General features: G+C 70.2%; 50 protein-coding genes, 2 pseudogenes and 1 riboswitch (2 of these 53 cut by a window edge). Of the genes and pseudogenes, 37 read left to right on the plus strand and 15 right to left on the minus strand.

All coding sequences use genetic code 11. The features are described from left to right. Positions 1-62 carry the final stretch of an alginate lyase family protein gene (locus ACIBLA_RS29520; protein WP_363243307.1) on the plus strand. Its footprint begins 1,180 nt before the window's first position, so 62 of the gene's 1,242 nt are visible here — the last part of the coding sequence; its start codon lies beyond the left edge, outside the window; it ends in the stop codon at positions 60-62. 48 nt (positions 63-110) lie between these two features. Here ACIBLA_RS29520 and ACIBLA_RS29525 read toward each other — a convergent pair whose 3' ends face one another. Beyond that, positions 111-1,595 carry a helix-turn-helix transcriptional regulator gene (locus tag ACIBLA_RS29525; RefSeq protein ID WP_363243306.1) on the minus strand — a complete coding sequence of 495 codons (1,485 nt, stop codon included), beginning with the start codon at positions 1,593-1,595 and terminating at the stop codon, positions 111-113. A gap of 198 nt (positions 1,596-1,793) precedes the next feature. On the opposite strand from ACIBLA_RS29525, the gene ACIBLA_RS29530 reads away from it, so the two are divergent. Further along, positions 1,794-2,438, plus strand: coding sequence for a hypothetical protein (locus ACIBLA_RS29530; protein WP_363243305.1), 645 nt, complete (start codon positions 1,794-1,796; stop codon positions 2,436-2,438). A 435-nt stretch (positions 2,439-2,873) separates the two neighbouring features. Here the strand turns inward: ACIBLA_RS29530 and ACIBLA_RS29535 are convergent, their stop codons facing one another. Further along, positions 2,874-4,889, minus strand: coding sequence for a M4 family metallopeptidase (locus ACIBLA_RS29535; RefSeq protein WP_363243304.1), 2,016 nt, complete (start codon positions 4,887-4,889; stop codon positions 2,874-2,876). A 592-nt stretch (positions 4,890-5,481) separates the two neighbouring features. On the opposite strand from ACIBLA_RS29535, the gene ACIBLA_RS29540 reads away from it, so the two are divergent. Then, positions 5,482-6,831, plus strand: coding sequence for a cytochrome P450 (locus tag ACIBLA_RS29540; RefSeq protein ID WP_399200385.1), 1,350 nt, complete (start codon positions 5,482-5,484; stop codon positions 6,829-6,831). A gap of 20 nt (positions 6,832-6,851) precedes the next feature. Here ACIBLA_RS29540 and ACIBLA_RS29545 read toward each other — a convergent pair whose 3' ends face one another. Both ACIBLA_RS29545 and ACIBLA_RS29550 read right to left on the minus strand, forming a co-directional pair. Next, complete coding sequence (locus ACIBLA_RS29545; protein ID WP_399200386.1) at positions 6,852-8,924, minus strand: ABC transporter ATP-binding protein; 2,073 nt, start codon at positions 8,922-8,924, stop codon at positions 6,852-6,854. Beyond that, a complete protein-coding gene (locus ACIBLA_RS29550; protein WP_363243301.1) occupies positions 8,921-10,762 on the minus strand; it encodes an ABC transporter ATP-binding protein in 1,842 nt (613 codons plus the stop codon). The genes ACIBLA_RS29545 and ACIBLA_RS29550 overlap by 4 nt, the downstream gene beginning before the upstream one ends. Positions 10,763-10,897: 135 nt before the next feature. On the opposite strand from ACIBLA_RS29550, the gene ACIBLA_RS29555 reads away from it, so the two are divergent. The 4 genes from ACIBLA_RS29555 to ACIBLA_RS29570 all read left to right on the plus strand — a co-directional run bounded on the left by ACIBLA_RS29555 (position 10,898) and on the right by ACIBLA_RS29570 (position 14,594). After that, on the plus strand, positions 10,898-11,869 hold the full coding sequence (locus ACIBLA_RS29555; protein WP_363243300.1) for an ABC transporter ATP-binding protein: 972 nt from the start codon (positions 10,898-10,900) through the stop codon (positions 11,867-11,869). 1 nt (position 11,870) lies between these two features. Continuing rightward, entirely contained in the window at positions 11,871-12,614 is a 744-nt protein-coding gene (locus ACIBLA_RS29560; RefSeq protein ID WP_399200387.1) for an ABC transporter permease, read from the plus strand. Between the two features lie 62 nt (positions 12,615-12,676). Next, positions 12,677-13,963 (plus strand): sensor histidine kinase, encoded by a 1,287-nt coding sequence (locus ACIBLA_RS29565; RefSeq protein WP_399200388.1) that lies wholly within the window; start codon positions 12,677-12,679, stop codon positions 13,961-13,963. Next, positions 13,956-14,594, plus strand: coding sequence for a response regulator (locus ACIBLA_RS29570; RefSeq protein WP_399200389.1), 639 nt, complete (start codon positions 13,956-13,958; stop codon positions 14,592-14,594). Before ACIBLA_RS29565 ends, ACIBLA_RS29570 begins: the two co-directional genes overlap by 8 nt. Before the next feature lie 34 nt (positions 14,595-14,628). On the opposite strand, the gene glgX is transcribed toward ACIBLA_RS29570, so the two are convergent. Continuing rightward, a complete protein-coding gene (glgX, locus tag ACIBLA_RS29575) occupies positions 14,629-16,854 on the minus strand; it encodes a glycogen debranching protein GlgX (protein WP_399200403.1) in 2,226 nt (741 codons plus the stop codon). Positions 16,855-17,142: 288 nt separating this feature from the next. On the opposite strand from glgX, the gene ACIBLA_RS29580 reads away from it, so the two are divergent. The 6 genes from ACIBLA_RS29580 (at position 17,143) to ACIBLA_RS29605 (ending at position 22,966) form a co-directional block, all read left to right on the plus strand. Beyond that, the gene (locus tag ACIBLA_RS29580) at positions 17,143-18,366 is read left to right on the plus strand and encodes an Ig-like domain-containing protein (RefSeq protein WP_399200390.1); all 1,224 of its coding nucleotides are present in this window, start codon (positions 17,143-17,145) and stop codon (positions 18,364-18,366) included. A 239-nt stretch (positions 18,367-18,605) separates the two neighbouring features. Continuing rightward, entirely contained in the window at positions 18,606-19,880 is a 1,275-nt protein-coding gene (locus ACIBLA_RS29585) for an Ig-like domain-containing protein (protein ID WP_363243295.1), read from the plus strand. A 97-nt stretch (positions 19,881-19,977) separates the two neighbouring features. Next, complete coding sequence (locus ACIBLA_RS29590) at positions 19,978-20,748, plus strand: enoyl-CoA hydratase/isomerase family protein (protein ID WP_399200391.1); 771 nt, start codon at positions 19,978-19,980, stop codon at positions 20,746-20,748. 262 nt (positions 20,749-21,010) lie between these two features. Beyond that, positions 21,011-21,520, plus strand: a complete 510-nt coding sequence (locus tag ACIBLA_RS29595) for an ATP-binding protein (RefSeq protein WP_363243293.1) — start codon at positions 21,011-21,013, stop codon at positions 21,518-21,520. A gap of 129 nt (positions 21,521-21,649) precedes the next feature. Then, positions 21,650-21,865: an EF-hand domain-containing protein gene (locus tag ACIBLA_RS29600; protein WP_363243291.1), complete on the plus strand. Its 216-nt coding sequence runs from the start codon at positions 21,650-21,652 to the stop codon at positions 21,863-21,865. Positions 21,866-22,027: 162 nt separating this feature from the next. Continuing rightward, positions 22,028-22,966, plus strand: coding sequence for a CopD family protein (locus tag ACIBLA_RS29605; protein WP_399200404.1), 939 nt, complete (start codon positions 22,028-22,030; stop codon positions 22,964-22,966). 16 nt (positions 22,967-22,982) lie between these two features. On the opposite strand, the gene ACIBLA_RS29610 is transcribed toward ACIBLA_RS29605, so the two are convergent. After that, on the minus strand, positions 22,983-23,537 hold the full coding sequence (locus ACIBLA_RS29610; protein ID WP_363243290.1) for a hypothetical protein: 555 nt from the start codon (positions 23,535-23,537) through the stop codon (positions 22,983-22,985). A gap of 147 nt (positions 23,538-23,684) precedes the next feature. On the opposite strand from ACIBLA_RS29610, the gene ACIBLA_RS29615 reads away from it, so the two are divergent. Continuing rightward, positions 23,685-24,065 carry a DUF6221 family protein gene (locus tag ACIBLA_RS29615; protein ID WP_363243289.1) on the plus strand — a complete coding sequence of 127 codons (381 nt, stop codon included), beginning with the start codon at positions 23,685-23,687 and terminating at the stop codon, positions 24,063-24,065. Positions 24,066-24,154: 89 nt separating this feature from the next. Here ACIBLA_RS29615 and ACIBLA_RS29620 read toward each other — a convergent pair whose 3' ends face one another. Then, entirely contained in the window at positions 24,155-24,868 is a 714-nt protein-coding gene (locus tag ACIBLA_RS29620) for a hypothetical protein (protein WP_399200406.1), read from the minus strand. Here ACIBLA_RS29620 and ACIBLA_RS29625 point away from each other — a divergent pair. The 4 genes and pseudogenes from ACIBLA_RS29625 (at position 24,765) to ACIBLA_RS29640 (ending at position 28,890) form a co-directional block, all read left to right on the plus strand. Then, a pseudogene (locus ACIBLA_RS29625) lies at positions 24,765-25,839 on the plus strand (cytochrome P450). The gene ACIBLA_RS29620 and the pseudogene ACIBLA_RS29625 sit on opposite strands and share 104 nt — an antisense overlap. A 47-nt stretch (positions 25,840-25,886) precedes the next feature. Beyond that, on the plus strand, positions 25,887-26,570 hold the full coding sequence (locus tag ACIBLA_RS29630; RefSeq protein WP_363243288.1) for a class I SAM-dependent methyltransferase: 684 nt from the start codon (positions 25,887-25,889) through the stop codon (positions 26,568-26,570). 203 nt (positions 26,571-26,773) lie between these two features. After that, on the plus strand, positions 26,774-28,543 hold the full coding sequence (gene ctaD, locus ACIBLA_RS29635) for a cytochrome c oxidase subunit I (RefSeq protein WP_363243287.1): 1,770 nt from the start codon (positions 26,774-26,776) through the stop codon (positions 28,541-28,543). After that, positions 28,540-28,890, plus strand: a complete 351-nt coding sequence (locus tag ACIBLA_RS29640; protein WP_363243286.1) for a hypothetical protein — start codon at positions 28,540-28,542, stop codon at positions 28,888-28,890. The genes ctaD and ACIBLA_RS29640 overlap by 4 nt, the downstream gene beginning before the upstream one ends. Positions 28,891-28,923: 33 nt before the next feature. Here the strand turns inward: ACIBLA_RS29640 and ACIBLA_RS29645 are convergent, their stop codons facing one another. From ACIBLA_RS29645 to ACIBLA_RS29655, 3 genes are all read right to left on the minus strand, one after another. Next, complete coding sequence (locus tag ACIBLA_RS29645) at positions 28,924-29,394, minus strand: DUF4396 domain-containing protein (protein WP_399200392.1); 471 nt, start codon at positions 29,392-29,394, stop codon at positions 28,924-28,926. A gap of 185 nt (positions 29,395-29,579) precedes the next feature. Next, complete coding sequence (locus ACIBLA_RS29650; RefSeq protein ID WP_363243284.1) at positions 29,580-30,182, minus strand: DUF305 domain-containing protein; 603 nt, start codon at positions 30,180-30,182, stop codon at positions 29,580-29,582. A 71-nt stretch (positions 30,183-30,253) separates the two neighbouring features. After that, on the minus strand, positions 30,254-30,670 hold the full coding sequence (locus ACIBLA_RS29655; RefSeq protein ID WP_363243283.1) for a hypothetical protein: 417 nt from the start codon (positions 30,668-30,670) through the stop codon (positions 30,254-30,256). Between the two features lie 83 nt (positions 30,671-30,753). Between ACIBLA_RS29655 and ACIBLA_RS29660 the strand changes: the two genes are divergently transcribed. From ACIBLA_RS29660 to ACIBLA_RS29675, 4 genes are all read left to right on the plus strand, one after another. After that, positions 30,754-31,125 (plus strand): BlaI/MecI/CopY family transcriptional regulator, encoded by a 372-nt coding sequence (locus ACIBLA_RS29660; protein WP_399200394.1) that lies wholly within the window; start codon positions 30,754-30,756, stop codon positions 31,123-31,125. Beyond that, entirely contained in the window at positions 31,122-32,036 is a 915-nt protein-coding gene (locus ACIBLA_RS29665; protein ID WP_363243281.1) for a M56 family metallopeptidase, read from the plus strand. The genes ACIBLA_RS29660 and ACIBLA_RS29665 overlap by 4 nt, the downstream gene beginning before the upstream one ends. Before the next feature lie 376 nt (positions 32,037-32,412). Continuing rightward, the gene (locus ACIBLA_RS29670) at positions 32,413-35,088 is read left to right on the plus strand and encodes an ATP-binding protein (protein WP_399200395.1); all 2,676 of its coding nucleotides are present in this window, start codon (positions 32,413-32,415) and stop codon (positions 35,086-35,088) included. Between the two features lie 22 nt (positions 35,089-35,110). After that, positions 35,111-35,545 carry a 6-pyruvoyl trahydropterin synthase family protein gene (locus ACIBLA_RS29675; RefSeq protein ID WP_399200405.1) on the plus strand — a complete coding sequence of 145 codons (435 nt, stop codon included), beginning with the start codon at positions 35,111-35,113 and terminating at the stop codon, positions 35,543-35,545. Between the two features lie 22 nt (positions 35,546-35,567). Here ACIBLA_RS29675 and ACIBLA_RS29680 read toward each other — a convergent pair whose 3' ends face one another. The 4 genes from ACIBLA_RS29680 to gcvT all read right to left on the minus strand — a co-directional run bounded on the left by ACIBLA_RS29680 (position 35,568) and on the right by gcvT (position 40,034). Then, on the minus strand, positions 35,568-36,965 hold the full coding sequence (locus ACIBLA_RS29680; RefSeq protein WP_363243278.1) for an L-serine ammonia-lyase: 1,398 nt from the start codon (positions 36,963-36,965) through the stop codon (positions 35,568-35,570). 154 nt (positions 36,966-37,119) lie between these two features. Continuing rightward, complete coding sequence (glyA, locus tag ACIBLA_RS29685) at positions 37,120-38,388, minus strand: serine hydroxymethyltransferase (protein ID WP_399200396.1); 1,269 nt, start codon at positions 38,386-38,388, stop codon at positions 37,120-37,122. 16 nt (positions 38,389-38,404) lie between these two features. Further along, the gene (gcvH, locus tag ACIBLA_RS29690) at positions 38,405-38,782 is read right to left on the minus strand and encodes a glycine cleavage system protein GcvH (RefSeq protein ID WP_363243276.1); all 378 of its coding nucleotides are present in this window, start codon (positions 38,780-38,782) and stop codon (positions 38,405-38,407) included. An 88-nt stretch (positions 38,783-38,870) separates the two neighbouring features. Then, positions 38,871-40,034 (minus strand): glycine cleavage system aminomethyltransferase GcvT, encoded by a 1,164-nt coding sequence (gcvT, locus tag ACIBLA_RS29695; RefSeq protein WP_363243275.1) that lies wholly within the window; start codon positions 40,032-40,034, stop codon positions 38,871-38,873. 160 nt (positions 40,035-40,194) lie between these two features. Continuing rightward, a riboswitch (glycine riboswitch) is annotated at positions 40,195-40,292 on the minus strand. A gap of 157 nt (positions 40,293-40,449) precedes the next feature. Here gcvT and ACIBLA_RS29700 point away from each other — a divergent pair. From ACIBLA_RS29700 to ACIBLA_RS29770, 15 genes and pseudogenes are all read left to right on the plus strand, one after another. After that, positions 40,450-41,124, plus strand: coding sequence for an AAA family ATPase (locus ACIBLA_RS29700; RefSeq protein WP_399200397.1), 675 nt, complete (start codon positions 40,450-40,452; stop codon positions 41,122-41,124). Between the two features lie 114 nt (positions 41,125-41,238). Next, positions 41,239-41,988, plus strand: a complete 750-nt coding sequence (locus ACIBLA_RS29705; protein ID WP_363243273.1) for an enhanced serine sensitivity protein SseB — start codon at positions 41,239-41,241, stop codon at positions 41,986-41,988. A gap of 130 nt (positions 41,989-42,118) precedes the next feature. Beyond that, complete coding sequence (locus tag ACIBLA_RS29710) at positions 42,119-42,913, plus strand: enhanced serine sensitivity protein SseB C-terminal domain-containing protein (RefSeq protein ID WP_363243272.1); 795 nt, start codon at positions 42,119-42,121, stop codon at positions 42,911-42,913. 404 nt (positions 42,914-43,317) lie between these two features. Further along, positions 43,318-44,316, plus strand: coding sequence for an ABC transporter permease (locus tag ACIBLA_RS29715; RefSeq protein ID WP_363243271.1), 999 nt, complete (start codon positions 43,318-43,320; stop codon positions 44,314-44,316). A gap of 93 nt (positions 44,317-44,409) precedes the next feature. After that, entirely contained in the window at positions 44,410-46,167 is a 1,758-nt protein-coding gene (locus tag ACIBLA_RS29720; RefSeq protein ID WP_363243270.1) for an ABC transporter substrate-binding protein, read from the plus strand. 108 nt (positions 46,168-46,275) lie between these two features. Next, positions 46,276-47,289: an ABC transporter permease gene (locus ACIBLA_RS29725; RefSeq protein WP_363243269.1), complete on the plus strand. Its 1,014-nt coding sequence runs from the start codon at positions 46,276-46,278 to the stop codon at positions 47,287-47,289. Continuing rightward, positions 47,286-48,416: an ABC transporter ATP-binding protein gene (locus ACIBLA_RS29730; RefSeq protein WP_399200398.1), complete on the plus strand. Its 1,131-nt coding sequence runs from the start codon at positions 47,286-47,288 to the stop codon at positions 48,414-48,416. The genes ACIBLA_RS29725 and ACIBLA_RS29730 overlap by 4 nt, the downstream gene beginning before the upstream one ends. A gap of 11 nt (positions 48,417-48,427) precedes the next feature. Beyond that, the gene (locus ACIBLA_RS29735) at positions 48,428-49,636 is read left to right on the plus strand and encodes an ABC transporter ATP-binding protein (RefSeq protein WP_399200399.1); all 1,209 of its coding nucleotides are present in this window, start codon (positions 48,428-48,430) and stop codon (positions 49,634-49,636) included. A 285-nt stretch (positions 49,637-49,921) separates the two neighbouring features. Next, positions 49,922-51,592 (plus strand): ABC transporter substrate-binding protein, encoded by a 1,671-nt coding sequence (locus tag ACIBLA_RS29740; protein ID WP_363243267.1) that lies wholly within the window; start codon positions 49,922-49,924, stop codon positions 51,590-51,592. A gap of 96 nt (positions 51,593-51,688) precedes the next feature. Continuing rightward, positions 51,689-52,693, plus strand: a complete 1,005-nt coding sequence (locus tag ACIBLA_RS29745) for an ABC transporter permease (RefSeq protein ID WP_363243266.1) — start codon at positions 51,689-51,691, stop codon at positions 52,691-52,693. A gap of 31 nt (positions 52,694-52,724) precedes the next feature. After that, positions 52,725-53,678: an ABC transporter permease gene (locus ACIBLA_RS29750; RefSeq protein WP_363243349.1), complete on the plus strand. Its 954-nt coding sequence runs from the start codon at positions 52,725-52,727 to the stop codon at positions 53,676-53,678. Between the two features lie 6 nt (positions 53,679-53,684). Continuing rightward, complete coding sequence (locus tag ACIBLA_RS29755; protein ID WP_363243265.1) at positions 53,685-54,728, plus strand: ABC transporter ATP-binding protein; 1,044 nt, start codon at positions 53,685-53,687, stop codon at positions 54,726-54,728. Continuing rightward, positions 54,725-55,789 (plus strand): annotated as a pseudogene (locus tag ACIBLA_RS29760) (ABC transporter ATP-binding protein); the annotation flags it as partial. The gene ACIBLA_RS29755 and the pseudogene ACIBLA_RS29760, both read left to right, overlap by 4 nt. Before the next feature lie 48 nt (positions 55,790-55,837). Further along, positions 55,838-56,509 (plus strand): trimeric intracellular cation channel family protein, encoded by a 672-nt coding sequence (locus tag ACIBLA_RS29765; RefSeq protein WP_399200400.1) that lies wholly within the window; start codon positions 55,838-55,840, stop codon positions 56,507-56,509. A gap of 38 nt (positions 56,510-56,547) precedes the next feature. Next, positions 56,548-57,450 (plus strand): thioesterase family protein, encoded by a 903-nt coding sequence (locus ACIBLA_RS29770; RefSeq protein WP_399200401.1) that lies wholly within the window; start codon positions 56,548-56,550, stop codon positions 57,448-57,450. Between the two features lie 11 nt (positions 57,451-57,461). On the opposite strand, the gene ACIBLA_RS29775 is transcribed toward ACIBLA_RS29770, so the two are convergent. Further along, on the minus strand, positions 57,462-57,671 hold the final stretch of the coding sequence (locus ACIBLA_RS29775; RefSeq protein ID WP_363243262.1) for an alpha/beta hydrolase. It continues 633 nt past the right edge of the window; 210 of the gene's 843 nt are visible here — the last part of the coding sequence; the start codon falls outside the window, past its right edge; the stop codon is at positions 57,462-57,464.

The following is a 57,671-nucleotide window of genomic DNA, read 5'->3' on the forward strand; positions in this document are numbered from 1 at the left end:
AGGGCACGAACAACCTGTTCGTCGCCTGGGAGACGCTGACGCACGCGAACAACCCAGCGTGAACGCGTAACCCGTGGAGCCCGCTGGGTTACTGACGGTCCGTCGGATCGTCAGTGACCCAGCACCCATTTCCCGCTCTCGTAGTCGTGCCCGTACACCCCGTCGGCGGCCGACGCGCTCGTACGGAACGGCCGTCCGCCGTCATCGATGCGCGCGATGCCCGTACGTTCCCCGGCCGACCAGCGCACCTCCAGATACCAGTCGCAGTCACAGCCGTTGGTGCTCGCCTCGACCTTCAGGACGAGCGGTTCGCTCGACGTCACCTGATAGGGAAGCCGGGGCGCGGGCAGCGGCCCCTGCTCGCTGCCGCCGTCGACGGGCCGCACGACCGGCCGCGACGCGTCCAGGTCGACGGCGAAAACGGCCGGGGTGATCGAGCCGCCGCAGCCGTTGCTCATCTCGTACGCGTTCCAGTTGATCGGCGCCCGCCGCCCCACCACCCGGACGAACAACTCCTGGACGACGACGGGCCCTTCGCCCTTCGCCGAGCGCAGCGTGGCCTGAGTGATCGACGAGTCGCCGTGCACCGCGTCGAGCGCCGTCGCCCACTGCCGCGCGTCCTGGGAGTTGGGCGGTGGCGGTACGGCGGACGGAGCGCGGTTGATCAGATACTTGTGGCCGCAGTCCAGCTTCCACTTGTGGCTGTCCGCGGTCCACACCAGCGGTTTGGTCTTGCCCGACCCGGACTCGGACTCATTGTTATCGGTCCGGGCGCCGCCGCCGGCACCGCCCCCCTCACCGGCACCGTTGCCGCCCCCGGTGTTGCCGGAACCGGCGGACCCGGACGGCGACGCCTTCGGGCCACCGCTCGACGCGGAAGGGCTGCCCTTCGCCGACGGGGCGCTCGACCGGGCGGACGGTGCCGACGGATCCACCGGTCCGTCCGGGCCGAGATCGGCGAGACGCTCACCGCTCTTGTCGCTCAGCGGGTCGGGGCTCCCGAGGTCGGCCGCGACGACGACGGTGCCGCCGAGGACCGTGACGACGGCGAGCGCGGCGCCGACGATCTGGCGCCGGCGCAGCCGTGACGCACGGGGGCGGGACAGGGGCGGTGCCGTGGCGGCGGGGGGTGGCGGGTCGGGGTCGCGTACGGCCTCCGGCTCAGGTACGGCATTGGCCTCAGGTGCGGCGTCCGGCTCGGGTACGGGCACTGGCTCAGGTACCGGCGCTGGTTCGCGTACGGCCTCGCGCTCACGTACGAGCGCCTGCTCGGCGACCTCGGCCGTGGCTCCGTCCGCCTCCTCGCCCCTGTCCGCCCCTTCACCGGCCTCCGTACGTGCCGCGTGCGCCCGCAGCCACAGCCGGTGCAGCTCCACGCGCTCGGCCGCCGTCGCGCCGACGACCTTGGCCAGCCGCTCCACGGGGGCGTACTCGACGGGCAGCGCGTGTCCGTGGCAGTAGCGGTGCAGGGTCGAGGCGCCGAGGTGGAGTTGGGTGGCGAGCGATCCGTAACTGCGGTCGGTTCTCTCCTTCAGCGCGCGCAGACGACTCGCGAACTCCGCGGTCTCCGCCGGGATCTTCTCCGACCGGCCCATTGCACGTCCCCCTACCGCCTGCGCGCCGTTCCGCGGTCATTCCAGGCGCTTGTTGTTTCGCCAGGCCAGCGTACGCGTACGCGTTCCAGGCGTTCCGTGATTCACGTGGGTTGTTGCCGTCGGATCGAGTCACCGCCCAGTCTGGGATCACCGGCCGATCAAGCCGGTGCGAACAGCAAGACCAGGGGGAACGCACCCATGACCACAGGCACGAACACGGCAAACGGCACGTCCCGGCGCAGACGCGCCGCCGCGGCGACCGCCGCGCTCGCCGGCGCTCTCGCACTCGCCATGTCCGGCAGTGTCCAGGCCGCGCCGAAGGCGGCCACGCCCGGTTTTCTCGCGGCGAAGGACATGCCGCAGGCCGCGGGCAACTTCTGGATGGCGGGCGCGGTGACGGCCGGCGCACCGGAGACGGCGCCGTTCTGCCTCGACAAGGTGCTGCCCGCCGAGGGCACGACCTGGCACCGGCAGTTCAACACCGACCTCGACACCGGCGCCATGCAGGTGAGCGTGCGGGCGGCGAGCGACGCGGCGGCCAAGAGGCTGGCCGCTTCGGCGGAGGCGGCCGTGGCGGCCTGCGCCGCCGACTGGCTGCGCGCCACTCCCGGCGGCACGGCCTCCTGGGACGACTACGGCAGGATCGCCGTCGAGGAGGGCGCCCGTGTCATCGGCGTCGGCGTCTCCCAGCCGGACTCCGGTCCCGGCGTGCATCTGCTGGGCATCGGCCGGGACGGCGACACCGTCACGTTCGTCGCGTGGAACCAGATCGGGAATCTGGGCGGTGCTCCGGTCGAGGCGTTCAAGAAGACCACCACCACGGCTGTGAACAAGCTCCGTTAGGAGCTGACGCCGAGGTGGAGGGCGCGGGCGACGGGGGAAGCGGCGCTCGGGCCGGAGGATTGGTGGCAGTGAAGGAGCGGGGGAGCCGTCGCGGCGTGGTCGGCGACGGTGGGTCTCCTCACAGCCGCGATGACCACGATCCTCCGGACCGCGAGCCGGTCGTCTGTGACACAGGGCCGGTGGACGGACAGCGCGGGGCACTTCATGACCGGGAGTGCGCGCGGGAGTTCCACACCGGTCGGATCCCGGCCCACCCCTTCGGGCGCGCCTTCGAGGGGGTTGGGCCGGGAATTCACCCTGCGACGCGGGGAATTCACCCTGCGAAACCGAGCCGCCCGGGTCCGTGAGGATCCGGGCGGCCTTCGTCGTCGGTGCGACGCGTCGGCGGTGCCGTCGCGCTTCAGTGATCAGTGATTCAGTGATTCAGCATGATGCTCAAGGGAACGTGAGCTTCACGCTGTTGATACGACCCGTGTCCTGTGCCGCGACATCCTGGACCCGCAATTTCCAGGCGCCGTTGGCCACCTCCGACGAGGCGTTCACGGTGTACGTCTCCACGACGTTGTCCGCCGAGTCGCCGCTGCTCGCGGCCTTCAGCGGGTAGACCGTCCCGTCCGGGGCGACCAGGTCGACCACCAGGTCACCGCGCCAGGTGTGCGTGATGTCCACGCCGACCGGGAGGGCGGCGGGCGCGTTGCCCGTGCGGCCGGTGACGTTGACGGTCGAGGTGACCGCCGCGCCGTTGTCCGGGATCGCGACGGCCGCGGTGTTCTCGAAGACCGTGCCGCCGCTGCCGCCGGGGCGGGAGCCGACGTTGATGCCGGCCCACGCGTCGGCGACCGACTTGTACTCGGCGCTCGTCGTGCCGTACAGCTCACCGGCGACCGCGAGGGTGCCGGTACGGGCCGCCGCGTAGTTCGTGGTGGAGTTGAACTTCGTGGTGAGGGCCTTGAACCAGATCTGCTCGGCCTTCGCCCGGCCGATGCCGGTCACCGGCAGCCCGTCGGACGTCGGGGAGTCGTAGCTGACGCCGTTGATGGTCTTGGCGCCGCTGCCCTCGGAGAGCAGGTAGAAGAAGTGGTTCGCCGGGCCCGACGAGTAGTGGACGTCGACGCTGCCGATGCCCGAGTACCAGTAGTCCTTGGACGCGCCGTCCTTGCTCGGCTTGTCCATGTACCGCAGCGGGGTGCCGTTGCCGTTGATGTTGATCTTCTCGCCGACCATGTAGTCGCCCACGTCCTGGGCGTTGTTGGCGCTGAACTCGACGGCCGCGGCGAAGATGTCGGAGGTGGCCTCGTTGAGGCCGCCGGACTCGCCGCTGTAGACGAGGCCCGCGGTGTTGGAGGTGACGCCGTGCGACATCTCGTGCGCGGCCACGTCGATGGAGGTCAGCGGCCTCGCGTTGCCCGCGCCGTCGCCGTACGTCATGCAGAAGCAGCTGTCCTGCCAGAAAGCGTTGACGTAGTTGTTGCCGTAGTGCACGCGTGAGTACGCGCCGACGCCGTCGCCCCTGATGCCGGAGCGGCCGTGCACGTTCTTGAAGTAGTCCCAGGTGAGCGCGGCGCCGAAGTGCGCGTCGGCGCCGGCCGTCTCCGCGTCGGAGGTGGTGCCGTTGCCCCAGATGTCGTCCGGGCCCGAGAAGAGGGTGCCGGTGCCCGAGGTGCCGCGGTTCAGGTTGTACGTCTTGTGGTTGCCGCGACCGGTGTCGGTCAGCGTGTACGAGGGGGCGGTGCCCAGGGTGACCTGTCCGCTGTACTGGGTGTTGCCCGTGCCCTCGTGGACGGCCTGCCACTCGTAGAGCTTCTCGCCGGTGGCGGCGTCGGTGACCACATGCAGCTCGTTCGGGGTGCCGCCCTCCTGGATGCCGCCGACGACCGTCTCGTACGCGAGGGTCGGCTTGCCGTCCGCCATCCAGACGACCTTGCGCGGCGCGCGCTCGGCCGCGGCCTTCGTCGAGCCCTCGGCCTTCGCGGCGGACAGGGCCTGCCTCTCCGCGGTGGCGGCCGGCACGTCGGCGTTGGTCTCGACGGACTTGAGGGCCGCCTTGGAGGCCTTGGTGACCGCCTCGGTGACGCCCGCCTTCGTGGCGGCGACGACGAGGTCACCGCCGAGGACGGGGAGGCCGGCGTAGGTGCGCTCGTAGCGGGTGTGCGTGGTGCCGTCACGGTCCTGGACGACGTCGCGTACGACGAGCTTCTCCTTGGCGCCGAGGCCGAGTTCGGCGGCCGTCGCCGCCTTGGTGGCGTCGGCCTCGCGTATCAGTTCGGCGCGCTGGGCGGGGGAGAGGGACTTGGGGAGTGCGCCGGGGTCGGCCTTGCCGGCGACCGGCGCGGCGGGTGCCGAGTCGGGCGCGGCGGCGGCGGTGCCGGCCTGGACTCCGACGGCGAGAAGGGCTGTGACAGCGATCAGAGCGCCGGTCGCGGTGATGCGGCGGCTGGGCGTGGGTCTCACGCGAACTCCTTCTGCGATGGGGGTACCGGACCACGCTCGGGTGGGCGGCCCGGACAGTGCAGGAGCAAGGCGGAACACGGGCTGCGGTGCTCAGAACGGAGGAAGAGTCGCAGGAATCCCGCCTCTCTGTCAGGGGCGCGTCAATAACTTGGCCGGAAATCGTCCGCTGCGCGAAGTGCCGTGTTCGTTAAGCGAAATTCGCGGCGCTGTTGCGGTGGTGTTACGCGGGCGACGCCGGGCGCCCGTGATGATCTCCGGACTCGCGTCCGTCAGCGGCCCCCGGCCCCGGTCGCCGTAACGCCCGACGACGGTCGGCCCGCCTCGTCGAGGAACGCGTGTCCGGTCACCACCGCGAAGTCGAACTCGCGCTCCCAGGACCTGGGCCGGAGGTCACGGCAATCCACTCGAAGTCCAATTCCGGCCGTCGGCGGGCCTGTTCAAGCAGGCTCCGCGTCGTTGGTGGGGCCGCATCCACCGACGGGTGCGTCGCGTTTCCGTCCGGCGCACCTCACCTGGTGTACCGGCTCCCGTACAGTCCGTTGTGTCACAGCTTCCTCATGGCCAGGCACAGCGGTCGACCAGGAGAAGAATCATGGACTCCGAAGCCACCCTCGGCTCTCCCGGCTCTCCCGGCTCCGCCGCGCAAGCGACCCGCACGGAACGGCCGGTCCCCGAAGCCGAACCCGAACTCGTGCGGCGATGGCGGTCCGGGGGAGGTGAACTGGTCGAGCTGCTGTCCCAGGTGCGCGAGCGGTTCGGCGGCGTAGCGGCCTTCCGCCTCGGGCCGGATCCCACGGTTCTCGTCACCGACCCGCGGGCGGTCCAACACGTCCTCGCCCAGCACCCGGATCGGTACGTCAAGCGCTCCCACCGCGCCCGTCTGCTGATCGGGGACGGCGTGCTCGCCGCCACCGGTGAGGCGTGGAAGTCCCAACGCCGCCTGTTGCAGTCCCAGTTCACCGGCCCCGGTATGCGCCGCTACGAACACCGGATCACCGGGGCCGCCCGGACCACCGCCGAGCGCTGGAGCGGGTACGCCCGTACCGGGCAGACCTTCGACGTCGCACGGGAGATGCGCCGCTTCGCCCTGGACGCCATCTGGCGCTCGCTCACCGGTCACCCCCTGGACGACGGCACCGAGCACGAACTGGACGCCGTGGCCGCCGTCGCGACCGCCCTTCCGACCCTGCCCGCCGATGTCACCGACGCTCATGTCGCCGTCGCCGCCGACCTCGCCCGGATCGACGCGGTCGTCCGGCACGCCGTCGACGCCGCCCGCGCCGGGGCGTCCGGGCCCGACGGCCCCGGCCTTCTGCACGTGCTGACCGACGCCGCCACCGAGCGCCCCGAGTACACCGACCGGCTGATCCGCGACGAGCTGGTCACCCTGCTCGCGGCCGGGCACGAGACCACGGCCACCACCCTGACCTGGCTCCATCTGCTCCTCGACCGGCACCCCGCCGCCCGCGAACAGGCCCTCGCCGCGGGTGGCGAAGGCTCCGCGCAACGCCGCCAGGCCGTCCAGGCCCTGGTCCACGAGACACTCCGGCTCTACCCGTCCGCCTGGATCCTGCCCCGTCACGCCACCGAGGACGACACCCTGACCGGCTACACCGTCGGGGCGGGCACCGACATCCTGGTCTGCCCGTACCTCACACACCGCGACCCCGAACTGTGGCCGGACCCGGAGCACTTCAACCCCGGCCGCTTCACCGCCCCAGAGGGCCGGCCCACCCATCCGGGCGCCTACTTCCCCTTCGGCATCGGTCCCCGCGCCTGCCTCGGCCTGCAATTCGCGCTCCGCGAATCGACCGTCCTCCTCGAACACCTGCTGCCCGTCCACACCTTGACCTTCTCCGCCACCCCGACGAAGGCGACCTACGGCCTCACGGTCCGCCCCGCCGGCCCCACCCCCGCGACCCTGGCGCCGCCACGCACCTGAGGCGGGCCCGGTCGGGGGTGTCAGGCCAGGCTGTCCCGCCAGGCGCGGTGCAGGCCCGCGAACCGGCCGATGCCGCCGATCAGTTCGGCCGGGGAGCCGTCCTCCACGATGCGGCCGTGCTCCATCACCAGCACCCGGTCGGCGATCTCCACCGTCGACAGGCGGTGCGCGATCACCACCGCCGTACGGCCGCCCAGCACCGTGTCCATCGCGCGCTGCACGGCCCGCTCACCGGGGATGTCGAGAGAACTCGTCGCCTCGTCCAGGATCAGTACGGAGGGGTCGGCGAGGAGCGCGCGGGCGAACGCCACCAACTGGCGCTGGCCCGCCGAGATCCGGCCACCCCGCTTCCGTACGTCCGTGTCGTACCCATCGGGCAGACCGCTGATGAAGTCGTGCGCGCCGATCGCCTTCGCGGCGCGCTCGATCTCGTCGCGCGACGCGTCGGGACGGCCGATCGCGATGTTCTCGGCGACCGTGCCGGAGAAGAGGAACGCCTCCTGGGTCACCATCACGACGCCGCGCCGCAGTTCGGGGGTGTCCAGGTCGCGCAGATCGGTGCGGTCGAGCAGGACGCGGCCTTCGGTGGGGTCGTAGAACCGGGCCAGCAGTTTGGCCAGCGTGGACTTGCCGGCGCCCGTCGAGCCGACGACGGCGACCGTCTGGCCGGCCGGGATCGTCAGGTCGAAGCGGGGCAGGACCTCGCCGCCCGTACGGTACGAGAAACTGACCGAGTCGAACACGACCTCCCTGCCCGGATACCCGCTCGTCAGCTCCGGCAGCGGGCGCGGGTCCGCCGCCTCCGGCACGGACGGGGTCTGGGCGAGCAGGCCCGCGATCTTCTCCAGGGAGGCGGCGGCCGACTGGTAGGAGTTGAGGAACATCCCGAGCCTGTCGATCGGGTCGTACAGCCTCCGCAGGAACAGCACCGACGCGGCGAGCACCCCGAGGGCGAGTGTCCCGTCGGCGACCCGGAAGGCGCCCCACAGCACGATGCCGGCGACGGCGGCGTTCGCTGTGAGCCGTGAACCGACCACGTAGCGCGCCATTTCGAGGAGCGCGTCGCCGTTGGTGCGCTCGTGGTGGTGGTTGAGGGCGTGGAAGTCGGCGTCGTTGGCGCGCTCGCGGCGGAACGCCTGTACGGGACGGATGCCGTTCATCGTCTCCGCGAACTTCACGATGACCGCGGCGATGGCGGTGGAGCGCTTGCCGAAGATGGCACCGGCCCGCCGCTGGTACAGCCGTACCAGCGCGTACAGCGGTACGAAGGAGAGCACGGCCAGTCCGCCGATGCCGAGGTCCAGATAGAGCAGCATCGCCGAGATGTAGACGAAGGCGAGGATGACGCCGATGAGTTCCTGGAGCCCTTCGGCGAGCAGTTCGCGCAGGGACTCGACGTCCGTGGTGGAGCGGGAGATCAGCCGTCCCGAGGTGTAGCGCTCGTGGAAGTCCACGCTCAGCGCCTGGGCATGGCGGAAGATCCGGCCGCGCAGATCGAGGAGCACGTCCTGGTTGACGCGGGCGGACGCGCGGATGAAGGCGTACTGGAAGATCCCGGCTCCGGCGGCGCAGAACAGATAGCCGACGGCGACCGCGATCAGCGGGCCGTTGTCGTCGGCACGGAAGGCGGGCACGCCGCGGTCGATGGCATACGCGACGAGCAACGGCCCGGCCTGCACGGCGGCTTGCTGGAGCAGCAGGAACAGCGCGGCGACGACGACCAGCCCGCGCCGGGCACGCAACAGCGACCGCAGCAGCGCCCCGGTGGCACCGGGAGGAGCGGGCAGGGCGTCCTGGGCGAAGGGGTCGTCGGCGGAGTCGAGGGAGCCGGTGCCGGGTTCGATGGTGGCCGAGACACCCACCGGACGGTCCCTCACGGCATGGGGCGTTCCCGTACCGGCGCGGTACCCGTCCGCACCGGGCTTCGGGCCGTCGACTTTCAGCGTGCCCACGTCGGCACCAATGCCCTTACCTGCACCGGTACCCAGCCGCTGCGCGTCGGCAGCTTGTTGTGCGCCGTTGGCGTCCGATTCGGCGCTCGGGCCGTCCGGTTCCGTCGGGCCGTCGCTCGTGGTCGTCGGCGACGACGTCATCGCATGCTCCCCTCGACAGCTTCCGCGTCGATGTCGTTCGCGGGGTCCCGATCCGTGTCCGCGCCCGACATCAGCCACGCGTACTCCGCGTTGCTCCGCAGCAGTTCGTGGTGCGTCCCCACCGCGCTGATCCGGCCGTCCGAGATCAGCGCCACCCGGTCCGCCAGCATCACCGTCGACGGGCGGTGCGCCACCACCAGGGCCGTCGTCTCCTCAAGCACCCGGCGCAGCGCGGCCTCCACCAATGCCTCCGTGTGGACGTCGAGCGCGGACAGCGGATCGTCCAGCACCAGGAAGCGCGGTCTGCCGACCACCGCCCGCGCGAGCGCCAGCCGTTGCCGCTGGCCGCCGGAGAGGCTCAGTCCCTGCTCGCCGACCTCCGTGTCCACCCCCTGCGGCAACTCTTGGACGAAGTCCGCCTGCGCCACGCCCAGCGCCCGCAGCAGCGCCGCGTCGTCCGCGCTCTCGGCGCCCATCCGGACGTTCTCGCCGACGGTCGCCGAGAAGAGCGTCGGTTCCTCGAAGGCCACCGACACCAGCTCCCGCAGCCGCTGCCGGGGCATCAGCGTGATGTCCTCGCCGTCGAGCGTGATCCGCCCGCCCGTCACCTCGTGCAACCGGGGCACCAGCGCGGTGAGCGTCGTCTTTCCGGAGCCCGTCCCGCCGACGAGGGCCATGGTCTCGCCGGACCTGATGTGCAGGTCGATCTCCGCCAGGACGGGCACGGACCCGGCCTCCGCGTCGGGGTACCGGAACGAGACCCCCTCGAAGCGCAGCCCGTCCGACTCGGTGTCCGCCACCGAGGAGCCCGCCGCGTCCGCCGTCTCCTCCTTGGCGTCCATCACCTCGAAGAACCGCTCCGTCGCGGTCGCCGACTCCTGGCTCATCGCCAGCAGGAAGCCGATCGACTCCACCGGCCAGCGCAGCGCCAGCGCCGTCGACAGGAAGGCGACCAGCGTGCCCGTCGAGAGATGCCCGTCGGCGACCTGGACCGTACCGAGCACCAGCGCCGCACCGATCGCCACCTCGGGGATGACCATGATCAGCGCCCAGATGCCCGCCAGCAGCCGGGCCTTGCCCAGCTCCGTACCGCGCAGCCGCTCCGCGAGCGACCGGAACGCGAGGGCCTGGCTGCGGTGGCGGCCGAAGCCCTTCACGATCCGTACGCCGAGGACGCTCTCCTCGACCACTGTCGTCAGATCACCGACCTGGTCCTGCGCCTTGCGCGCCACCAGTGAGTACTTCGCCTCGAAGACCGAACAGAGGATGACCAGCGGCACCACGGGCACCAGCAGCACCAGCCCCAGCGTCCACTCCTGCATCAGCAGAATCAGGAATCCGACCAGGATCGTCGTCCCGTTCACCAGCAGGAAGGTCAGCGGAAAGGCCAGAAACATCCGCAGCAGCATCAGGTCCGTCGTGCCGCGCGACAGCAACTGGCCCGACGGCCACCGGTCGTGGAAGGCGATCGGCAGCCGCTGGAGATGCCGGTAGAGATCCGCCCGCATCGCCGCCTCGACCCCCGCCAGCGGCCTCGCCACCAGCCATCGCCGGATGCCGAACAGACCCGCCTCCAGGATCCCGAGCAGCAGCAGATACAGCGCGCCGAGCCAGATGCCGCCCGTGTCGCCGTCCGCGATCGGACCGTCGACCATCCACTTCAGGACGAGAGGGATCACCAGTCCCAGGCACGACGCCAGCACCGCGACGAACGCCGCGCTGAACAGGCGCACGCGCACGGGCCGTACGTACGGCCACAGCCTGAGCAGGGAACGCACGGCGGAGCGGTTCTGGACGGCGGGTCTGTCCTTGGTAGATACATCTTCAGAGGTCGGCATCAGGGGCGAGCCTACGTTTCACCACTGACACTGCCCATCGATTTCCGGCTGACGTCGGCATCAACCGATCGGATGATGCCGGGTCGAGCGCGATGGCGGATGCCGCTTTGCGCCGTTCGAGGGCATCCTGCCGCCATGGCGATTATCGAAGTCAACGGCCTGCGCAAGGCCTACGGGGGAAAGCCCGCCGTCGACGGTGTCGACTTCACCGTCGAAGAAGGTGAGATCTTCGGGATCCTCGGTCCCAACGGTGCGGGCAAGACGACGACCGTCGAATGCATCGAAGGGCTCAGGGTCCCCGACGCCGGCACGGTCCGGGTGGCCGGACTCGATCCGGTCCGCGACCACCAGCAGGTCACCCAGCTCCTCGGCGCACAGCTCCAGGAGAGCGAACTCCAGGCGAAGCTGACGGTGCGTGAGGCGCTGGAGCTGTACTCCGCGTTCTACCCGAAGCCCGCCGACTGGCGTCCGCTCGCCGGCCGCCTCGGACTTGAGGCAAAGCTCTCCACGCGCTTCGCGAAACTCTCCGGCGGCCAGAAGCAGCGGCTGTTCATCGCGCTGGCCCTGATCGGCGGTCCGCGGGTGGTCGTACTCGACGAGCTGACCACCGGCCTCGACCCGCGCGCCCGCCGCGACACCTGGAGTCTGATCGAGGAGATCAGGGACTCCGGGGTGACGGTGCTGCTGGTCACCCACTTCATGGAGGAGGCGCAGCGGCTCTGCGACCGGATCGCCGTGATCGACCGGGGGAAGGTCGCCGCGCTCGACACCCCGTCCGGGCTGATCGCGCGCTCGACGGCGTCCACCGTCATCTCCTTCACACCGTCGCAGCCCCTGCCGGACGAGGAACTGGCCGCGCTGCCCAAGGCGGCGTCCGTGGAGACGCAGGGCGAGCGGATCGTCATCAATGGCACCGACGAGACCGTCAACGCGGTCATCACCGTGCTCGCCCGGCACCGCATCACCGCTCACCAGCTCCGGGTCACCGAGGCCACGCTGGACGACGCGTTCCTGGACCTGACCGAGAACGACACCGGGACGACCATGACGACGACCGCCACCGCCACCCCGACCGTCACCGCCCCGCAGCCCGAAGAAAGGGTCTGACATGGCCTCCGCCTCCACAGCCGTCCTCAAGACCGAGGCGCGCCTGCTGACCCGCGAGCCGGGCGTGCTGTTCTGGATCATCGCCTTCCCGACCCTCCTGATGGTGATCCTCGGACTGATTCCGGGCTTCGGCGACGTCGACCCCGACCTCGGCGGCCGACGGGTCATCGACCTGTACGTCCCCGTCGCCGCCCTGCTCGCCGTGATCATGGCAGGTCTCCAGGCCATGTCGCCGATCCTGATCGGCTACCGCGAGCGCGGCATCCTGCGCCGTATGTCCACGACGCCCGTGCGGCCCAGCACGCTGCTCTCCTCGCAGATCGTCCTGCTGGGCGCCGGCGCGCTCGCCTCGGCCGCGCTGGTGATCACCGTCGGCAGGATCGCCTTCGACGTGGCCCTGCCGGAACAGATCGCCGGCTATCTGCTGGCGCTGGTCCTCGCGACGGTGACCGCCCTGGCGCTGGGCGGCCTGGTCTGCGCGATCGCCCGGACGCAGCGGGCCGGCCAGGCGATCGGCTCGGCCCTGTTCTTCCCCTCGATGTTCACCGCCGGCGTGTGGCTGCCGGTCCAGACGATGCCCGACCTGCTGCGGGACATCGTCAGCTACTCGCCCATGGGCGCCGCCTCCGAAGCCCTCGACGCCGCCATGCGCGGCGGCTGGCCGCACTGGGTGGACCTGGGCGTGATGGCCCTGTGGGCGGTCGCCCTGACCGCGGGCGCCGCCCGCTGGTTCCGCTGGGAATGAGCATCACCGGACGGGCGGACCGCCCCCGGCCGGCCGCCTGCTAGGGAGGGCACACTGAGGGGATGGGGATGACGACAGCCGAGGGGCGGCGCGCGCCCGTCTCCCTGGAGGAGCGGTGGGAGCAGTTCCACCGACAGGGTCCCTACGCCCTGCTGGCGCTCTCCACCGTGATCTCGGCCCTCAGCGTGAACGCCTTCGGCATGACCCGCACCGAGACCTGCGTGGCCGGTGCGCTGGTCGTCGTCGCCGTCGCACTCCAGCTGTGGTGGAGCTGGATAGAGCGCGGCCGGCCGATGCGCGAGCGGGAGCCCTCGGCCACCGGCTGGGTGTACTACGTCCTACGGACGGCCAACGCCTTCGTCCTGACCTGGCTCAACCCGCTGTTCTCGATCTACGCGGTCATGGGCTACTTCGACACCTCCTTCATCCTGCCGAAGCGCGCCGTCCGCGCCGGGCTGCTCGTCACCTCCGTCACCATGGCGGGCTCGCAGTCCGGCGGCCTGCCGCCCGACAGCGCCCTCCAGTGGGTCCTCTTCGGCGGGCTCCTGCTGCTCAACGGCTCGCTCACTCTGGTCTTCGGCCATCTCGGTCGCCGGGAGGCCGAGATCGCCGCCGAGCGGGCCACGACCATCACCGAGCTGGAACAGGCCAACGCCCGCCTGGAACAGGCGATGGCGGAGAACGCCGGCCTGCACGCCCAACTCCTCGTCCAGGCCAGGGAGGCGGGTGTCGCCGACGAGCGCCGCAGGCTCGCCGCCGAGATCCACGACACCATCGCCCAGGGGCTGACCGGCATCATCGCCCAGCTCCAGGTGGTCACCGCCACCTCCGACCCGGAGCTGGCCCGCGAGCATCTGACGCGCGCCGCCGCCCTCGCCCGCCACAGCCTCGGCGAGGCGCGCCGCTCGGTACGGAATCTCGCCCCCGCCGCCCTGGACCACGACACCCTCGTCGAGGCCCTGGAGAAGGCCGTCACCGACTGGGCCGAGCGGACCGGTGTCCAGGCCCGGTTCACCGTCACCGGCACCGAGGAGCCCCTGCACGACGAGGTGGCCGCGACCCTGCTGCGCATCGCGCAGGAAGCCCTCGCCAACACCGCCAGGCACGCCTCGGCCCGCCGGGCGGGCGTCACCCTGTCGTACATGGGCGACGAGATCACCCTCGACGTACGCGACGACGGCCGCGGCTTCGACCCGCTCGTGCTGCGCCCGCGCTCCGGTGCGAACGGCTTCGGACTCGACGGCATGCGGGCCCGCGCGGAGCGCATCGCGGGCACCGTCACCGTCGAGTCGGAGGAGGGCGGCGGTACGGCGGTCTCGGCTCGCGTACCGTTGGTCCGCCATGGCTGAGCGGACCATCACCCTGATCGTCGTCGACGACCATCCCGTCGTACGGGACGGTCTGCGCGGCATGTTCGAATCGGCCGCCGGCTTCGAGGTGCTGGGGGAGGCGTCCGGCGGTGTCGCGGGGGTCGAGCTGGCGCTGCGGCTGGACCCGGACGTCGTCCTGATGGACCTGCGGATGCCGGAGGGCGGCGGCGTCGCCGCCATCGCGGCGCTGACCAGGCACCGGGCCCGTGCCAAGGTTCTCGTCCTGACCACGTACGACACGGACTCCGACACCATCCCCGCGATCGAGGCGGGCGCCACCGGCTATCTCCTCAAGGACGCGCCGCGTGAGGAGCTGTTCACGGCGGTACGGGCGGCGGCCGAGGGACGTACGGTCCTCTCGCCCGCGGTCGCGTCCCGGCTGGTCTCCCGCGTCCGTACTCCGGTCGCCGGCAACGAAGCGCTGTCGGCGCGCGAGCGCGAAGTCCTCGAACTCGTCGCGCGGGGCACGCCGAACCGTGAGATCGCCGCCGAACTGTTCATCAGCGAGGCCACGGTGAAGACGCATCTCACGCACATCTACGCCAAGTTGGGCGTCAAGGACCGGGCGGCGGCGGTCGCCGTGGGGTACGACCGCAAGATCCTCGGCTGAGCAGCCCGCCCGCCGTCCTCCTAAGAAGGCGGCCTCACCCCCGTACCCGCAGCAGCAGCACCGACCGCGCGGGCACCGTCGTGACCGTCCCTCCGTCCAGCACCGTCCCCGGCGCCTCGTCCTGGTCCTCCGACGAGGTGTCGACCACCAGCTCGTACGACCGCGCCCACGGCGGGCCCGGCAGCGCGAGGTCCACCGGCTCCGCGCCCGAGTGCAGCACCGCCAGGAAGCTGTCGTCGGTGATCTTCCGCCCGCGCGCGTCGCGTCCCGCGATGTCGCGCCCCGACAGGAACAGCCCCAGCGTCGACGCGGGCGCGTACCAGTCCCCCTCGGTCATCTCCTTGCCGTCCGGCCGGAACCACGCCAGGTCGCGCAGCCCGTCGGGCGCCTGCGCGCGGCCGGAGAAGAACGCCCGGCGGCGCAGCACCGGATGGGCGTGCCGCAGCGCCAGCAGCCGCCTGGTGAGCCGGTAGAGGCCGTAGGAGCCCGGCTCGTCGAGCAGCGACCAGTCGAGCCAGCTGGTCTCGTTGTCCTGGCAGTACGCGTTGTTGCTGCCGCCCTGCGTACGGCCCAGCTCGTCGCCCGCGACGAGCATCGGCACCCCTGTCGACAGCAGCAGCGTGGTGAGGAGGTTGCGCAGCTGCCGCCGCCGCAGCGCGTTGATCCCGGGGTCGTCGGTCTCACCCTCCACGCCGCAGTTCCAGGCGCGGTTGTCGTCCGTGCCGTCCCTGTTGCCCTCGCCGTTGGCCTCGTTGTGCTTCTGCTCGTAACTGACGAGATCGCGCAGCGTGAAACCGTCGTGCGCGGTGACGAAGTTGACGGAGGCGTACGGCCGCCGGCCGCCCCAGGCGTACAGGTCGCTCGACCCGGACAGCCGGTAGCCCAGATCCCGTACGTCGGGTGTGGCGCCGCGCCAGAAGTCGCGTACGGCGTCCCGGTAGCGGTCGTTCCACTCCGTCCACAGCGGTGGGAACGCCCCCACCTGGTAGCCGCCGTCGCCGACGTCCCACGGCTCCGCGATGAGCTTCACCCGCCGCAGCACCGGATCCTGCGCGATCACCGCCAGGAAGGGCGAGAGCATGTCGACGTCGTGCATCGAGCGGGCCAGCGCCGCCGCCAGGTCGAAGCGGAAACCGTCGACACCCATCTCGGTCACCCAGTACCGCAGCGAGTCCGTGATCAGCCGCAGGACCTGTGGCTGGACGACGTCGAGGGTGTTGCCGCAGCCCGTGTAGTCGGCGTAGCGGCGGGCGTCGGGCTGGAGGCGGTAGTAGCCGCGGTTGTCGATGCCGCGCAGCGACAGCGTCGGGCCGAGTTCGCCGCCCTCCGCCGTGTGGTTGTAGACGACGTCGAGGATGACCTCGATCCCGGCGGCGTGCAGGGCGCGCACCATCTGCTTGAACTCGTCGACCTGCCGGCCGCGGGTGCCGCCCGCGGCGTAGCCGGCGTGCGGGGCGAAGTAGCCGACGGAGTTGTAGCCCCAGTAGTTGCGCAGCCCGCGCCGCAGCAGATGGTCCTCGTGCGCGAACTGGTGCACCGGCAGCAGCTCGACCGCGGTCACCCCGAGCCGTACGAGATGCTCGATCGCCGCCGGGTGGGCGAGGCCCGCGTAGGTGCCGCGCAGCTCGTCGGGGATGCCCGGATGGCGCATGGTGAAGCCGCGTACGTGCAGCTCGTAGATGACCGTGTCCGCCCAGGGCGTCTTCGGGCGCCGGTCGTCGGCCCACTCGTCGCCGGGGGCGTCGTCGTGGACGACGACGCCCTTGGGGACGTACGGCGCCGAGTCGCGCTCGTCGCGCACCGTGTCCGCGACCTGCTGCTGCGGCCAGTCGCGCACATGGCCGTACACCTCGGGCGGCAGCGCGAAGTCGCCGTCGACGGCGCGGGCGTACGGGTCGAGCAGCAGCTTCGCCGGGTTCCACCGGGCGCCCGTCCAGGGGTCCCAGCGGCCGTGTACGCGGTAGCCGTACCGCTGTCCGGGCCGTACGCCGGGCACGAAGCCGTGCCAGATCTCGTGCGTCAGCTCGGTCAGCGGGAGGCGGGTCTCCACGACACCGCCTCCTATGGAGGCCGCGTCGTCGCCGGCGTCGGCGCCCGGCGGTTCGGCGTCGTCGAAGAGGCACAGCTCCACGGCCTCGGCGCCGCCCGCCCAGAGGGCGAAGTTCGTACCCGCGACCCCGTCGGGCCCGACGCGGAAGCGGGCCCCCAGCGGTGTCGGCGCCCCCGGCCACACCTCGGGCGGGGGAGCGGCGGAGGCCACCTTTCCGACGGCCTCCGGCGTCCTTCCTGCCTGCTGCCCGTTCGCTGTTTCGACCTCGTCGACCGGATCTCTCACGTGATCCATCATCGGATCGGGGACCGGTTCCCGCACTGTCTCCCGCTCGGCTGCGCTCGCCACCTGTCAGGCCTCCCGGCTCGTCGGCCCCGCGCATCCGGCGGCCACGGCGTCCCGGCCGTGGCTCCCCCCGCGTGGTCCTCCTCCGAGTTCTGCCCGCCGGAAGGCCCGCACTCACGTTTCCCTCCGAGGGGGGTCGTCGTTGGGCGGGGCATGACACACGTACTGAAGCGGGCAAGGACCGGAGTGACCGCCGTCCTGACATGGGCAGGACTGATGGCGGGACTGGCCGGACTGACGGGCTGCACCGTCGGCGAGACCTTCACCGAAAGCAAGTCCCAGGCGCCCGGGGACACGATCCGGATCAGCCCCGATGACGGGGCCGGGAACATCAAACGCGGCGACCGGATCGAGGTGAGGGTCCCGGACGGCCGGCTGGAGCGGGTCGAGGTCGCACAGGTCGACGAGGCGCAGCGCACGGAGCTGCCGGGGCGGATCTCCGACGACGGGCTCGTGTGGACGCCGAAGGCGGGCGCGAACGTCGCGCTCGCCGCGAAGTACAGCGTCGACGTCGTCGCCGTGGACGGTGCGGGCCGCCGCTCGGCCCGGCACTCGACCTTCACCACCGCCGTGCCGAAGCATCGTTTCATCGGCTACTTCAAACCCGAGAACCGCTCGACCGTCGGCACCGGCATGATCGTCTCCTTCGACTTCAACCGGAAGATCCACAACCGCGCCGCCGTGCAGCGCGCCATCCGCGTCACCTCGGACCCGCCGGTCGAGATCGTCGGCCACTGGTTCGGCGGTCAGCGTCTGGACTTCCGGCCGCGCACGTACTGGAAGCCGGGTACCGAGGTCACGGTCGACCTGCGGCTGCGGGACGTGCAGGCGGCGCCGGGAGTCTTCGGTATCCAGGAGAAGACCGTCGGCTTCACGGTCGGCCGCTCCCAGGTGTCCCGCGTGGACGCCGAGAAACACACCATGGAGGTACGGCGCGACGGCGCGCTTGTGTCGACGGTGCCGATCACGGCGGGGGCGCCCAAGACCACGACGTACAACGGGAAGATGGTCGTCACCGAGCTGTACGACGTGACGCGGATGAACGGTGCCACGGTGGGCTTCGGCGGCGAGTACGACATCAAGGACGTGCCGCACGCGCTGCGGCTGACGACATCGGGGACGTTCCTGCACGGCAACTACTGGGCCGCCCCCGACACCTTCGGCTCGAAGAACGTCAGTCACGGATGCGTCGGTCTGCGCGACGTCAAGGGCGGCAGCGCGGACACCCCGGCGGGCTGGTTCTTCGACAGGACACTCGTCGGCGATGTCGTGGAAGTGGTCAACTCCCCGGACAGGACAGTCGATCCGGACAACGGGCTCAGTGGCTGGAACCTCGACTGGCGTAAGTGGAAGGCGGGTTCCGCGGTCGGCGGCTGACGGCGCGGAGTCGCGCGGCTCCCCTCGCACCCGCCCCCACCTGCACGACCGTCCCTGATTCCAGGAGACGTTGGGACGGAACAGTGACATTCGCGGGAGGTCCCGGACGGCCTGCGGTGTGATTGTCTTGCGTCGTGCGCGCGAACGAAGCGCGCGGGGGTGTGGAGCCCGGTCGTGCGTCGTTCGCACCCGGCTCCGAGGCCGAGGCGGGGCCCGGCCGTGTGAAGGGGAGACGACCATTGAACGGTCAGCCGATATCGGGGGCATCGGCGACAGCCGGCCGTGTACGGGGCGGGCGCGGACGGGGTGGCCGTGGGCGGGGCCGCGGGCTGACGGCGCTCGCGCTGGGGAGCCTGCTGCTGTTCGTGACGGCGTGCGGTGGGGGCGGCGGCTCCGACGAGGGCGATGACGGCAAGAGCGACAAGGACGGCGGGAAGGTCGGGACCACGGCCTCGCAGGCCGTCGTGACGGTCGCCCCCAAGGACCGTGCGAAGTCCGTCGCGACGAGCGGCGCGCTCAAGGTCACCGCGAGCAAGGGCAAGTTGACGAGCGTCACCGTCGAGGACAGCAAGGGCAACGCCGTCGAGGGCGAGATAGCCGCCGGCGGTACGGCCTGGGCACCGGCCCGGCATCTGGCCGGTGCCACCAAGTACACGGTGCACGCGATAGCCAAGGACTCCGAGGGCCGGGTGTCGGCGAAGGACACCACGTTCACCACCCTCGTACCGAAGAACACCTTCATCGGGCACTACACGCCCGAGGACGGTTCGACGGTCGGCGTCGGGATGCCGGTCTCGCTCAACTTCACGCGGGGGATCACCGATCCCGGGGCCGTGGAGAAAGCGATCAAGGTGACCGCCGAGCCGTCGGTGCCCATCGAGGGGCACTGGTTCGGCAACGACCGGCTCGACTTCCGGCCCGAGAAGTACTGGGCGGCGGGCACGAAGGTGACCGTGGAGCTGAACCTCGACGGTGTCGAGGGGCGGCCCGGCGTGTACGGCGAGCAGGCGAAGACGGTGAAGTTCACCATCGGCCGCTCGATGGTCTCCACGGTGGACGCCAAGGCCAAGACGATGAAGGTCGTCAAGGACGGCAAGCAGATCAAGAAGATCTCCATCACGGCCGGCGCGCCGGCGACCACGACGTACAACGGCGAGATGGTCATCAGCGAGAAGCACAAGGTGACGCGGATGAACGGCGCCACGGTGGGCTTCGGCGGCGAGTACGACATCAAGGACGTGCCGCACGCGATGCGCCTGTCCACGTCGGGCACCTTCATCCACGGCAACTACTGGGCGTCGGCGGGGACGTTCGGCTCGGCCAACGTCAGCCACGGATGCGTCGGACTGCGCGACGTCCGCGGCGGTTACGACAAGAACACGCCGTCCGCGTGGTTCTACGACCGGTCGATCATCGGCGACGTGGTGATCGTGAAGAACTCCAACGACAAGAAGATCGCCCCGGACAACGGCCTCAACGGCTGGAACATGTCCTGGGCCGAGTGGACGAAGTAGTACGCCGCGGGACCTGAGGCCCGGCGCACCCCACCGGGTGCGCCGGGCCTCATCTGTGACGGGACCGGGGGCGCGGACAGGATCTAACCTGCCTGGTATGTCATCTGTGAATCTCGAAGTCTCCGGCGGCGTCGGCACCATCCGGCTCGACCGCCCGCCCATGAACGCGCTGAACATCGCGATCCAGGACCGGCTCCGTGAACTCGCGGTGGAGGCCGGCCGCCGTGACGACGTCAGGGCCGTCGTCCTCTACGGCGGCGAGAAGGTGTTCGCCGCCGGCGCGGACATCAAGGAGATGCGCGACATGGACCACGCGGCGATGGTCGTACGCGCGCGGGAACTCCAGGAGTCGTTCACGGCCGTGGCGCGGATCCCCAAGCCCGTGGTCGCCGCCGTCACCGGCTACGCGCTGGGCGGCGGCTGCGAGTTGACGCTGTGCGCCGACTTCCGGATCGCCGCCGACGACGCGAAGCTCGGCCAGCCCGAGATCCTGCTGGGCCTGATCCCCGGCGCGGGCGGCACCCAGCGGCTCGCCCGGCTGATCGGCCCCTCCAAGGCCAAGGACCTCATCTTCACCGGCCGTCAGGTGAAGGCGCCCGAGGCGCTCGCGCTGGGGCTCGTCGACCGCGTCGTACCGGCCGGCGAGGTGTACGAGCAGGCGCACGCGTGGGCCGCGAAGCTCGCCCAGGGCCCGGCGCTCGCGCTGCGGGCGGCCAAGGAGACCGTCGACGCGGGCCTGGAGACGGATCTGGAGACGGGTCTCGCGCTTGAACGCAACTGGTTCGCGGGCCTGTTCGCCACCGAGGACCGCGAGCGCGGCATGCGCAGCTTCGTGGAGGAGGGGCCGGGCAAGGCCAAGTTCCTCTGATCGCTTGCCGGTTGGACAACCGGATCGGGTCCGTCAACCTGGCGCCCGGTTCAGCTCCGCCTTAACGCAGCCTTAAGGCGGAGCTTTCGATCACTTCTCGTGATCACCCGTGCGTGACGTGTTATCGCAGATCAGGGTTGGTGGCGAGGGGGGCTTCCTGCCATGGTCATATGCCAAACCCGGTTGCGGGGATGGGCCGTTCGGGGGTGCCGATTCCCCCGGAACGGCCCCGAGAGCCCCTCTGGGCAGCCATGATGGGCGCATGGCGGGTCTTGAGGGTGTGGAACAACCGCGGCATGGCGGCGACGCGACCGCTACGCGTTTGACTCCAGCCGTCGAGGACGAACAGGCGCGCGGAGTGCTCGAACTGTTCGGGAATCCGACAGAGGGGGAAGTCCGGCTGGCCTCCCGCCCCGAGTCCGCGCTCGCGGCGCGCAGACTCACCCACATCATCGTGCTGCGTCAGTGGGCGCTGACCCCGCAGATGGCCGAGGACGCGGTGCTGCTCGTCTCCGAACTCGTCGGCAACGCCGTACGGCACACCGGGGCACGCGTCTTCGGCCTGCGGATGCTGCGCCGCCGCGGCTGGATCCGCATCGAGGTCAGGGACCCCTCCCGCGGGCTGCCGTGCCTGCTGCCGGTGCGCGACCTGGACACCAGCGGACGAGGGCTGTCCCTGGTGGACAAGCTCTCCGACCGGTGGGGCGTGGATCTGCTGCCGCGCGGCAAGACGACCTGGTTCGAGATGCGGGTCTCCGACCGTCACCCCTGAGAGCCCCCTGAGCGGGGATTTCTGAGCGGGCATCCGCCCAGCAGGGCCTTCGCCGGGCTGCCGCCGAAGTGGCCGGGGCGTGCCGATAATCTGACCTTTGTCAGTAAGGCACAAGAAGGGGCGGAAGCAGTGGCGGACATCGAAGAGGCTCGCAAGGCGTTCGACCGTTTCGACGCGAACAACGACGGGCTGATCACGGCGTCGGAGTACAAGAGCGCGATGGCGCAGCTCGGCGACTTCCATGTGACGGAGACCGTCGCCCAGGCCGTGATCAACGCCCACGACTCCAACAACGACGGACTCCTCACCTTCGAGGAATTCCTGGCGTCCCGCGCCAAGGGCTAGGGTCTGTCGTTTGGATCAGGCCGGATCAGGGAGCGGGGTCTGGTGCGTGCGGTCGCAAGGCGGAGGAGGGAGGCATGGCGGAGCCATGCCGACCGACGACAACGCGGCGAGCGTGCCAGGGACCGCGAGCCCGGCCTGATCCAAACGACAGACCCTGGATCCATAGCCCGTTCAGAACCGGGCGGGGCAAGGCTGCCGAGGCGGGGCGCGGTCGTCGGCGCGGTCGTCGGTGGCGCCGTGCTGGCGCTGCTCGTCGTGCTGTACGGCGCGGGCCTCGCCTCGCGCGGCACCGGCGAACTGCGCATCCCCGCCGCCGGCGGCACCTCCCTCCTGCGGGCCGTGGTCTTCACCGCGCTCGCGCTGCACCTCGGTGAACTGGCCGGCGCCGCACTCGCCCGGACCGGCCCGCTGCCCCGTTCCCTGGCGCTCCCCGCCGCGCTCGCCGGAGCCGCGGCGTCCGCCGGGCAGATCGTGGTCCTCGCCGTGGTGAGCGACCTCGACATCGCCGCGACGTACGGCACCCGTGAGGGCGGCCTGCTGCTCGTCATGGCCAACGGCTTCCTGCTCGCCGCCGGATGCGCCGGCGCCGGCCGCCCGCGCCGGGCGCTCGTCCCGCTGGCCGGGGTGATCCTCGCCGAGGCGCTGCGCGCTCACCCGGAGCCGTACTCACCGGAGTGGGGCACCGCCCTCACGGTCGTCCATCTGACCGCCGCGTCCCTGTGGGCCGGCGGCCTCTGCCATGTCCTGCGCACCATGTGGCTGCGCCGCGCCGCCCCGTCGGACGCCCGCGCCGTGCTGGCCCGCTACGCGCGGGGCGCCGTCTGGCTGCTGGTGGTGCTGGCGGCCACCGGCACCCTGTCCACGCTGCGCCGGCTGCCCGCCGACGTGGTGCTGACGTCGGCGTACGGCCGTGTCCTGATCGCCAAGCTCGTACTCGTCGCGGTGGCGAGCGCGCTCGCCCTGGCCGCGCGCCGACGCCTCCTGCGCAGCCGCGACGCGCACGGGGCGGCCGGCGTCGAACTGGCCGTGCTGGCGGCCGTGGTGCTGCTCTCCGCCGTTCTCACCGTGGTCCCCGACCCGCACTGGCTGAGCACCCGCTGACGCCCGGGTGCGAGTCTCAGGCCGCCGCGACGTCCGGCACCGGCTCCTCGGGAACGCGCCGCAGCCTGATCTCGTTCGGCAGGTCCGACCACTCGTCGTGGCGCAGCGCCCAGCCCTGCGCCTCGGCGGCCCTGAGCACGTAACCGGCGCCCACGGCGCGGTACTTGCGTATCGGAATCACGCACGTCCACGGCGGCACCACGCCCTTGCGGGCGGTGGTCGCCGCGCGCGTCCGCTCCGCCACGGCCTCGTCGGCGCGCACCCGGTAGAAGGCCGCGTCGCCCTCGTGCCGCAGTTCGGGCCACGACACGAACCAGCGGGGCCACAGCTGTACGCGGTCGCCCAGCCTGTCGATGCCCTTCAGGAAGCCCTTCTCCGCGCCGGGGATCAGGCTGAGCACATCGGCGACCAGACTGAACGCGAGCAGCGTGACCGTCCCCACCAGGACGAGAGCCCAGTGCAGCGGCAACAGGAGCACCGTGAGGACGAAGCGCGCCACGAGGCTCGCGGTCGACCGGGAGGGCACCGGCTCCCAGCAACTGTCGGGGTACGTGGGGTACACGGGGTGCATGGCTGGTCGGCTCCGATTCGTTCACTGGTGCAGAGGCGTGCCGGCACATCCTGCCGCACGGAACCGCGGACGTGCCGACCACCGCCTCCGTGCGGCATTCTCTGTTGGAAACGTGAAAGGCGGAACGTGAGAGCGGACAACACAAAGATGCTGGCCTTTGTCCGGGCACGCCTGGACGAGGAGGAACAGATCGCGCGGGCGGCCGGCGGGGAGCACTGGCGATGCCCGCCCGAAGCACCGGGCGAGGTCCACGACCGCTCCGGCGCGATCTCGTTCAGCGTGCGGACACAGGGGTACGACCGCCACATCGCGTTCCAGGACCCGGCCCGCACCCTGCGCCGTATCGAGACGAGCAGAGTCCTCCTGGGCGAGTACGCGGAGGTCGCGCACCTGGATGTCGACCGCCCCGAGCACGACTTCGCCTCGGGCCGCGCCGTGGGACTGGGCTTCGTCGTACGGCAGATGGCGGCCGAACACGCCGGGCACAGCGACTACCAGGCGAAGTGGCTGCCGCGTTTCGCGCGCTAGACCGTCTCCGGACCGGCGGACCGGCGGATCGGCGGACCGGCGGTCGGTACGGGCTCCGCCGAGGAGGTTCGCGAGGCGAAACGGGCAGGTCACCGCCCGTGTTCGAGCCGGCCCTGCTCGCCTTCGCCGCGGGCGCGGTGCCGCTGGCCGGCGTACACATCGGGGCAGCGGTGGCGTACGGCGCGGTCGCCCTGCTCGTCCTCGCGGCCATGGAGTCCCTGCGCAGACAGCACCGTGACGCCGTGTCGGACGCGGCGGAGCGGCGGGCAGAGGCGGAGCGTGTACGGGCCGAATCGGGCAGCCGTGAAGCGTACTGGCACAGCTTCGTCCAGCACCGGGCCGAGATCCCCGAACCGCACTACACCGACGCCGAGTTGGGTGCGGGCGTCGCCGAGTGGTTCGACCGGCTGCTGACCGCCGTCACCGAGGCGGCCGACGACCGCGAGGAGTCGCAGCGGCTCTCGCTGGCCGAGCTGGCGAGCCGGGTGCAGACGTACGACCGAACGCTGGAGAAGCGACAGGACCTTACGAGCGGCGGCCTCCTCCTCGGCGGAGATACCGGTCGTCACCCTCGACCCGCACGGCAGCGACCACCACGGCGAGGCGGCCGGACTCCGCGAACTCGGTCCCGTGGTCCGTATCCAACTGCCCGGAGACGTCATGGCGTGGCCGGTGACCGGCCATGCCCTGCTGAACGACATGATCGCCGACCCTCGCTTCAGCAAGGACTGGCGCAACTGGAACGCCGTCCTGCGCGGTGAGATGTCCGACGGCTGGCCGCTGATCGGCATGGTGAAGGTCACCAACATGGTCACCGCAGACGGCCAGGAACACGGCAGGCTCCGGAAGTTGGTCACCCCGGACGTTCACACCCCGCCGGGTCCAGGAGCTGCGCCCGCCCATCGAACAGATCGTCAACGAGCTTCTGGACGCGCTCCCTTCGCACGCGGACGTGGACGGCGGCGTCGACCTCCGCCGCCACTTCGCCCACCCGGTGCCCATGCGGGGGATCTGCGAACTCTTCGGCGTCCCGGAGCACGAGCGGCCCCGGTTGAAGGAGTTGATGGACAACGTCTTCCGCTTCGACCTGGGACCGGAAGAAGTGATGGCCGGTCAGACAGAGCAGTACCAGCTGCTCGCCCGAGTGGTCGACGACCGCCGCAGGAGCCCCGGCGCCGATCTGACCAGCGCTCTCATCGCCGCCCGCGAGGCGGACCCCGACTCGCTCAGCGAGGAGGAACTGGTCGGCACACTCCTGCTGATGCTCGCCGCCGGGCAGGAGACCACGCTCAGCCTGATCACCAACGCCGTACGCGCCCTGCTGACCCACCCCGACCAGCGCACCCTCGCCGAGCAGGGCGACGAGGCGGTCTGGGCGGCGGTGGTCGAGGAGACCCTGCGCTGGGACGCGCCGATCGGCAACTTCCCCTTCCGCTACCCGCTGGAGGACGTCGAGATCGCGGGCGTAAGGATCCCCAAGGGCGAGGCGATCATGGCCCCGTACAGTGCTGTCGGCCGCGACAGAGCCCAACACGGGGAAACGGCGGACGAGTTCGACATCACCAGGGAGCAGCGCAAGCACCTGGCCTTCAGCCACGGCCCGCACTTCTGCCTCGGCGCCCCGCTGGCCAGGCTCGAAGCGGCGCTGGCGATCCCGGCGGTGTTCCACAGGTATCCGGGGCTGACGCTGGCAGTCGACCCGGACGAACTGATCCCCGTGCCCTCCCTGTTCTCCAACAGCTCGGCGACGCTACCGGTGCGTCTCGAAGCCTGACCGGTCATCCTTGGCCCAGGGCGACGGAACAACGGAAGGGCGGGTCCATGGCGACGACGGCGGTGTACGACGAGATCGCGGACTGGTACGAGCACGATTTCCTCGCGGCGAGCGACACCGGGCACGCGGACCCGCTCGGTCTCGGCGACCTCATCGACGACCTGCTCGGCGAGGGCACCGGCAGCTGCCTGGAGATCGGCTGCGGCACCGGCATCCACGCCGCCCGCGTCCGGGCACTCGGCCGGACACCCGTCGGCGTGGACCTCTCCACCGGAATGCTGAGCCACGCGCGCGCCCGGCTGCCGGTGGCACGGGCGGACGCCGAGCGCCTGCCGCTGCGCACCGCGTCGGTCCCGGCGGCCCTCACGGTGATGACGCACACGGACATGCCCGGCTACCCGGCAGTGCTCCGCGAGGTCGCGCGGGTGCTGCGCCCCGGCGGAGTGTTCGTACACATCGGCGTCCACCCCTGCTTCTGCGGGAGCTTCGCCGACCGCAGCGACCCGGACGCGGTCGTCGTCCGGCCCGGCTATCTCGACGGGCACTGGACGACGGACTCCTGGACGGACCAGGGCCTGCGGGCCAAGGTCGGCGCCACGCACCGCCCGCTGCCGGAGCTGCTGCACGCGTTCCTGGACGCCGGCCTGACGCCGGAGCGGTTCGCCGAGTCCGGCGGTGCGACGCCCGTGGTGCTCGCCGTCAGGGCGAGGGCCGCCGGGTCCGGGGCGTAATGAGGATCATCAGGTGTACGTGGTCGACGTGCGCACCGGCGGGCCCCACGAACGTGTGAAAGAGGGCCTGATGGCCCCTTCTGTGTGAGTGCGCGCAACCGGCATGCCATACATTGCGGGCGTAATCATCTTTTTCTGTCTGGGTTTGCCCTGCCGGCATAGGCGAGTTCGCGTCGGTGGTCGGTGACCGAACTGGAGTTGGTGTGGCAGCACAGCCCGGATTTGACGTCGACGCCCAGCGGGAGAGCGACGACGACTCGTACGAGAACGAGCTGCCGGTACGGCGCAAGGAGCCCGGCAATGTCGTCATCAAGTGGCTGACCACCACCGACCACAAGACGATCGGCACGCTCTACCTCATCACGTCGTTCGCCTTCTTCATCATCGGCGGAATCATGGCGCTGGTCATGCGCGCCGAACTGGCCCGTCCCGGTATCCAGATCGTGTCGCACGAGCAGTTCAACCAGGCGTTCACGATTCACGGCACGATCATGCTGCTGATGTTCGCGACGCCGCTGTTCGCCGGATTCACCAACTGGATCATGCCGCTCCAGCTGGGGGCGCCCGATGTGGCGTTCCCTCGGCTGAACATTTTCGCCTACTGGCTCTATCTCTTCGGCTCGACCATCGTGGTGGCCGGCTTCCTCACTCCGCAAGGGGCCGCGGACTTCGGCTGGTTCGCCTATTCGCCGCTGTCGGACGCGGTCCGTTCACCGGGCATCGGCGCGGACCTGTGGATCATGGGTCTGGCCTTCTCAGGTTTCGGCACGATCCTCGGCTCGGTCAACTTCATCACCACGATCGTCTGCATGCGCGCACCCGGCATGACGATGTTCCGGATGCCGATCTTCTGCTGGAACGTGCTGCTCACCGTCGTACTGGTCCTGCTCGCCTTCCCCGTACTGGCCGCCGCGCTCCTCGCCCTCGAAGCCGACCGGAAATTCGGCGCGCACATCTTCGACTCCGCCAACGGCGGCGCGTTGCTGTGGCAGCACCTGTTCTGGTTCTTCGGCCATCCCGAGGTCTACATCATCGCCTTGCCGTTCTTCGGAATCGTCACCGAGATCATTCCGGTGTTCAGCCGCAAGCCGATCTTCGGTTACATCGGTCTGGTCGGCGCGACGATCGCCATCGCGGGTCTCTCCGCCACCGTATGGGCGCACCACATGTTCGTCACCGGTGGCGTGCTGTTGCCGTTCTTCTCCTTCATGACATTCCTGATCGCGGTGCCGACCGGTGTGAAGTTCTTCAACTGGATCGGCACGATGTGGAAAGGCTCGCTGTCCTTCGAGACACCGATGCTCTGGTCGATCGGATTTCTCGTCACCTTCCTTTTCGGCGGTCTGACAGGGGTGATCCTCGCGTCACCGCCGATGGACTTCCATGTCTCCGACTCGTACTTCGTGGTCGCGCACTTCCACTACGTCGTCTTCGGCACGGTGGTGTTCGCGATGTTCGCCGGTTTCCATTTCTGGTGGCCGAAGATGACCGGCAAGATGCTGGACGAACGGCTCGGCAAGATCACGTTCTGGACGCTGTTCGTCGGCTTCCACGGCACGTTCCTCGTACAGCACTGGCTGGGCGCGGAAGGTATGCCACGGCGTTACGCGGACTATCTCGCCGCCGACGGATTCACCACGCTGAACACCATCTCCACGATCAGCTCGTTTCTGCTGGGCCTGTCGATGCTGCCGTTCTTCTACAACGTCTGGAAGACCGCGAAGTACGGGAAGAACGTCGGGGAGGACGACCCGTGGGGCTACGGCCGCTCGCTCGAATGGGCGACTTCCTGCCCGCCGCCGCGGCACAACTTCCTCACGCTGCCGCGGATCCGCTCCGAAGCCCCGGCGTTCGACCTGCACCACCCGGAGTTCTCCGCCGTCGACGAAGCGCACAACGGAGGCCACAGGGGCGTCGTGGAGCCGGAGGCGGGCGTGGTCGGTCCTCCGGGGGACGACAAGGGCCGGTCGTGACCGGCGAGTCGTCACCGACGCCGGGCGAGGCCTCCGTGGGCATCCAGCAGTTGGAGGGCTATCTGCTCGCCCAGAGCCGGGTCCGGGAGGCCAGGACGCACGCCGTGATCTTCGCCGACCGGATGCCGTGGCTGACCACCGCGCAGCACGAAGAGGTGGTCGGCCTCTACACCCAGGACCACATCGCCATGTCCCGCCGGGCGCTGGAGACGGTGGTGGCGCGCGCCGCCGAACTGCGGGCGGAGTACACCGCGCGTTACGAATTGCTGAGGCGGCGCCTGGTCTGCGCGAGTCTCACCGCGCTGACCGGCGCCGCCTGTGTGGTGCTCTGGCACATCCCGCGCTGACGGCGGCGCGCCGCCGGCGGGCGCGGCGCCGGTTCAGTGGAGGGAGTGGACGACGGCGTGGCCCTTGCCTCGGCCGATCATCCACTTGTTGACCGGAGTGGTGATCATGAACGCGACGGCGAATCCGCCGAGGAGCGCGTACCAGAACAATCCGTCGGACAGGTGCGCGTCCATCGCTCCGGGAGTGAGCGCGATGATGCCGTTGTCGACGAGTTCCATGACGGCGATGGACACCGTGTCGGCGGCCAGCGCGATCTTGACTGCGGACTTCCAGTCGAGACCGGCCCTGCGGACCGCGAAGAGCGTGAAGGAGTAGCCGAAGACAAACGCCAGGGAGATCGCCAGGACCATGGTCGGTACGTTGCCCCACATCAGGGCGGTGCCGATGACCATGCCGAGGATCTCGCCGATGGCGCACCCGGTCAGGCAGTGCAGCGTCGCCTTGGCCGCCATGCTCCAGGACGCGCCGCCCGGCAGGTGTCCCGCGTGGTCGGTGTGGTCCATGGGTCTCGCCCCTCTTTCCGTGTCCGTCGGAGCCTCGGGCCCAGTGCCGGCCCGACAAAGGAATGATATACCCCCCAGGGGTATATTGGAAACGGTGCGGGTCACCGGCCCGTTCCGAGCGCCCGGAACGGGCCGGTGGGCGCAGGGATCCGTACGGGCCTACGGATCCCGTACGGCCCTACGGATCAGAGTCGGTCGAGGATCATGTTCAACTGCTCGACCTCCGCCGTCTGGGCCTTGATCACATCGGCGGCGAGCTTTTTCGCCTCGGCGCTCTCGCCGTTCTTCCGCTCCTCGCGGGCCATCTCGATCGCCCCGTTGTGATGCTCGATCATCAACTCCGCGAACTTCTTGTCGAAGGCGACGCCCTTGGCGGCGGTCAGATCCGTCATGTCCTGGTCGGACATCATCCCGGCGGCGCCGCCCGAGCCGTGGTCCATGCCGGGCATGCTCTCGTCGGCGGACTCCGGCTTGCCCCAGTCCTTGAGCCAGGAGCGCATGGTCGTGATCTCCGGGTCCTGGGCCTTCTTGATCTCCCCGGCCAGCGTCTTGATCTCGGCGCCGGAGGCACGGCCGTCGGCCAGTGCGGACATCTCCACGGCCTGCTGGTGGTGCGGGATCATCCCCTGGGCGAAGGCGACGTCCGCGTCGTTGAACGCCTCACCTTGGCTGTCGTCCCCGTCGCCGCACGCGGCGAGCAGGAGCGCCGAGGCGCTGATCGCGCCCACCACGGCGAGACGACGGGTCAGGGAACGGGCGCGCCGGTCGGCGCGCTTGATGGAACTCATGTCGGTACACCTCGTGCTCGGTCCTGCGGATGTGTGCGTACGCGGCTTCGTGCCTCTGAGGGCGGCTCGGCCTATATCCGCAGGACCGACAGAAACGTCAACTCCGGTGTACGGGGCGGGGGGTTGGGCCTCGGCGCGAGGGCGGCGCCCGCGAGCGGACCGGTGAACCAGGGGAGCCGCCGGGCGAACGCAGCCAGCAGGAGCCCGGCCGATGCCCACGTACTGAGCACCGCCACGCACAGCGAGGCCATGTCCATGCCGGTGCCGTCCATCCCCATGACCGGCTCGTCCGTCGGCGGCGTATGCGGGAGTTCGGGGGCGGCGTGGGCCGTCGCGCCCGCTCCCGAGCCGTACGCCTCGTCGGGATGCCCGACCGTGTGCATGGCGAACACCCCGAGCGTGAGCACGACGATCAGCAGGAGGCGCCCCACGGCGCTCCCCGCCCGCCCGAACCCACTCGCGTTCACCGCGCCACCCTTCCTGCCCATGCGTAACTGCTAAGTAGTTTAACGATAGCGCGGGAGGCAGGAGACATAGGATGGGCGGTCACCGGCGACGGAGGGAGCGGGGTGTGCGTCAACTCGGTGAGCTGGAGGCGGAGATCATGAACCGCCTGTGGTCCTGGGGACGTCCCGCGTCCGCACGCGACGTGCTCACGGACATCAACACGCGGCGGCCCATCGCCTACAGCACCGTCAAGACCGTGGCCGACATCCTCTACCGCAAGGGGATGCTCCGACGGGAGAAGGAGGGGCGGGCCTGGCTGTACGAGCCCACCTGCACGCGCCAGCAGTACACCGCAGCCCTCATGCAGGAAGCGCTCGGCGGCAATCCGGATCCGGCGGGCGCCCTCCTCAGCTTCGTGGAGCGGATCTCACCGGGCGAGGCAGACGCGCTCCGCGAGGCCCTGCGGGTGGCGAAGCGGCACGGAGGCACGCCGTGACCACGGCCGCCGTACTGGCCGGCCACGCCCTCGTGACGGGCACCCTGGCCCCGTACCTCCTGGCGCGGGCGACCCGGCTCCACCGCGTCCCGACGGCCGCGATCACCGCCTGGCTCGGGCTGGCCGTGACGTTCGTGGTCTCCGGCGCGCTCGCCTTCTACCATCTGCTTCTCTCCGGGCCGCACATGCACGACGGTCTCGTCGGCCTGCTCACCGCGTGCGGCCTGATGACCGGCGGCCCGGCGCGGAACGCGCCCCCGACCCCCACCGACCTCGCGGCCGTGCTGCTCCCGGCGGCTCTCGTGCTGCTCCCGGCGTTCGCCCTGGTACGGATCAGCTGGCGGATGCGCCGCGCCCGCCGCCGCCAACGTGACCTGCTCACCCTGGTCGGCAGCCCCGCGCCCGAATACGGTGCCACGGTCGTGGAGCACGAGGTGCCGGCCGTCTACTGCCTGCCGGGCCGCGCCCCGCGCGTCGTCGTCACCAGTGCCGCGATGCGCGTCCTCGACGACGAGCAACTGCGCGCCGTACTGGCCCATGAGCACGCCCACATCGCCGGTCGCCACCACCTGCTGCTCGCCGTGACGGAAGCCTTCGCCCGCGCGTTTCCCGGACTCCCGCTCGCCCGCCTGGTGCGGGAACAGACGGCGCTGCTGCTGGAGATGGCCGCCGACGACCGGGCCCTGCGCGGCCACCCCCGCGAGGTGCTCGCCGCCGCGATGTACGAGGTCGCGGCCGGCCGGACGCCGTACGTCGCGATGGGAGCGGGCGGCTCCGGCGCGCTCATCCGCATCCGCCGTGTCCTCGACCCGCACCCGAAACCCGGCCGCGCGACCCGCGCCGGCATCGTCCTGACCTCGTCGGCCGCCCCGCTGCTGCCCCTGCTGATCGCCTGCGGACCGGGCGCCTGAACGGCCGGTTGGTGCCCCCGTATCCTGGCGCGACCGAGAAAGGGAGAAGCCGACGATGGTACTGCTCGCGGTGATTCCGGCTCTCACGGTGGCCGGGTGCGGCGCCGTGGTGTGGTCGTCGCGCGGTGGACCCCGGTGGGTACGCGGCGTGGCGACAGCGAGCCTCGCTGCGGGCGAACTCGTCAAGCGCTCCGGCAGGAACAGAACCCGGAACAACGGCGGAAGCACCGACGGGAGCGTCGAGTAGCCGAGCGTGAGTGACCGAGCCCCTCGGTTATCGCGCCCGAGGGCCGGATTACTCTACTGTGGCCGTTCGCGCGCGGACAGTGATGGACGGGCGCCGACCGACCAGCAGATGGACTTACGGGGGCCTGTCGTGCAGACCGTTTTCGTCGACCGTGTGGAGCCGATGGAGGAGTTGCGCTCCATGGTCCTGGCGTTGGGCACGGGGCGGGGAAGCGCCCTGCTGGTCGACGGGGTCTCGGGGATGGGCAAGTCGTCCCTGCTGGGCGAGTTCGTACGGCGGCTGGGGGAGGCGGAGCCCGGCGGGGTGAACTGCCGTGTGGTCACGGCGCGCTGTCACCCGGAGATCGGGCAGGGGCTGATGTACGGGCCGGTGGTCGACATCCTGCTGAAGCTCGGCGCGCAGGCGGAGCAGCCCGGCCGGGTACGCCGCCTGCTCGGCGGCGCGGGCAGAGGCGTCAGTACCTCCGCACCGGAACTGCTGTCCTCGCTCGTACCGGGGCTGGGCGCGGTGCTGACGATAGGGCGGGAAGTCACCGAGGCCGCTCTCAACTCCGGTTCCATGCCCTTCGATTCGCTTCTTCCGTTCCAGCAGGGCGCGGCGGCGCAGATCGTGGATTCCCTGCTGGAACAGGCACGGTCGGGACCGCCCGTGATCCTGGTGATCGACGACGTCCAGAACATCGACCCCAGCAGCCTCCTCGTCCTGGACCGCCTGCTGCGGGCCCTTCCCGGTGAGCCCATCGGACTGGTGCTGAGCCACGCGACCGGTGAGGCGATGGACGACGGGGCTGCGAGCGTCGAGCAGTTGTTGAGGCGCTGGGAGAGCGAATCGCTCCTCCGCTCCCACTCGTTGGACGGCCTCCCGCAGGACGCGGTCGCCGAACTGGTCCGGTTACGGCATCCGCTGGCCCCGCCGGCGCTCTCGGCACGGCTGAATCTGCTGACGGCCGGACATCCCATCTTCGTCCAGCTCTGCCTCGACGAGTGGCGGCCCGGAAACGGCGACCAGGTGGTGCTGCCCGAAAGCCTCTCGCGGGTCGTCGAGGACCGGATGCGGCGCCTGGACGACGGCGACAGGGACCTGCTCATCACGGCGGCCACCCAGGGCGCCGTCTTCCTGTCGGGAACGGTGGCCGAGGCGGTCGGCACCCCCCACACGGAGGTGATGGACCGTCTGCACCGGATCGCACGGGCACGCCAGTTCATCACCCGCGCCGATCCGCCCGCCTGGGCGCAGACCGAGGCGTCGGACTGCTACCAGTTCGAGCACCAGGCCCTGTGGAAGGTGCTGTACTCCCAGCAGAGCCCACAGCAGCGGCGTTCGCGCCACGCCCGCATCGCCGCGGCCCTGTCGGCCGAGAGGGCGTACGACTCCCCGCTGGAGCGGCGCCTGGAGATCGCTCACCATCTTGACCAGGGCGGCTATGAGTGTCTGGCCGCGTCCGCGCGGGCGCACTACGCGCTGGCCCGGTCGGCCGCCATCGACGGGCTGTCCTTCGCGGAGGCCGAACGGCACTGCGAGACGGCGATCCAGGCGGCCCGTTCCCTGTCACGCGGCGAGCCGGGACGGGACCGGCTGCTGGTCGAGGCCATCGAGCTGCTGCTGTCGCTGACCGAGGTCCGGTGGCGCGGACAGCAGGAGTCGCGGGGACAGCCCGGTATCGACGCCCTGGCCGCCGAGGCCGAGCAGGCGGCCGAACGCTGCCAGGCTCCCGAACTCATCGCCCGTACGACGCTGCTGCGCGGGAAGACCCTGCTGGCCACCGAGGGGCTGGTGCCGGCCCTGGACAAGCTCCAGGAGGCGGTCGGCATCGCCGAACAGCAGAATGATCCGGTCGCCCTGTTCGTGGCGAAGGTCGAGTACGGCCGGCAGGCGTCCAAGCGCCGGCTCACCGACGGGCTGGAGCAGTTGGTGGAGGCCGAGCGGCTGTACGCCTCCGAGCCCCGGCTCGGCGGCAGCGGCGACCCCGTCCTTCAGCACGCGCGGAACCTCAACGAGATGCAGCTCGGCATCACCCTCTTCGACCTCGGCCGCCTCGGCGAGGCGCTCGGCCGTCTGCGCCGGTGCACCGATCGGCTGCGCGACGAACCGCTGCACGCCGAACTCCCCATCGCGCTCAACTATCTGGCGCAGATCCACCTCGGCCTCGGCGCGTACCCGGCCGCGGAGAGGGTGCTGGAAGAGGCACGGGAGGTGGAGTCCTCCCGCGGAGGTGACAGCGGCTGGCACGCGTACAACACCGCGCTGCTCGCGCTCCTGCGGGCGGCGGACCCCGGCCGGCGGGCCGAGAGCCTGGCTCTGATCGAGGACGCGTGGCTGGAGACCGAGCGCACCTGGCTGATCAACCTGGTGCCCATCGTCCGTAACCTGTACGCGACGGTGATGCTGACCACCGCACACGGCAGCCCCGAAGCACTCGCGACGGCGCACCGTCTGGCGACCGACACCGTCGTGGAAACCCGGCGGACCGGCATGGTCCGCAGCGAGATCGCCGCGCTCTCCCTGTGCGGCCGGGTCCGGCAGGCGCAGGGTGATACGGCGGGCGCCGCGGACTTCGCCCGGCAGGCCGTCGAACTGCTGCGGCGGACGGGCGACATGCCGGCGCTGCGCAGCGAGGAAGTCCTGTACCACGCCGCTCGGGCCCTCGCCGCGGTCGGTGCCGATCCGGAGGCGATGACGTTGTTGGAGCAGGCACGTGAACACGTGATGCGGAAGGCCGGCAGTCTCGACGACGAGACGCGCCGGGAATTCCTGCGGGAGCCGCTCAACCGGCTCGTCGTGCTGGGCGAACTGAGCGGTGAGTGAGGGCATGCGCGACCACGACGGAATGCCGGCCGGACAGCTGAAGCTGGGGGTGGCCGGTCTGGTCAGTATCAGCAAGCAGTTCCACTTCTCGGCCAGTCACGTGCTGGACAAACTGCCCTCGTGGCACCAGTGCGCCCGTATGCACGGGCACAACTACATCGTCGTCATGGAACTGTCGGCGCACCCCGACGAGCTGACCGAGGCAGGCTTCGTCCGGGACTACGCGGATCTCGACCGTTTCAAGACCTGGCTGGACGACACCCTCGACCACCGGCACCTCAACGACGTCATGCCGATCTCCACGTCGGCCGAGAACATCGCCCTGTGGATCTCCAGCCGGTGGACCGACGAGTATCCGGAGCTGACCGCCGTGTGGGTGTCGGAGACTCCCCGGACGTGGGCCGTCTACCGAGTGGAGCCGCGCCGCCCCGACCGGGCCGGGGCCGCGAGCGACTGACGCACCGCTGAAACGCTGTCCCTCAGCACTCGATGATGTTCACCGCGAGCCCGCCCCGCGCGGTCTCCTTGTACTTGACCGACATGTCGGCCCCGGTGTCCTTCATCGTCTTGATGACCTTGTCCAGGGACACCTTGTGGCTGCCGTCGCCGCGCAGCGCCATCTTCGCGGCCGTCACCGCCTTGACCGCCGCCATGCCGTTGCGCTCGATACACGGGATCTGTACGAGGCCGCCGACCGGGTCGCAGGTCAGTCCGAGGTTGTGCTCCATGCCGATCTCGGCCGCGTTCTCGACCTGTTCGGGGCTGCCGCCCAGGACCTCGGCGAGGGCGCCGGCCGCCATCGAGCAGGCCGAGCCGACCTCGCCCTGGCAGCCGACCTCGGCGCCCGAGATGGACGCGTTCTCCTTGAAGAGCATGCCGATCGCGCCGGCGGCGAGCAGGAAGCGGACGATGTCGTCGTCCTTCTCGGCGTCCGTGTGGCCGGCCGCGGCGAAGTTCAGGTAGTAGTGCAGCACCGCCGGGATGATGCCCGCCGCGCCGTTGGTGGGGGCGGTGACGACGCGCCCGCCCGCCGCGTTCTCCTCGTTGACCGCCATCGCGTAGAGGGTGATCCACTCCATCGCGTGGGCCGCCGGGTCGCCCTCGGCGCGCAGTTGCCGGGCCGAATTCGCCGCGCGGCGGCGGACCTTGAGGCCGCCGGGCAGGATGCCCTCGCGCGTCATGCCGCGTGACACGCACGTCCGCATGGCCGCCCAGATCTCCAGCAGGCCCTGGCGGATCTCGGTCTCGGTGCGCCACGCCTTCTCGTTCTCCAGCATCAGCGCGGAGATCGAGAGCCCGGTGTCGCGTGCCAGCCGCAGCAGTTCGTCACCGCTGCGGAAACGGTACGTCAGCACCGTGTCGTCCAGTTTGATGCGGTCCTCGCCCGCCCCGTCCTCGCCAAGGGCGTCGGTGTCCACGACGAAGCCGCCGCCCACCGAGTAGTACGTCTTCTCGAGCAGGGTCGCGCCCGTGGAGTCGTACGCGAAGACCGTCATGCCGTTCGCGTGGTACGGCAGGGCCTTGCGCCGGTGCAGGATCAGGTCCGCGTCGGCGTCGAAGGGGATCTCGTGCATCCCGAGCAGACTGATCCGGCCATCCGTGCGGATGGCCTCCACCCGCGCGTCGGCGGACTCGATGTCGACCGTACGGGGGGATTCGCCCGCCAGGCCCAGCAGCACCGCCTTGGGCGTCCCGTGGCCGTGCCCGGTGGCGCCGAGCGAGCCGAACAGTTCGGCGCGTACGGACGCGGTGTGGGCCATCAGGCCCTCGTTCTTCAGCCGCCGGGCGAAGAGGCCCGCCGCGCGCATGGGGCCGACCGTGTGGGAACTGGACGGGCCGATGCCGATCGAGAACAGGTCGAAGACCGAGATGGCCACGGTGGGACTCCTTGCAGGGAGGGGCACCCGACGCCGTCGTCTGCCGGGGTGGTGCAGAAACCGCATATACAGGGTGGAACGGTACGGGGCACCGCGCACGCCGGTCGGGTGCGCGCGGTGCCGCCGTGAGTACGGGCCTTCGCCGCGGGTGCGCCTACAGGCCGGGGTACAGCGGGTGCTTCGCCGCCAGCGCCGTCACACGCGCCGCCAGGGCGTCGCGGTCGAACTCCGGCTTCAGCGCCGCCGCGATGACATCGGCGACCTCGGTGAAGTCCTCGGCCGTGAAGCCGCGGGTGGCGAGCGCCGGGGTGCCGATCCGCAGGCCGGAGGTGACCATCGGCGGGCGCGGGTCGTTCGGGACGGCGTTGCGGTTGACCGTGATGCCGATCTCGTGCAGCTGGTCCTCGGCCTGCTGGCCGTCCAGCTCCGAGTTCCGCAGGTCGACCAGGACCAGATGCACGTCCGTACCGCCGGACAGGACCGAGACGCCGGCCTCGGTGACGTCGTCCTGGACCAGGCGCTCGGCGAGGATGCGGGCGCCGTCCAGCGTGAGCTGCTGGCGCGCCTTGAACTCCTCGCTCGCCGCGACCTTGAAGGACACCGCCTTCGCCGCGATCACATGCTCCAGCGGACCGCCCTGCTGACCGGGGAAGACCGCGGAGTTGATCTTCTTCGCCAGCTCCTGCGTGGAGAGGATCACGCCACCGCGCGGGCCGCCCAGCGTCTTGTGCGTGGTCGTGGTGACGACATGCGCGTGCGGCACCGGGTTGGGGTGCAGACCCGCGGCGACCAGACCGGCGAAGTGCGCCATGTCGACCATCAGGTACGCGTCGACCTCGTCCGCGATCCGGCGGAACGCGGCGAAGTCGAGCTGACGCGGATACGCGGACCAGCCGGCCACAATGAGCTTCGGGCGGGACTCCTTGGCCAGGCGCTCGACCTCGGCCATGTCGACCTGGCCGGTCTCCTCGTCGACGTGGTAGGCGACCACGTTGTAGAGCTTGCCGGAGAAGTTGATCTTCATGCCGTGCGTCAGATGGCCGCCGTGGGCCAGATTCAGACCCATGATCGTGTCGCCGGGCTTCAGCAGCGCGAACATCGCCGCGGCGTTGGCCTGCGCGCCGGAGTGCGGCTGGACGTTGGCGTGCTCGGCGCCGAAGAGGGCCTTCACCCGGTCGATCGCGATGGTCTCGATGACATCGACGTGCTCGCAGCCGCCGTAGTAGCGGCGGCCCGGATAGCCCTCGGCGTACTTGTTGGTCAGGACGGAGCCCTGCGCCTCCATGACGGCGACGGGGGCGAAGTTCTCCGACGCGATCATTTCGAGCGTCGACTGCTGGCGGTGGAGTTCGGCGTCGACGGCGGCGGCGACGTCGGGGTCGAGCTCATGGAGAGAGGAGTTGAGGAGCGACTTCGAAGTCATCACAGTCCCTGGGGTCTCAGTTGCCGGAGAATTCGGTGTACTCGTCGGCGGAGAGCAGGTCCTTCGGCTCCTCCGCGACGCGTACCTTGAACAGCCAGCCGCCCTCGAAGGGTGCGGAGTTCACCAGCGAGGGGTCGTCCACGACGTCCTGGTTCGCCTCGGTGACCTCACCCGTCACGGGGGAGTACAGGTCGCTGACCGACTTGGTCGACTCCAGCTCGCCGCAGGTCTCGCCCGCGGTCACCGAGTCACCGACCGCCGGGAGCTGGGCGTACACGACGTCGCCGAGGGCGTTCGCCGCGAACTCCGTGATGCCGACCGTCGAGACGCCGTCGTCGGCGCTCGACAGCCACTCGTGCTCCTTGCTGTAGCGCAGCTGCTGGGGGTTGTCCATGGCGTGAATTCTCCTGTACGCGGGGGAGTGGTGCGGAACATGTGTCTTGCGGAGTGAGACGCGGGTGCGGTACCTCGCGGTACGGGGGCTACTTCCGGCGCTTGTAGAAGGGCAGCGCGACGACCTCGTACGGCTCGACCGAGCCCCGGATGTCGACCCCGACGCCCGCCGTGCCCGCCGCGGCGTGCGGGGCGTCCACGTAGGCCATGGCGATCGGCCTGCCCAGCGTGGGCGACGGGGCGCCCGAGGTGACATGGCCCACCACGGCGTCGCCGGCCACCACCGGGTATCCGGCACGCGGCACCCGGCGGCCCTCGGCGACGAGCCCGACCAGCTTGCGCGGCGGCGCGGTCTCGGCGCGCTCGGCGGCGGCCTCCAGCGCCTCACGGCCCACGAAGTAGCCCTCCTTCTCGAACTTGACGACCCTGCCCAGGCCCGCGTCGAAGGGGGTGAGACCAGTGGTCAGCTCCTGCCCGTACAGCGGCATCCCCGCCTCCATACGGAGGGTGTCGCGGCACGAGAGCCCGGCCGGTACGAGTCCGGCGGGCGCGCCCGCCGCCATCAGGGCCTGCCACAGCCCTTCCGCGTGCCCGGGCGCCACGAACAGCTCGAAGCCGTCCTCACCCGTGTAGCCGGTACGGGCGATCAGCGCGGGCACACCGGCGACGGTGCCGGGCAGCCCGGCGTAGTACTTGAGCCCGGCCAGGTCGGCGTCGGTGAGCGAGGCCAGGATGCCGGGCGACTGGGGGCCCTGGACGGCGAGCAGCGCGTACGCGTCGCGGTCGTCCCGCACCTCGGCGTCGAAGTCCGCGGCGCGGCCGGTCAGCTCGTCCAGCACCACCTGCGCGTTGGAGGCGTTCGCGACGACCATGAACTCGGGGGCGCCGTGGGTGTCGAGGCGGTACACGATCAGGTCGTCCAGGATTCCGCCGTCCTCCTGGCAGATCATGGTGTAGCGGGCCCGGCCCACGGCGAGGGTGCCGATGTTGCCCACCAGCGCGTAGTCCAGCGCCTCGGCCGCCTGCGTACCGGTGACGGTGATCTCGCCCATGTGGGAGAGGTCGAAGAGCCCCGCCTTCGTACGGACGGCGAGGTGTTCCTCGCGCTCGCTGGCGTAGCGCAGCGGCATGTCCCAGCCGGCGAAGTCGGTCATCGTGGCGCCCAGCGAGCGGTGCACGGCGTCGAGCGCGGTGAGGCGCGGGGCGTCAGGACCGGCCGCTTCGGGGGCGGGGGTGTGAGACGTATTGCTCATAGGTGTGGCTCCCAGGGCATGACAGAGAGGACAATCCTCCCCATCTGTCATCGGAACCTGAGAGGTTCATCACGACCGTACGTACACACGTATGCGCACGGAGGTCGTGACTTGCACCTTGGGTGGAACCGCCTGGCGGCGACTCGCTTTTCAGATCTGCCTCGTCCGCGCGGTACTGGGCCTGAGAGATTCAAGGGAGGAACTTGCTCCTTCGGCGCCCGGCACCCATGGTGACCAGGACTCTCCCGCGCGGATTCGAACGGCCGGTATGGAGTTGGCGCGCACATCATCGCATGCGTCGGCCTCGGCCGACAGGGCAGTGATCAGCAAAAGGCTTGGTGCCGTATTACCAGTTCTTTACACTTCATGGGCAAGGGTCTTCGGCCATGGCGATGGACCCGACAGGGGGAGGGCGATGACGTTGCAGCGGTCCCGCGCAGGCGCGTACGCGACGACCACGGGGGTGCCCGCCCAGCCGCAGGCGGTCCCGCGCCGGGCCCTGGCGGCGGTGCCGCCGGTCGTCCGGGATCTGCGGGAGCGGGGGCGCGCGGGGCCCCGGAGCCTGACGTTCGGCGACGGCGACGTGGTCGTCGTCTCCGGCCTGCCGGGCAGCGGGAAGTCCACGCTGATCGGCCGGGCCGCCGCCGGACGGGGGATCGACTCGCAGGACACCCGTGACCGCTGGGCGCGCAGGGTGCCCGGCCGGCTGCCGTACGCCGTCTACCGGCCGCTGGTGCGCCTCGCGCACTACGCGGGGCTGCGGCGGGCGCTGCGCTCCGGCGAGAGCGTCGTCGTGCACGACTGCGGCACCCAGGCGTGGGTCCGGCGCTGGCTGGCACGCGAGGCGCGCAGACGCGGCAGACGGCTCCATCTGGTCCTGCTCGACGTGACCCCGAAGACGGCCCGCGCGGGCCAGCGCGAGCGTGGACGCGGGGTCTCCGGTTACGCCTTCGCCCGCCACCGCCGCGCGGTGGCCCGCCTGGTCGCGGACGCGGAGGGGGGCCGTCTCCCGGCGGGCTGCGCTTCGGCGGTCCTGCTGGACCGCGACTCGGCGGGCGCGCTGCACCGGATCGATTTCCCGGCGGCGTGACGGGCGGTCCTCCTCGACCGGGCACAGGGGCGGCGACCCCGCGGTCGGCGTTAGGGTTCTGCGCGGTACCAGGGGCGGCGGCGGGCAGCGCGCGCGGCGACATCGGGAGAGTCAGTGAACACAGCATGGCCGGGCAACGAGTTGGAAGAGGTGCTCGCGGCCTCGCTCGGGAACGCGGCCGCGGGCGGGCGGCTGGTCGAGGTCCTGGGGCGCAGCCGGCTGTGGGTGCCGCTGCCCAACGGCGGCGGACCCGACAGCCCCGCGCTCGATCTGCCCACCCTGGAGATCGAGGGCGCGCCGTACGTCCCCGTCTTCAGCTCCGAGCAGCAGTTCCTCCAGTGCGTCGGCGCCCATATGCCCTTCACCGTCGCCCCGGCCCGTGAGTTCGCCCGCGGTCTGCCCCCGCGGCTCGGCATCGCCGTGAACCCCGGCGGCATGGTCGGCGCGCCGCTGCCGCCGCTCGCCGTCGCGGAGCTGTGCCGGGTGGGCCGTACGCCGCTGGACGGACCCGCGAGCGGGGGCAGGGTGCGCCTCTTCGAGCCCGACTGGCAGGAGGATCCGGTCGACTTCCTGACGGCGGCGGCCGAGGAGTTCGAGGCGTCCGGCGTCGTCCTCACCGCCCGCCGCGGTCTCGCCAGCATCGAGGGCGAGCCCCCGGTGCTCTTCGTCGGCGTCCAGCTCTCCTCCTGGGAGGCCGCCGAGCGCAACGCGCCCATGGACGCCCTCGGCCGGGCCCTCGGCCGTGTCCAGGTCGGCTGGCCGGTCAATCTCGTACTGCTGGACGCCACCCAGGATCCGGTCGGCACCTGGATGCTGGAGCGGGTGCGGCCCTTCTACCAGCGGACGGTCGCACCGCCCGGGTAACACGCCGTGGCGGCCGGCGCCGGAACCGGCCATGAGCCGCCGGTCTAAGCTGGTTTGATGGGCCGGCCGGTCACGCGCCCGAAGCGGGGAGGCCGGTCCGGATGGTGGACGAAGAGGGGCGGGACCAAGAGTGAGCGCGTCAGGCACCGCGGCGACGGGGCAGGTCGAGCACATGCTGCGCCAGGTGACGCCAGGACGCTACGACGCCTACGAGGCGCTGCTCCAGGCACTCGCCGACGGCTCCTCCGGCCAGGTGTGGATGCTGCTCTGGCACGGCCGCGCGGGCTCGCCCGACGCGCAGTACGGGAACATGGAGGTCGACGGCCTCGGCTACGCGCCCTGCGTCACCTCCGCCCAGGAGCTGTCCGTCAGCGGCTGGAACCGCGCGCACGAGGTCGTGGGCGGCCGTGACATCGCCCGCGCCCTCTACCCCGAACGCTGGGGGATCTGGCTGAACCCGCACGCGCCCGGCGGCGGCGTCGGCATCCCGTGGCCCGACCTGCGCCGGATCGCCACCGGTCTCGACCGGATGCCGGCGGGACCGCTGCGGCTGTCCGAACCGGCCGTGGAGATCCCGCAGTTCTACGCGCTGCTCACCCAGAACGCCCATCGCACCCCCGCCGTACGGTCGTTGCGCCGTGCCTGGGTCCATCCCGCCCTGGGCGCACCGTATCTGACGATCGGTCTGGATCTGTACGACACGAGCCCGGCGTCCGTCGACGCGGTGCGCGCGATGATGCAGCAGTCCATCGGCGCGGTGCCCGAGGGGCTGCCGGTCTCCACCGTCGCGATGTCCGACGAGTACGACCCCGTCACGATGTGGCTGCGGGCCAACTCCCGGCCGTTCTACGACCGGGAGGCCCACGGGGCACCCCCGGCCGCCCCCGGTTACGGCTACCCGCCGGCCGCCCCGCGCGCCTACTGACCCGCGCGGTGGCGTACCGACCAGTACCCCGAGCCGTACGGGACGACGTACCGTACGTCCTCCGGACGCCGCGAGCCGTATCGAAACGTGGCGAAAACGCCTCGCCGTTCCGCTCAGGCGATCACAACGTCCGGATAACGGTAGGTGTCTGACTCCATCACGTTTGGGCAAACATTCCCCTTGACCACTGGCGGGTGATCACTACGGCCATGAAGACTCCCGGCAGCGGGGACCGTCGGTCCTTTGTGCGAGCAGCCCAGCATCGCTCCACGGGAAGCCCTTGACGGGACGCTTCCGCGACACCGGCACCGAAGCACCCAGCGTGCGCCAACTGATGCGAGACAGGCCGTTACAACGGCGGGTACGGGGCCGGGGACCGCCGGCCAGGAGGGGTCGAAGACGTTGTGACCGCACCGATCGAGACCACCAAGTCGGCTGCCGAAGTGCAGCCGGAGGCAGTGCTCACGGGCGCCAAGCAGAGCCAGATCGAGGGTCGTTCGCTCGGCCGAATAGCCTGGACGCGCTTCAAGCGCGACAAGGCCGCCGTGGCCGGCGGCATCGTTGTCATCCTCCTGGTCCTCCTCGCGATCCTGGCCAAGCCCATCCAGGCCGTCTTCGGTCTCGACCCCAACGCGCTGAACCAGGACCTGGTGGACCCGCAGCTCCTCGCCCCCAAGGGCGCCTGGGGCGGGACGAGCTGGGACCATCCGCTCGGTGTGGAGCCCGGCCTCGGCCGTGACCTCCTCGCCCGCATCATCGAGGGCTCCTGGGTCTCGCTCCTCGTCGCCGCCGGAGCCACCCTGCTCTCCGTGGCCATCGGCACCCTCCTCGGCGTCGTCGCCGGCTACTACGGAGGCTGGGTCGACGCCGTCGTCAGCCGGCTGATGGACACCTTCCTCGCCTTCCCGCTGCTGCTCTTCGCGATCTCGATCTCGGCCGCCCTCCAGGACGGCGCCTTCGGACTCAGCGGACTGCCCCTGCGGATCGGTGTGCTGATCTTCGTGATCGGCTTCTTCAACTGGCCCTACATGGGCCGGATCGTGCGCGCGCAGACCATGAGCCTGCGCCGGCGCGAGTTCGTCGACGCGTCCCGAAGTCTGGGGGCCCGAGGGCCCTTCATCCTCTTCAGGGAACTGCTGCCGAACCTGGTGGCGCCGATCCTCGTCTACTCGACGCTGCTGATCCCCACCAACATCCTCTTCGAGGCCGGTCTGAGCTTCCTCGGCGTGGGCATCGCCCCGCCGCAGGCCTCGTGGGGCGGCATGCTCACCACCGCGGTGGACCTGTACGAGGTCGATCTGCACTACATGTTCGTGCCAGGCATGGCGATCTTCATCACCGTGCTGGCGTTCAACCTGCTGGGTGACGGTCTGCGTGACGCACTCGACCCCCGCAGCAAGTGACCCCCCCGGTAATAACCGCATCACCCAGCACCATCCACAGCGGCCGACCTTCAGCTCCGTGCCGTATCCATTGATAGAGGGGCTTTCCTCAGGATGAAGACCAAGAAAGCGACAGCTGTCCTGGCGACAGCCATCGTGCTGGCGCTCAGCGCGTCGGCTTGCGGCGGCTCGGACAGCAAGGACAACAACAGCAAGGGCGGCGGCGCCGGCGTCGACGCCGGACTGACCTCGGTCGTCAACAAGTCCGACAAGAAGGGGGGCACCGTCACCTTCGAGCACTCGGACGTGCCGGACTCCCTCGACCCGGGCAACACCTACTACGGCTGGGTGCAGAACTTCTCCCGGCTGTACGGCCGTACGCTCACCACCTTCAAGCCGGCCGCCGGCAAGGAAGGCCTGGAGGTCGTCCCCGACCTCGCCGAGTCGCTGGGTGAGCCGAGCGCGGACGCCAAGACGTGGACGTACAAGCTCCGCAAGGGCGTCAAGTTCGACGACGGCAGCCCGGTCACGTCCAAGGACGTCAAGTACGCCATCGAGCGCAGCAACTTCGCGCCCGAGGCCCTGTCGCACGGCCCCACCTACTTCAAGGCGTACCTGGTGGGCGGCGAGGCGTACAAGGGTCCGTACAAGGACAAGTCCGCCGAGGGCCTGAAGTCCATCGAGACCCCGGACGACCAGACCATCGTCTTCAAGCTCAACAAGCCGTTCGCCGACTTCGACTACCTGGCGACCTTCTCGCAGACGGCCCCCGTGCCGCAGGCGAAGGACAAGGGCGCCGAGTACGTCAAGGCGATCTCGTCGTCGGGCCCGTACAAGTTCGAGTCGTACAACGAGGGCCGCAGCGCGACCCTCGTGCGCAACCCGCACTGGGACAAGGCCACCGACCCGATCCGCCCGGCGCTCGCCGACAAGATCACCATCAAGTTCAAGGTCAACCCCACCACGGTCGACCAGCACCTGATGAGCGACAACATCACGGTGGACGCCGCGGGCACCGGCCTTCAGACGAAGACCCAGCCCAAGGTCCTCACCAAGCAGAGCGAGAAGGCGAAGACGGACAACTCGTACGCCGGCGCCACCTCGTACCTCGCGCTGTCGACGAAGGTGAAGCCCTTCGACAACGCGGACTGCCGCAAGGCCGTCCACTACGCGATCGACAAGGCGTCCGTCCAGGCCGCGCTCGGTGGCGACACCAAGGGCGACGTGGCGAGCACTCTGCTCCCGCCGACGGTCAACGGGTACCAGAAGTTCGACCTGTACCAGACCGAGGGCAACAAGGGCGACGTCACCAAGGCCAAGGCCGCGCTCGCGGACTGCGGTCAGCCGAACGGCTTCAAGACCAACCTGACGGCCCGCTCCGACCGCCCCGACGAGGTGCAGATGGCGACCGCCATCCAGGCCTCGCTGAAGAAGGTCGGCATCCAGGCCGAGATCAAGCAGTACCCGTCGGGCAAGTACTTCGGTAACTTCGCCGGTGTTCCGAGCTACGTCAAGGAGCACGACCTCGGCATGATGATGATGGCGTGGGGCGCCGACTGGCCGACCGGCTTCGGCTTCCTCGACCAGATCGTCAACGGCTCCGCCATCAAGCCCTCGGGCGGCAACAACCTGATGGAGCTGGACGACCCGAAGATCAACAAGGCGCTCTCGGACGGCATCGCGCAGACCGACGAGGCCGCCCGCACCAAGGCGTGGGGCGAGGTCGACAAGCTCGTCCTGGAGAACGCCTCGGCCGTGCCGCTGATCTACCGCAAGAACCTGCTGTACCGCCCGGACTCGGCGACCAACGTCACCGTGACCCAGGCGTACCTCGGTATGTACGACTACCTGCTGATCGGCTCCACCACCTGATTCCGCGGTAGAGCCTTCCCAACCCCCCGAAATGCCTGAAAGGCAGGTGAAGGCATCGGGTCCGTCGGCCGGGTCACCCCCGGCCGGCGGACCCGGCGCCGATCGGCTGTGACTGCGTACATCATCCGACGCGTGATCGCCGCGGTAATGCTGTTGCTGGTGGTCAGCGCAGTCACCTTCGCGATCTTCTTCCTTGTCCCACGGCTCGGTGGGCAGACGATCGACCAGCTGGCCGTCCAGTACGTCGGTAAGGACGCCAACCCCGACTCGATCGCCGCCGTCAAGGCGAACCTGGGGCTCGACCAGCCCCTCTACACCCAGTACTTCGACTTCATCAAGGGCATCTTCGTCGGCGCCGAGTACAACTTCGGCCCCGACCCGTCCATGTGCAACGCGCCCTGCTTCGGCTACTCCTTCAAGACGCACGTCGAGGTGTGGCCCGAGCTGATGGACCGGGTGCCGATCACGTTCTCCCTGGCCATCGGTGCCGCGGTGATCTGGCTGCTCTCCGGTGTCGCCATCGGTGTCCTCTCGGCGCTCAAGCGGGGCTCGATCTTCGACCGCTTCGCCATGACGCTGGCCCTCGCCGGCGTCTCGCTGCCGATCTTCTTCACCGGCATGCTCGGTCTCGCCCTGTTCACCGTCCAGTGGCCCCTGTGGGGCGACGGTGTCAACTACGTCCCGTTCGCGGAGAATCCGGCGGACTGGGCGTGGAACCTGATCATCCCCTGGTGCAGCCTCGCCTTCCTCTACTCCGCCCTGTACGCCCGGCTCACCCGCGCCGGCATGCTGGAAGTGATGGGGGAGGACTACATCCGTACGGCACGGGCCAAGGGCCTGCGGGAGAGCACGGTCGTCGCCAAGCACGGACTGCGGTCCGCGCTGACGCCCATCGTCACGATCTTCGGTATGGACTTCGGCCTGCTGCTCGGCGGCGCCGTCATCACCGAACAGGTCTTCTCCCTCCAGGGCATGGGCTCGTACGCGATCCAGTCGGTGAAGGACGCCGACCTGCCGATCGTGATGGGTGTGACCCTGTTCGCCGCCTTCTTCATCGTCTTCTGCAATCTGCTGGTGGACCTGGTGTACGCCGCCATCGACCCCAGGGTGAGGTACTCGTGAGCGAGGTTTCCAAGGAGCAGTCAGCCGTACAGGTGCCCCATCCCGCGTCCGCTCCGGGGGAGCCGGTGGTCGCCAGGGCCGGGGGGCCCGGCGGGTCCGGCTCGGGGGAGCCCTTCCTCTCCGTACGCGACCTGCGTATCCACTTCAGCACCGACGACGGTCTGGTGAAGTCGGTCGACGGCGTCAGCTTCGACGTCCGGGCCGGCCAGACCCTCGGCATCGTGGGTGAGTCCGGCTCCGGCAAGTCGGTCACCTCGCTCGGCGTCATGGGCCTGCACCGCTCCGCCAACGCCGCGATATCGGGCGAGGTCTGGCTGGACGGCGAGGAGTTGGTGGGGGCCGACCCCGACCACGTACGGCGGCTGCGCGGCCGGAAGATGGCCATGATCTTCCAGGACCCGCTGTCCGCGATGCACCCGTACTACCGCATCGGCGCGCAGATCGTGGAGGCGTACCGCGTCCACCACAAGGTCAGCAAGAAGACCGCCCGCGCGCGGGCGATCGAGATGCTGGACCGGGTCGGCATCCCCGAACCGCAGAAGCGTGTCGACAGCTATCCGCACGAGTTCTCCGGCGGTATGCGCCAGCGCGCGATGATCGCGATGGCCCTGGTCAACAACCCCGAACTGCTCATCGCCGACGAGCCGACGACCGCCCTGGACGTGACCGTCCAGGCACAGATCCTCGATCTCATCAGGGATCTGCAGAAGGAGTTCGGCTCCGCCGTCATCATGATCACCCATGACCTCGGGGTGGTCGCCGAGATGGCCGACGACCTGCTGGTCATGTACGGCGGCCGGTGCGTCGAGCGCGGACCGGCCGAGAAGGTCTTCTACGAGCCGCAGCACCCCTACACCTGGGGCCTGCTGGGGTCGATGCCCCGCATCGACCGCGAGCAGACGGAACGGCTCGTGCCCGTCAAGGGCCAGCCGCCGTCGCTCATCAACGTGCCGCAGGGCTGCGCCTTCAACCCGCGGTGTCCCTACGCGGATGTGCCCAAGGACGGCATCACGCGCACGGAGCGCCCCGAGCTGAGGCAGGTCGGCGCCGGGCACCACTCCGCCTGCCATATGTCGCAGGAGGAGCGGACCAAGATCTGGACCGAAGAGATTGCGCCGAAGCTGTGAGCGCCGAAGCGATGAGCAACGCAAAGGATCCCGCTGTGGCGGACACGACGGTAGAGGACAGGGCGGGTGAGCCCCTGCTGAGGGTGGAGGGGCTGGTCAAGCACTTCCCCGTCAAGAAGGGGCTGTTGCAGCGCCAGGTCGGCGCCGTCAAGGCGGTCGACGGGCTGTCGTTCGACGTCCACCCCGGCGAAACGCTCGGCGTCGTCGGCGAGTCCGGCTGCGGCAAGTCGACCATGGGGCGGCTGATCACGCGGCTGGACGAACCGACCGGCGGGCGGATCGAGTTCCAGGGCCACGACATCACGCACATGTCGGCGGGCAAGATCCGGCCGCTCCGCCGCGACGTGCAGATGATCTTCCAGGACCCGTACTCGTCGCTGAACCCGCGCCACACGATCGGCACGATCGTCGGCGCGCCGTTCAAGCTCCAGAACGTGGAGCCCGAGGGCGGGGTCAAGAAGGAGGTCCAGCGGCTGCTGGGCCTGGTGGGCCTGAGCCCCGAGCATTACAACCGCTATCCGCACGAGTTCTCCGGCGGTCAGCGCCAGCGCATCGGTATCGCGCGGGCGCTGGCGCTGAGCCCGAAGCTGGTCGTCGCCGACGAGCCGGTCTCCGCGCTGGACGTGTCGATCCAGGCGCAGGTGGTGAACCTGCTGGACGACCTCCAGGACGAGCTGGGGCTCACGTACGTGATCATCGCGCACGACCTCTCGGTCATCCGCCATGTGTCGGACCGGATCGCCGTCATGTACCTCGGCAAGATCGTCGAGCTGTCGGACCGCAAGTCGCTGTACGAGCGGCCGATGCACCCGTACACGAAGGCGCTGCTGTCCGCGGTGCCGGTGCCGGATCCGAGGCGGCGCGGGGCCAAGAGCGAGCGGATCCTGCTTAGGGGCGATGTGCCGTCGCCGCTGTCGCCGCCCAGCGGCTGCCGGTTCCACACCCGGTGCTGGAAGGCGACCGAGGTGTGCCGGACGGTGGAGCCGCCGCTGATCCGGCTGGAGCCGGGGCACGAGGCGGCCTGCCACCACCCGGAGAACGCGCCGGACCAGATTCCGGACGACACGAAGGTGCTGGCGTCGGCGCGGGAGGCGATCGCGCTGGTGGGTGAGGCGGTCGTGGGTGACACGGCGGTCGGTGACACGGCGGTCGGTGGCACCGCGAAGGACGCGAGCGCGCCGGAGACCTCCGAGGCCCCGAAGGGGCTCACCAAGGAGTAGCCGTACGCGTACATGGGCATGCCCCCCGCTCGCATGGTCCACCATGCGGACGGGGGGCTTCCGCGTCGTACGGGAGTTTCACCCGGTTTCACCCCGCCCAACTGCGTCTCACCTGGGATGACTTGACTGGTTGGGGTGTGATGCCCCGGAGTTGGTCCATTTGTCGACCGTCCGGATCTCAGGTCTGCAACTCCGCATTGCGATCTGTTCATTTGGCACTTTCTTGACTGTAATGTTCGGCCGTCAAGACCGAGCTCACGACTCGTCGGACCCCTGAGGTGGACCATGCGAATATTCAAGTCCCGAGCCGCTGGAGCGATCGTCACGGCCTTGGCCGTCGCGCTGATCGCCACCGGCTGCTCCAGTGAGCGCGACGAGGAAGGTGACTCGGGCGGCGCGAAGGACACCTTCGTCTTCGGCGGCCCCGGTGACCCCGGCTCGCTCGACCCGGCGCTCGCCAGCGACGGCGAGACCTTCCGGGTCACCCGGCAGGCCTTCGAGGCGCTGCTGAAGCACGAGTCGGGCGGCAGCGAGCTGGCCCCCGCGCTGGCCGAGAAGTGGTCGAGCAACGAGGCCGGCACGGTCTGGACGTTCAACCTCCGCAAGGACGTGACCTTCCACGACGGCGAGAAGTTCAACGCCGCCGCCGTCTGCGCGAATTACGACTACTGGTTCAACTGGACGGGCACGTACCAGTCCAGCGCGGTCTCCTACTACTGGCAGACCGTCATGGGCGGCTTCGCGAAGAACGAGGACCCCGAGACGCCGAAGGCGAACTACAAGTCCTGCACCGCGAAGGACGACAGCACCGCCGTCATCGAGGTCAACGAGCCCTCCGCGAACCTGCCGGGCGGCTTCTCCCTCCAGGCGCTGGCGATCCACTCGCCGAAGGCCCTGAAGGAGTACGCGAAGCAGGAAGCCACCGCCAAGGGTGACGCGATCACGTACCCCAAGTACAGCCAGGTGGCCGGTACGGTCGCGGGCACGGGGCCGTACAAGATCAGCGAGTGGAACAAGGGCAACAAGGAAGTCTCGCTGGAGCGTTACGACGACTACTGGGGCGCCAAGGCGAAGATCAAGAATCTGGTCTTCCGCACCATCGACACCGAGGACGGCCGCCGCCAGGCCCTCCAGGCCGGTGACATCGACGGCTACGACCTGGTCGCGCCCGCCGATGTGAAGACCCTGGAGAGCGACGGCTTCCAGGTCCCCACGCGCGACGTCTTCAACATCTTCTACGTCGGTATGAGCCAGGGGAAGAACAAGGCGCTGAAGAAGCCCGAGGTCCGGCAGGCCATCGCGCACGCCATCGACCGGGACAACCTGGTCAAGACGCAGCTTCCCGAAGGCGGCGTCGTGGCAACGCAGTTCATGCCCGACACGGTCGCCGGCTACTCGGACGCCGTACAGAAGTACCCCTTCGACACCGCCAAGGCCAAGCAGCTCCTCGGGGACGCCGGTGAGGGCGCGCTGAAGGTCGAGTTCTGCTACCCGACCGAGGTCACCCGCCCGTACATGCCCGCTCCGCAGGACATGTTCGAGCTGATGAAGGCCGACCTGGAGAAGGCCGGCATCACCGTCACGCCGAAGCCGATGAAGTGGGCGCCGGACTATCTGGACGCCACCGAGGCGGGCGGCTGCGAGCTGCACATGCTGGGCTGGACCGGTGACTTCAACGACGGCTACAACTTCATCGGTACCTGGTTCGCCGAGTACGACAAGCAGTGGGGCTTCAAGGACAAGGGCATCTTCGACGCGATGAAGGCCGCGTCGACGGAGACCGACCCGGCGAAGCGGACGGACCTCTACAAGAAGGCCAACGAGACGATCATGGCGTACCTGCCGGGTGTGCCGATCTCCTCGTCGCCGCCGGCGATCGCCTTCGCCGACGACATCAACCCGCCGAAGGTCTCCCCGCTGACGCAGGAGAACTTCTCCGAGGCGTCCTTCAAGTAACGGCATCTGCCAGGGTCCGCCCGGCCGGCGGCGCACGAACCGCGGCCGGGCGGACCCCTCCTACGTCCTTACGCACCGAAGAAAGGGGCACGCGGGGTGCTGCGACTCGTCGCACGACGACTGCTACAGCTGATACCCACCCTGCTCGGTCTGTCGGTTCTCCTCTTCCTGTGGCTGAACCGGCTGCCCGGCGGACCCGCGTCGGCGATCCTCGGCGAGCGGGCGACCGAGGCCGAAGTGGCCCGTATCAACCGGGCGTTGGGACTCGACGAGCCGGTGTGGGTCCAGTACTGGCGGTTCATCAAGCGGATCTTCGAACTGGACCTCGGCACCTCCACCCAGACCGGCCAGCCGGTGTGGGAGGAATTCACCCTGCGCTTCCCGGCGACCGTCGAACTCAGCGTCGCCGCGATACTCATCGCGGTCGTGGTCGGCGTCCCGCTGGGCTACTTCGCCGCCCGGCGCCGCGGCAGCTGGCTCGATGTGACCGCCGTGTCGGGCTCGCTGCTCGGCATCTGTATCCCGGTCTTCTTCCTGGCGCTGCTCCTCAAGGGCCTCTTCGCCGTCAACCTCGGGATCTTCCCGAGCTACGGGCGGCTTTCGACCGGCATCGACGCGACGAAGGTCACCGGATTCGCCGTCCTGGACGGCCTGTTGACCGGTGAGTTCGACGCGTCGTGGGACGCGATCATGCATCTGGTGCTGCCCGCCGTCGCGCTCGCCTCCATCCCGCTGGCCGTCATCGTGCGGATGACGCGGGCCAGCGTGCTCGAAGTGCTGGGCGAGGACTACGTACGTACGGCGGAGTCCAAGGGCCTGGAAAAGCGCGTCGTACGCGCCCGGCACGTCCTGCGCAACGCGCTGCTGCCGGTGATCACCGCGGTCGGCCTGCTGACCGGCAGCCTGCTGTCCGGCGCCGTCCTCACCGAGTCCGTCTTCAGCTTCGGAGGGATCGGATCCTTCATCCGTACGTCGATCGACGCCCGCGACTATCCCGTGCTCGTGGGCTTCATCCTCTTCATCGCGCTGGTGTACGTCCTGATCAATCTGCTGGTCGACGTGGCGTACAGCCTCATCGACCCGAGAGTGCGGGTGCACTGACGTGAACGCGATCCCCGATCTCACCCCGAAGATGACGAAGAAGGCCGACAAGATCGACCGGCTCGCACAGCTCACCGAGCGGACCGAGACCACCTCGGGCGCCGGGCTGTGGCGCGAGGCGTTCCGGCGGCTGCGCACCAGCAAGACGGCCATCATCGGCGGCGTCGTCATCGGCCTGTTCGTGCTGGTCGCGATCGTCGGCCCGTGGCTCGCCCCGTACAGCCCCACCGTGCAGGAGTGGCGCGGCGAGGTCTTCCCCAACCAGGGGCGCTTCGTCGGACCGCGCGGCGAGAACTGGTTCGGTCTCGACCACCTGGGGCGCGACGAGTTCTCCCGGATGCTCGTCGGCGCCCGGCAGACCCTGCTCGTGGGCGTCGTGTCGATGCTCATCGGCCTGGTGGCCGGCGCGGTCATCGGCGCCGTGTCGGGCGCGGCGGCGACGCTCGGCGGGGAGCCGGGCAAGCGCGTCGACACCGTCATCATGCGCGTCACCGACATCATGCTGGCGCTGCCCTCGCTGCTGCTGGCCGTGTCCGTGGCCGCCGTGCTGGGGCAGTCGCTGACCACCGTGATGATCGCGGTGGGCGTGGTCCAAGTGCCGGTGTTCGCACGGCTGTTGCGTGGCTCGATGCTCGCGCAGGGCAGCTCGGACTATGTCCTGGCGGCCAAGGCGGTGGGCATCCGCAAGCGCCGTATCGTCCTCACCCAGATCATGCCCAACTCGCTCAGCCCGGTGATCGTCCAGGCGACGCTCAGCCTCGCCACCGCGATCATCGAGGCCGCCGCCCTGTCCTACCTGGGCCTCGGCAATCCCGACCCGGCGATCCCGGAGTGGGGCGTGATGCTGTCGCAGGCACAGCGCTTCTTCGACAACGCGCCGATGATGTCGGTCTATCCGGCGGTCGGGATCATCGTCACCGCTCTTGGCTTCACGCTGCTCGGTGAGGCGATGCGGGAAGCTCTCGACCCGAAGCTGCGAGGCTGAAGTCCCATGTCGCTACTGTCAGTTGACGCACTGTCGGTCACCTTCGCCGGGCACGGTACGGGGCGGGGTACTCGGCGCGACACGAAGGCCGTCGACGGCGTCTCCTTCGATGTCGCCGAGGGCCAGGTCGTCGGCCTGGTGGGCGAGTCGGGCTGCGGCAAGTCCGTGACGGCGCTCGCCCTGATGGGGCTGCTCCCGCGCAAGGGGGTGACCGTGGGCGGTCGCGCCGAGTTCGACGGGGCCGACCTGCTGTCCATGGGCGAGAAGAAGATCCGCGACCTGCGCGGCAGCCAGCTCGCGATGATCTTCCAGGACCCGCTCTCCTCGCTCAACCCGGTCGTCCCCATCGGCGTGCAGGTCACCGAGATCCTGACCCGTCACCGCGGGCTGAAGGGCGAACCGGCCCGTAAGGAGGCCGCCACGCTGCTCGACCGCGTCGGCATCCCCGACCCGGACCGGCGGCTGAAGGAGTACCCGCACCAGCTCTCGGGCGGCATGCGGCAGCGCGCGCTCATCGCGATGGCGGTCGCGTGCGCGCCGCGCCTGCTGATCGCGGACGAGCCGACGACGGCGCTCGACGTCACCATCCAGGCCCAGATCCTAGAACTGCTCAAGGAGTTGGTGGATCAGGAGGGCACGGCGCTTCTGATGATCACTCATGATCTGGGCGTCGTCGCCGGGTTGTGCGACCAGGTCAATGTGCTCTACGCGGGGCGGGCGGTGGAGACGGCGGGCCGCCGTGAACTGTTCGCGCACCCCACCCATCCGTACGCGCACGGTCTGCTCGGCTCCATCCCGCGCCTGGACGCACCGCGCGGCGAAGCGCTCCGGCCGATCCGGGGGTCGATCAACGACAAGATCGCGTGGGCGGACGGCTGCGCGTTCGCGCCCCGGTGCGACTTCTACACGATGGAGTGCCTGACGGGCACGCCGGAACTCACCGAACCGCGCGCGCCCGGCCACCAGGTGCGCTGCGTCAACCCGGTCCTGCCGGCCGGCACTTCCGATCCTGCTGATCCGGTGGAACCCACGGCGGAGGTCTCCTCATGAGTCTGCTCGAACTGGACGGCGTCAAGGTCCACTTCCCCGTCAAGAAGGGCATCTTCTTCGACCGTACCGTCGGCCATGTGTACGCCGTCGACGGCGTCTCGCTGAAGGTCGAGGCGGGCCAGACGTACGGCCTGGTGGGGGAGTCGGGCTGCGGCAAGACCACCCTCGGCCGCGCCGTCCTGCGCCTCGTCGACATCACCGACGGCGAGGTCGTCTTCGACGGCACGGATCTGGCGAAGCTGCCCGAGGAGGAGATGCGGAAGATCCGGCACCGCCTCCAGATGGTCTTCCAGGATCCGCTCGGCAGCCTCAACCCCCGGCAGAACATCGAGTCGATCCTCTCCGAGGGCATGGCGGCGCACGGCATCGGCGCCGACCAGGAGGACCGCCGGAGGCGGATCAAGAAGATCCTCGCGGAGGTCGGCCTGCCGACGAACGCGCTCTCGCGCTATCCGCACGAGTTCTCCGGCGGCCAGCGCCAGCGCATCGGCATCGCACGGGCGCTCGTCCTCGAACCGGACGTGATCATCTGCGACGAGCCGGTCTCGGCGCTCGACGTCTCCATCCAGGCGCAGGTGATCAACCTCCTTGAGGAGCTTCAGGAGTCCAAGGGGCTGACGTATCTCGTCATCGCCCACGACCTGGCCGTGGTCCGCCATATCTCGGACGTTATCGGGGTCATGTATCTGGGCTCGCTGGTGGAGGAGGCCCCCAGCGACGCGCTGTACGCCGAGCCGAGGCACCCGTACACGAAGGCCCTGATGTCGGCGGTCCCGGTGCCCGACCCGGAGGTGGAGGACCGCCGCGAACGCATCCTGCTCCACGGCGACCTGCCGTCCCCGGCCTCCCCGCCGGCCGGATGCCGCTTCCACACGCGCTGCCCGTGGAAGCAGGAGACTCGCTGCGCGACGGAGCGGCCGGAGCTGACGGTGCTGGGGGACGGCCACCGGGTGGCGTGCCACTTCGCCGCGGAGATCGAGGCGGGGACGGTGGAGCGGACGCGGGCGACGGGGATCGCGGCGGTGACGCAGACGGAGCCGGAGGCGCTGACGGAGGCTGTCTGAGTCTCCCCGGGACGGGGCTCGTGGGGCGCGCGGTAGAACTGTCGGGTGTTCCAGGAACTGTTCACCCCCTCCGTCCAGCACTCGCTCGACCTCGCGGGCATCTTCGTTTTCGCGATATCCGGCGCGCTGCTGGCCGTCCGCAAGAACTTCGACGTCTTCGGCATGGCGGTGCTCGCCGAGGCCACCGGGCTGGGCGGTGGGCTGCTCCGGGACCTGATCATCGGCGCGGTACCGCCGGCCGCCTTCACCGACCTCGGCTACTTCACGATGCCGCTGGTCGCGACGGTCCTGGTCTTCTTCCTGCACCCGCATGTCGAACGCATCCAGGGCGCGGTGAACGTCTTCGACGCGGCGGGGCTCGGGCTGTTCTGCGTGACGGGCACGGTGAAGGCGTACGAGTACGGGCTCGGCCTCACCGCGTCCGCCGCGCTCGGTCTCGCCACGGCGGCGGGCGGTGGTGTGCTGCGCGACGTCCTCGCCAACGAGGTCCCGTCGCTGTTGCGCTGGGACCGCGACCTGTACGCCGTACCCGCGATCGTCGGCGCGACGACGGTGGTGATCTGCATCCGTCTCGACGCGCTGAACGGGCTGACGAGCGGGCTCGCGGCCGTCACGGCGTTCGTGCTGAGGCTGCTGGCCATGCGCTTCCACTGGCGGGCGCCGCGTGCCTACAACCGGCGCTCGACGGCGGCCGAGGAGCCGGGATCGAACATCTAAGCTACCGCTCAGTAAGGCGATGTTGTACGGTTCTGTTCATGGCACAGGCAGCGCAGGAATCCATCGCGGACGGCGAGTTCGGCGGCGAGTACGACGGCGACGTCGGCAACGAGTTCGACCGCGACACCTCCGTCACCCTCCGTGAACCGGGCGTCTACGACGCCGAACTGTCCGAGGGGTGGGCGATCCTCTCCGCCGTCAACGGCGGCTATCTGCTGGCGATCGTGGCCCGCGCGCTGCGCGACGCGCTGCCGCACCCCGATCCCTTCACGGTCACGGCCCACTACCTGACCCCGTCGAAGCCCGGCCCGGCGGTCGTCCGTACGGAGGCGGTACGGTCCGGCCGCACCCTCACCACCGGGCAGGCGTCGCTCTACCAGTACGAGCCCGACGGCACGGAGGTCGAACGCGTCCGCGTCCTCGCCGCGTACGGCGCGCTGGACTCCCTCAGCGACGACGTCCGCACCTCGGTCAAGCCGCCCACGCTTCCGCCGCCGGAGCGGTGCCTCGGTACGGAGGACGGGCCGGCCGCCCTTCCGGGCGACTCGGGCTTCACGCAGCGCGTGGTGGTCAGGCTGGACCCGGAGACGGCGGGCTGGGCGGTGGGCTCACCTTCCGGAAAGGGCGAGGTGCGCGGATGGTTCTCGCTGGCGGACCCCCGCGAGCCGGACCCGCTCTCGCTGCTGCTGACGGTGGACGCCTTCCCGCCGACCGCCTTCGACCTCGGGCTCATGGGCTGGACCCCGACGGTCGAACTGACCACCCACATCCGCAGCCGCCCGGCACCGGGGCCGCTGCGGGTCTTCGTCACCACGCGGAACCTGGCGGGCGGCTATCTGGAGGAGGACGCGGAAGTCTGGGACAGCGCGGACCGTCTGGTGGCCCAGTCCCGCCAACTGGCCAGGGCACCACGGGAGGCGAGGGTGCCCGAGGGGCGGTAGCGGGGGCGACATCACGGAGCGGTACGGAGGAAGTCGCCCAGTGCCAGGGTGAGTTCGGCGGGAGCGTCCTCCTGCACGAGGTGGCCGGCGCCCGCGATCAGCCGCAGCTCGGCACCGGGGACGAGCCGGGCGAGCTGCCGCCCCTTCTCCTGCGGGATCCAGGTGTCCTCCTCGCCCCAGCAGATCAGCACCGGCAGGTCCAACTCGCCGTACCGGCCCTC

The organism is Streptomyces sp. NPDC050433, assembly GCF_044458565.1.
Taxonomy (GTDB): Bacteria; Actinomycetota; Actinomycetes; order Streptomycetales; family Streptomycetaceae; genus Streptomyces.

Excerpts from the sequence above, each read along its gene's own strand:
- ACIBLA_RS29560 (WP_399200387.1), top strand. The coding sequence starts at position 11,871 with ATGGCCTCCGCCTCCACAGCCGTCCTCAAGACCGAGGCGCGCCTGCTG.
- ACIBLA_RS29555 (WP_363243300.1), top strand. The coding sequence starts at position 10,898 with ATGGCGATTATCGAAGTCAACGGCCTGCGCAAGGCCTACGGGGGAAAG.
- ACIBLA_RS29655 (WP_363243283.1), bottom strand. The coding sequence starts at position 30,670 with ATGGGCAGGAAGGGTGGCGCGGTGAACGCGAGTGGGTTCGGGCGGGCG.
- ACIBLA_RS29735 (WP_399200399.1), top strand. The coding sequence starts at position 48,428 with ATGAGCAACGCAAAGGATCCCGCTGTGGCGGACACGACGGTAGAGGAC.
- ACIBLA_RS29770 (WP_399200401.1), top strand. The coding sequence starts at position 56,548 with ATGGCACAGGCAGCGCAGGAATCCATCGCGGACGGCGAGTTCGGCGGC.
- ACIBLA_RS29645 (WP_399200392.1), bottom strand. The coding sequence starts at position 29,394 with ATGGACCACACCGACCACGCGGGACACCTGCCGGGCGGCGCGTCCTGG.
- ACIBLA_RS29570 (WP_399200389.1), top strand. The coding sequence starts at position 13,956 with ATGGCTGAGCGGACCATCACCCTGATCGTCGTCGACGACCATCCCGTC.
- ACIBLA_RS29720 (WP_363243270.1), top strand. The coding sequence starts at position 44,410 with ATGAAGACCAAGAAAGCGACAGCTGTCCTGGCGACAGCCATCGTGCTG.
- gcvH (WP_363243276.1), bottom strand. The coding sequence starts at position 38,782 with ATGGACAACCCCCAGCAGCTGCGCTACAGCAAGGAGCACGAGTGGCTG.
- ACIBLA_RS29540 (WP_399200385.1), top strand. The coding sequence starts at position 5,482 with ATGGACTCCGAAGCCACCCTCGGCTCTCCCGGCTCTCCCGGCTCCGCC.
- glyA (WP_399200396.1), bottom strand. The coding sequence starts at position 38,388 with ATGACTTCGAAGTCGCTCCTCAACTCCTCTCTCCATGAGCTCGACCCC.
- ACIBLA_RS29740 (WP_363243267.1), top strand. The coding sequence starts at position 49,922 with ATGCGAATATTCAAGTCCCGAGCCGCTGGAGCGATCGTCACGGCCTTG.
- ACIBLA_RS29595 (WP_363243293.1), top strand. The coding sequence starts at position 21,011 with ATGGCGGGTCTTGAGGGTGTGGAACAACCGCGGCATGGCGGCGACGCG.
- ACIBLA_RS29590 (WP_399200391.1), top strand. The coding sequence starts at position 19,978 with ATGTCATCTGTGAATCTCGAAGTCTCCGGCGGCGTCGGCACCATCCGG.
- ACIBLA_RS29580 (WP_399200390.1), top strand. The coding sequence starts at position 17,143 with ATGACACACGTACTGAAGCGGGCAAGGACCGGAGTGACCGCCGTCCTG.
- ACIBLA_RS29700 (WP_399200397.1), top strand. The coding sequence starts at position 40,450 with ATGACGTTGCAGCGGTCCCGCGCAGGCGCGTACGCGACGACCACGGGG.
- ACIBLA_RS29630 (WP_363243288.1), top strand. The coding sequence starts at position 25,887 with ATGGCGACGACGGCGGTGTACGACGAGATCGCGGACTGGTACGAGCAC.
- ACIBLA_RS29550 (WP_363243301.1), bottom strand. The coding sequence starts at position 10,762 with ATGCCGACCTCTGAAGATGTATCTACCAAGGACAGACCCGCCGTCCAG.
- ACIBLA_RS29750 (WP_363243349.1), top strand. The coding sequence starts at position 52,725 with ATGACGAAGAAGGCCGACAAGATCGACCGGCTCGCACAGCTCACCGAG.
- ACIBLA_RS29525 (WP_363243306.1), bottom strand. The coding sequence starts at position 1,595 with ATGGGCCGGTCGGAGAAGATCCCGGCGGAGACCGCGGAGTTCGCGAGT.
- ACIBLA_RS29650 (WP_363243284.1), bottom strand. The coding sequence starts at position 30,182 with ATGAGTTCCATCAAGCGCGCCGACCGGCGCGCCCGTTCCCTGACCCGT.
- gcvT (WP_363243275.1), bottom strand. The coding sequence starts at position 40,034 with ATGAGCAATACGTCTCACACCCCCGCCCCCGAAGCGGCCGGTCCTGAC.
- ACIBLA_RS29530 (WP_363243305.1), top strand. The coding sequence starts at position 1,794 with ATGACCACAGGCACGAACACGGCAAACGGCACGTCCCGGCGCAGACGC.
- ACIBLA_RS29615 (WP_363243289.1), top strand. The coding sequence starts at position 23,685 with ATGCTGGCCTTTGTCCGGGCACGCCTGGACGAGGAGGAACAGATCGCG.
- ACIBLA_RS29610 (WP_363243290.1), bottom strand. The coding sequence starts at position 23,537 with ATGCACCCCGTGTACCCCACGTACCCCGACAGTTGCTGGGAGCCGGTG.
- ACIBLA_RS29675 (WP_399200405.1), top strand. The coding sequence starts at position 35,111 with ATGCCGGCCGGACAGCTGAAGCTGGGGGTGGCCGGTCTGGTCAGTATC.
- ACIBLA_RS29755 (WP_363243265.1), top strand. The coding sequence starts at position 53,685 with ATGTCGCTACTGTCAGTTGACGCACTGTCGGTCACCTTCGCCGGGCAC.
- ACIBLA_RS29545 (WP_399200386.1), bottom strand. The coding sequence starts at position 8,924 with ATGACGTCGTCGCCGACGACCACGAGCGACGGCCCGACGGAACCGGAC.
- ACIBLA_RS29565 (WP_399200388.1), top strand. The coding sequence starts at position 12,677 with ATGGGGATGACGACAGCCGAGGGGCGGCGCGCGCCCGTCTCCCTGGAG.